The sequence below is a fragment of the Geomesophilobacter sediminis genome, from assembly GCF_016458275.1.
Classification (GTDB): Bacteria; Desulfobacterota; Desulfuromonadia; order Geobacterales; family Geobacteraceae; genus Geomesophilobacter; species Geomesophilobacter sediminis.
Genome location: NZ_JAEMHM010000012.1, coordinates 1 through 56,429, shown reverse-complemented (window position 1 = coordinate 56,429; position 56,429 = coordinate 1). Strand labels below are relative to the sequence as shown.

The following is a 56,429-nucleotide window of genomic DNA, read 5'->3' as shown; positions in this document are numbered from 1 at the left end:
GGAAAGGTGGTCGAGTTCGACATGCGTCAGGAGCTCTGCGAGCTCAGGGCGGATGGCAAGGTGCTGGAAATGGTGATCACCCGCGGAAAGCCGCTGGAGTATGCGGCGGCGGTCCTGGAGGTTCCGGTGGACTCCCTGAGGGGAGTGCCCCAGGAAAAGCTCGAGGTGATCTTCTCCGGCGCGCCCGACGAATGACAGTTTTTTTTATTTTATTTATAGAGTGAGGGGCAAGCATGGGTAACGAGCTGGTGATCAACACCACCTCCCACGAGACCCGCATCGCGCTCATCGAAAACGGCACCATTGCGGAGCTGTACGTCGAGAGGAGCAGGGTCAAGGGGATCATCGGGAACATCTACAAGGGAAGAGTGGTCCGGGTCCTCCCCGGCATGCAGGCCGCCTTCGTGGACATCGGCCTGGAGAAGGCGGCGTTTCTCTACGTCGCGGACGTCTTCGACTCGATGGAGGACTACGAGCCGTTCATCGAGGGGGAGGAAGGGGAGCACGAACCGCACCCGCTGCACCCGATCGAGGATCTCCTTCAGGAGGGACAGGAACTTTTGGTGCAGATCTCCAAGGAGCCGATCGGCACCAAGGGGGCGCGCATCACGGCTCACATCTCCCTGCCGGGCCGGCATCTCGTCTACATGCCGACCGTGGACCATGTCGGCATCTCGCGCCGCATCGAGGACGAGGCGGAGCGCGACCGGCTCAAGGAGATCGTGGACCGGATCAAGCCTCCCGGGGGGGGCTTCATCGTGCGCACCGTCTCGGAAGGGAAGAGCGAGGAGGACCTGGTTGCCGACCTCCACTACCTGACCAAGCTCTGGGACGAGGTTGCCAAGCGCAAGGACAAGGCCGGCGCACCCAGCCTGATCCATTCGGACCTCGACGTGACCCAGAAGGTGGTGCGCGACATCCTGACCGAGTCGGTGGAGCGGATCGTCGTCGATTCCAAGCCGGAGCACGACAAGATCGTCCAGTTCATCTCGACCTTCATGCCCAAGATGAAGTACTCCATCGAGCTCTACGACGAGGAGGAGCCGATCTTCGACCACTTCGGCCTGGAGGTGGAGATCAGCCGGGCCCTGGGGCGCAAGGTCTGGCTGAAAAGCGGCGGCTACATCATCATCGAGCAGACCGAGGCGCTCACCGCGATCGACGTCAACACCGGTCGCTACGTCGGCAAGCACAACCTCGAAGACACCATCCTCAAGACCAACCTCGAGGCGGTGAAGGAGATCGCCTACCAGCTCAGGCTCAGAAACCTGGGCGGGATCATCATCATCGACTTCATCGACATGGAGAAGGAGGTGAACCGGGACAAGGTCTACGGCGCGCTCGAGGAGGCGCTGAAGAGCGACAAGTCGAAGACCAACATCCTGAAGATCTCCGAACTGGGACTGGTCGAGATGACCCGCAAGAGGGTGCGCGAGAGCCTGGGCCGGATGATGTGCGAGCCCTGCCCGTACTGCGAGGGTAGGGGATACGTCAAGTCCAAGATCACCGTCTGCCACGAGATCTTCCGCGAGCTGCGCCGCGAGATGCTCGACATCCGCGGGACCAAGGTGATGCTCACCGTCCACCCGCAGGTGGCCGACCTCCTCTACGATGAGGAGCGCCGCGGCCTGGAGGAGCTGGAAAAGAACTTCAAGAAGCGGATCACCGTCCGCGCGAAGCCCGGCTTTCACCAGGAGCAGTTCGAGGTGGCGGTTAGCTGAGTCAATTGACAACGGACAATTAACAATTGACCGTGAAAACCTTGTTCCCGGGAGAGCGGTGGGGTGCGGGGTGCCGCCCGCTCTGGTTCCCAGGCTCCAGCTTCGCCCACCGGGTACCAAGCTGGAGCCTTGAAAAATCAATGCGTTCCCAAGGTGGACCTTGGGAACGAGAATAATGTGCTGACCAAAATGTTTCAGGAGGACAGATGCAAATCGGTACGCCGTTGAAGAAAGGGGCCACGAAGATCATGCTGCTCGGCTCGGGCGAGCTGGGTAAAGAGGTGGTGATCGAGGCCCAGAGGCTGGGTGTCGAGGTGGTGGCGGTGGACCGCTACGTCGATGCGCCGGCCATGCAGGTGGCGCACCGCTGCCACGTGATCGACATGCTGAACGCCGAGGAGTTGGACCGGATCGTCCGCCAGGAAAGGCCGGACTTCATCGTTCCGGAGATCGAGGCGATCAACACCCAGTTCCTGCTCAAGCTGGAAGAGGAGGGGTTCAACGTCATCCCGACCGCCCGTGCCGCCAACCTGACCATGAACCGTGAAGGGATCCGGCGGCTCGCCGCCGAGGAGCTCGGGCTCCCGACCGCCGCCTACCGTTTTGCCAGCAGCCTCGAGGAGTTCCACGCGGGCGTCGCCGAGATCGGCCTTCCCTGCGTGGTGAAACCGATCATGAGCTCCTCCGGCAAAGGCCAAAGCGTCCTGCGCGAGGAAGCCAACATCGAAAAGTCCTGGCGCTATGCCATGGAAGGGGCGCGGGGCGCCTCGGACAAGGTCATCATCGAGGAATTCATTCCCTTTGATTACGAGATCACCCTGCTGACGGTCCGCTCCGCCCAAGGGACCGTTTTCTGCCCGCCGATCGGGCACCGCCAGGTGGACGGCGACTATCACGAGTCCTGGCAGCCGATGGGGATGACTCCCCCGGTGCTGGCCGAGTCGCAGCGCCAGGCGAAGCTCGTGACCGACGCCCTCGGCGGCCGCGGGATCTTCGGGGTCGAGCTCTTCATCAAAGGGGAGCAGGTCTGGTTCAGCGAGGTCTCGCCCCGTCCGCACGACACCGGGATGGTGACCATGATCTCGCAGAACGCCTCCGAGTTCGAGCTGCACGTCCGTGCGATCCTCGGGCTTCCGGTCCCGGCGGTGATGAACCTGGCTCCGTCGGCGTCCCACGTTATCCTTGCCGAGGATGCCGCGCAGGAGGTCCGGTTCGAAGGGTTGGTCGACGCGCTCACCGTACCGGGTACCAAGCTCCGTCTCTTTGGTAAGCCGGACACCAGGAAGAACCGCCGGATGGGGGTCGTGGTGACCGACGGTGCTGACACCGACGAGGCGCGCGCCAAGGCCGAGCAGGCCGCCCACGCCGTGCGGATCGTGAAGGCGTAACCGCACCCCATCGTCTCCCTGACCCTACCCTGGAAGGGGAGGGGACGTTATTGCCAGGAACGTAGATAGTCTGCACCGGACACCTGGAGCGGCACCAATTACTTCTCGGAGGGCACGAATGGTATATGCGGCAAAAGTAGCGGACGTCCCTGATTGGGGGAAGAAAGTCGTTGAAGTCGAGGGGAAAGAGCTCCTCCTGGTCAAGACCAAGGGGCAGGTGTACGCCTGCGAAACCGAGTGTCCGCACCAGGGGGCTCCGATGAGCGGGGCGCTGGTCAAAGAGGCGGGGTTCATTTCCTGCCAGCGCCACGGTTACCGTTTCGATCTGACCACCGGCGTCTGCGCGGCACACCCGGAGTGCGACCCGCTGAGGATTTATCCGGTCGAGATCCGCGGCGACGAGATCTGGGTCGAAGCGTAATTAACCCACAACCACGCTCACGGCGTTCCCTCCCCTTCAAGGGGAGAGACTAATCTCCCCCCAGCCCCTTGCCAAAGGGGGAGGGTAGGTCGTGGGTTGCCAGTTAAAAAACCTGTTGACTTATCGGAGTTTTCGCGATAGATTCTACCGCTCGCCCGTCTGTGTCCAGATTCGGGCGGGTGCTGTTCTGCAAATCCAGGAAAAAGGTGGTGAAAGTACATGTACGCAGTAGTTAAAACCGGAGGGAAGCAGTACAAAGTTTCCGAGGGCGACTTCCTGAAAGTCGAGAAGTTGGAGGGTGCGGTGGGTGACACCATCACTCTTTCCGAAGTCCTGATGGTTGGCGGCGATAAGGTTGTTATCGGAACACCTTTAGTGCCCAGCGCCTCTGTGGTCGGCAAAATTGTCGAGCAGGGCAAAGACAAGAAGATTCTCGTCTTCAAGTCCAAGCGCCGGAAGGATTCCAGGAAACTCAACGGGCACCGTCAACTCAGAACGATCGTCAAGATCGAGAAGATCAACGCCTAGTACATAATCATCGACGGTGCTTGATAGTAATACGGAGCAAGCCGTCACAAGGAGTTAGGAAATGGCACACAAGAAAGGCGTCGGCAGTTCCCGCAACGGCCGCGACTCCGACGGCCAAAGGCTTGGCTGCAAGAAGTTCGGCGGCGAGGCGGTGAAAGCCGGCAACATCATCTACCGTCAGCGCGGCACCAAAATCCACCCGGGGAACAACGTGGGCCTCGGGAAGGACTACACCCTCTACGCCCTCATCGAAGGCGTGGTGAAGTTCGAGCGGATGGGCAAGGACCGCAAGAAGGTCTCCGTCTACCCGGCGAACTAGTAGTCCCGACATACCAAGAGCGCAAAAGCCCGGAGCCCCATGGTCCGGGCTTTTGCCGTTTGCATCCCTTGATCCGATTAGTTCCCTCTCCCACAGGAGAGGATTTGGGTGAGGGGGGTGCCACTAGGAGAACTCTCTCACCCCACCCCTCTCCCCGAGGGCGAGGGGTGGGGTGGTCCAGGTTTTATACAGGAAAGATCATGAGCTTCATCGATGAAGTAAAGATAAACGTGAAATCCGGCGACGGCGGGCCAGGGTGCGTCTCGTTTCGCCGCGAAAAGTTCATCCCCCGCGGCGGCCCGGATGGCGGCGACGGCGGCAAGGGTGGGGACGTCATCTTCAAGGTGGCGCGGCAGCTCTCCACCCTGATGGACCTGCGCCAGCAACCGCACCAGAAGGCGGAGCGGGGCCGGAACGGGATGGGAAAAGACCGGCACGGCGCCAACGGTGCGCCGGTGACCATCCTCGTCCCGCAGGGAACCGTCATCAAGGACGCCGAGACCGGCGAGATCCTGGCGGACCTGACCGAGCCGGATTCGTCCATCGTATTGCTGAAGGGGGGCCGGGGCGGGCAGGGTAATGCCCGTTTCGCGACCTCTACCCACAAGGCGCCGAAGTTCGCCCAGCCGGGCGAGCCCGGTGAAGAGCGCTGGGTCCGGCTGGAACTCAAGCTGATGGCCGACGTTGGCCTCCTGGGAATGCCGAGCGTGGGGAAATCATCGCTCATCACCAAGATCTCCGCGGCGCGCCCCAAGATCGCCGATTACCCGTTCACCACCCTCAAGCCCAACCTCGGCGTGGTGCAATACAAGAACTACCGCTCCTTTGTCATGGCGGACATTCCCGGGCTGATCGAGGGAGCCAGCGAGGGGGCGGGGCTCGGCCACCGTTTTCTCAAGCACCTGGAGCGGACCGGCCAGCTGCTCCACCTGCTGGACCTGAGCTGGATGCCGGAGCGCGATCCGATCCAGGAGTACGAAGCGCTCAACCGCGAGCTCGCCCTCTTCAATCCGGAGCTGGCCGAGAAGCGGCAGACCGTGGTGGTGAACAAGATCGACCTGCCCCACGTGCGGGAGAACCTGGCCAAGGTGCTGCCCTATTTCGAGGAGCGCGGCATCAAGGTGTTCCCGATCTCGGCGGCAACCGGGGAGGGGATCCCGGAGCTTCTGGACGACATCGCCCATAACCTTTGGGGGGAACCGGACGAGACCTGGTAACGGCCGGAAACCCGTCCGCACCCCGCCCGGTAAAGGCTTGCGCTCTCGCGCGTGAGCTTGAAGGGGAGGGGCGCCTTGGCGACTGAAGAGTAATGGAAAAGGGGCACAGCCATGTTTACGCTGTGCCCCTTTTCTTGTCTGTTTCCCGGCGCTTTTGCGGTGGAAGCGCCCTGCCGGGCACGAGTTCTTTTCTAGACAACTTCCCTGATGATCGCGGTGTACATCGGTTCCCGGTCGGTCTGGGTGGCCGCGACCACCATCTCGACATCGACCGTTTCGCCAAACCGTATCACCCGCACCCGAAGGCTTTCCGCGTTCAGCCCCGCTCCCGACGTGAACCGTTCCTGCAATGCCTCTCCTTCCGAAAGCAGCTCGAAGATGGGCGTCCCGAGAAGGTCCTGTCGCGACCTCCCGAAGAGCATTTCCCCCCTCTGGTTCACGATCACGATCTTCCCGTCCCGAAGGAACGTGACTACCGGAATTCCCGCCAGCTCGATCAGCTTCCGGAAACGCTCGTCGGCCTCCCGCGTTTGCACGGTCCGGGTCGCGAGCTCGTCCATCAGGTCATTCAGGGCATCGACCAGGGTCCCGATCTCGTCTTCCGAGGTGTGCTGCAGCTTTTCGGAGAAGTTGCCGGTTTGCTTCACCCGGACCAGGGCCTCGGACACGCGGGTGACCGGATCGATGATGTGGCGTCTCAGCACCGCACCGAGCACCGAGACCACGATAAGGAAAACCACGCTGCGTGCCACCAACTCGAATCGCAGGCTGGTGCCGAGATTGGCATAAAGGTCTTTGACCGGGATGCTGACCGATACGGCTCCGATGACCTCGCCGACCTTGTAATTGTAGGAGTAATGACCCGGCGGGAAGCGGCGCTTGATGAAGTTCGGCGCCGACTCGAAGGTGCCGTGGCATTGGAGGCAGGAGGGTGCCGCGAGCATCGGCTGCAGGTAACGGAAGTAGCGCTCCTCCCCCATTCGTACGATCCCGTAGACTTCGTGCGGGTGGCCGTCCCAGGAACGGAGCACGTCGGTTTCGTAAAGATCCGGGCGGTTGTTCGGGTTGCGGTAACGCAGGGAAACCTGGCGCAGGTAGTACTTGGTCTGGCCGGTCACCCGTTTCGCGACTGCGGTTGCGACGACCTGGGGCACGAGGTTGTAGTTTTCCTCAGGCTCCCCCTTTACCACGGAGGACATGTAATCGCGGGTCTGGATGACGAGGCTGGCGAAGCTGCGCGCATTCTGCAGGGCGAACTGGAGGATGAGCTTTTCCTGGCGCAGGTAGGTGAAGTAAGCGGCCGCAAGGAGCAGGACCAAAAGGAGGGCGGTCATGAGGACGTAAAACTTGGTCCGAAGGGTGTAGGTGAACCGGGGCATGCAACCTCCTGAGATCGTTACATGCCGCGAGTATACTGTCCGAGCCGGGAAAGGCAAGGGCACATGAGAGTGAAAACGGCCTGACTCCCATTAGTTGGCCCCTGCGGTCTCGGTAAACTTACGGCTCCCCCCCAGGGGAGGAGGAGCTTGATGACCTATTTCTTCTTGTGGCACTCGAAGCAAAGCGGGTCGGTTTCCCGGCGCTGCAGCTGGGCCTCACGGTTTTTCGGGACACCTTTGCCCATCAACTTCTCGCCCATCTTGTGGCAGGCGAAACAGTTTCTCCCCTGGAGGGCCTTGTGCATCTTGACCATTGCCGGGTTCTTGCTGTGGCATTCATTGCATTGGAAAGCGAAGGAGGCGGAGGCGAAGCAGAGGAGGAGGGACAGGGAGAACAACATTTTCATTGGCGATACCTCGAAACGATGTCTCCTTACCCCCCTTCCTGGCTCTGCCAAGCCGGGAAAGGGAGGATCAGAAGCAAAGGAGTAGCAAGGCCATGCTATCGGGTCGTCGGAACCGCGGCCTTGACCCAAGTCAAAACCGCGCGGATTGGGGATGGAGAAAAACAACTTTCCTTGGCGGCGGCTCTGTGGTACGTTTCCCTGCTTTTGCGAGTGCAGCAAGGCACCGAAACCGATCACAGGACGGATAGAACTATGGCGAAGATAATCTGTGTGGCGAATCAGAAGGGGGGAGTGGGGAAAACCACGACCGCGGTAAATCTCGCCGCTTCCCTGGCCGTTGCGGAGCGTCGGGTCCTCCTGGTGGACATGGACCCGCAGGGAAATGCGGGAAGCGGCGTCGGCGTGGACAAGTCCGGTCTGGAGCAGAGCATTTACGACGCCCTGATCGATGACGCGACCCCGGCCGCCCTGATCCTGGAGACGGAAGTCCCCTATCTCCACCTCTTGCCGGCGACCTCCGACCTCGCCGGCGCCGAGCTCGAACTGATCTCGGTTCCCGACCGCGAGCGCAAGCTCAAGGGAATCCTCACCGAGCTTTCCGCTTCCTACGATTACATTTTCATCGACTGCCCCCCCTCGCTGAGTCTGCTCACGGTCAATGCCATGACCGCCGCCGATTCGGTGCTGATCCCACTCCAGTGCGAGTTCTATGCGATGGAAGGGCTGTCGCAGATCCTCAAAACGATCAATCTGGTCCGTCAGGGGCTGAACCGCTCCCTGGGGATCGAAGGGATTCTGCTCACCATGTACGACGCGCGCAACAACCTTTCGCGCCAGGTGAGCGAGGAGATCCGGACCCACTTCGCGAACGAGACCTTCGAGACCGTCATCCCGCGCAACGTACGGCTCTCCGAGGCGCCGTCCCACGGCAAGCCGATCCTCCTCTACGACATCGCATCGAAGGGGGCGACGAGCTATCTGGACCTGGCGAAGGAAATCCTGGACCGGGAGGTAGTCAATGGTTAAGCCCAAGATGGGACTGGGGAAGGGGATGGGAGCGCTTTTGCCGGTGGTCGAAGACCGCGGCGGCAACAAGTACTTCTCCTGCCCGATCGAAGAGATCAAGCCGAACAAGGAACAGCCGCGCAAGACCTTCGTCAACGAGAAGCTGGAAGAGCTGGCTGCGTCGATCCGCGAGAAGGGGATCATCCAGCCGCTGGTGGTGATCAAGAAGGGAAACCACTACGAGATCATCGCCGGTGAGCGGCGCTGGCGGGCGGCCCAGAAGGCGGGGCTGCGCGAAGTGCCGGTGGTTATCCAGGACGTCTCCGAGGACACCGCGCTGGAGATGGCCCTCATCGAGAACATCCAGCGTGAAGACCTGAACGCGGTGGAGGAAGCCGAGGCATACCATGCCCTTTTGGAGCGTTTCGCGCTTTCCCAGGAGGAACTGGCCAAGCGGGTGGGGAAGGAACGCTCTACGATCGCCAACGCGCTGCGCCTTTTGCGCCTTCCCGCCGAGATCAAGCGGGACGTCGTCGAGGACCGCCTCACCATGGGGCACGCCCGCGCCCTTTTGACCCTCGAAAGCGAGGAAGAGCAGAAGCAGGCCCGGGACGAGATCGTCAAGGGACACCTTTCGGTGCGAGAGGCCGAGGCGCTGGTGAAAAAGCTGAAGGCCCCGCAAAAGCCGAAGCCGGCGAAGAAGGGGGATGATCCCGAGCTCAAGGACCTGGTGGAGCGGATTCAGCGCCACTTCAAGGCCAAGGTGGCGATCAAGAAGGCCGGCCGCGGCGGAAAGCTGGAGATCAGCTTCGGGGACCAGAAAGAGCTGGGCAGGATCGTGGATTTGTTGAACCTCTGAACCCCCTCCACACCCTGTCCTTCGCAAGCCGCGCCGTCGTGCGCGACCCTGGAAGGAGAGGGGACGACCGGGCAAGTGGCATCAATTGGGTCGTTTTGGTCCCTTTTGTCGTTTGGTTCGCTGAAGCGCCTTTAGCAAAAATTAATTGGCCGGCCGGCATCTGGCCACCGTCGCGCGCCCCCTATTCCTAATCCTGTTCCAAAAGCTTTGCCGGTTCAATGAGATGCGCGACTCCCCCGCCGAAAGTCGGCTTCCGGCGCGGCCTGCCAAGTGTAAACGCTGTATACAATATGCACCAAAAATGGAATAAATGGCTTGACACTAGAAGTTTTTGTGTGGTAGTTACCACCTGTTTTACGTACCCCCCCCCTGTATCTGCCGTCCCGGACTAAATAGCTAAAAATGCCATACAAGAGGTGGTTTGGTGATCAATCTAGATTTAGCATTCGTTTTCCAGCTGGTTAACTTCATCGTTCTGGTCATCGTGCTGAACGTCTTCCTGTACAAGCCGATCAGGAAGCAGCTCGCCGACCGGGCGGGCCAGATCAGCGGAGCCAAAGAGAAAAGCGCCGCGGTCGACAAAGAGGTCCAGGAAAAGCTGGCTGCTTACGAAGCAAAAATGCGTGAGATCCGCTCCAGCGCGGCCGACGAGCGTGGCGCCCTGAAGAAGGATGCCATGGAGCAGGAAGCCGCCATTCTCGAGAAGGCACGCACCGAGGCTACCGATACCCTGAACAGCATCAAGGGTAAAGTCGCCAAGGAGGCCGAGGAGGCCCGCCGTCTCCTCAAGGCGAGCGCGGAGTCGCTGTCTGCCGATATCTGCGAGAAAGTTCTGGGGAGGAGTCTGTAGCATGCAAAAACATCGTACTACCCGCCCGGCGGTTGCCGCCGTTTCCACCCTTGCCTTCTGCCTGGTCCTCGTGGGGCTCGCCGCCGCAGGTTTTGGCGCCGAGCACGAAGGTGCGCACCACGTTGATACCGCCGCCCAGATGAAAGACCTCGGCTGGCGCTTCCTCAACTTCGCGGTCCTGGTCGGGATCGCCGTCTGGGCGATCAAAAAGGCCGACGTGAAGGGGAGCCTCGCCGCGCGCCGCTCCGGCATCGAGCGGCAGCTCAAAGAGGCGGTCGAAGCGAAAGAGGCCGCCGAGGCCAAGTTCGCCGAGTACAGCCAGCGTCTTGAGCAGGCCAACCAGGAGATCGAAGTGATCTCCGCCAACATGCGCGCTGAAGGCGAGAAAGAGAAAGAGCGGATCATCGCCGAAGCTCACGAAGCCGCCGACCGCATCAAGGCCCAGGCCGAAACCGCTGCGGCCCAGGAAGTCCTCAAGGCTAAGAGCGAACTCCGCGCCGAGGCCGCCCGCCTTGCCATCGAGCTCGCCGAGCAGAAAATCCGGACCAACATTGCCAAAGACGACCAGGACAAGCTGGTGGGCGAATATATCTCCAAGGTGGTGACGCTACATTGAGTACTAACGCTATTGCCAAACGTTACGCCAAGGCTCTCGTGCAGATCGGCTCCGAAGAAGGGGCCGTGGACCGCTACAACGGCGAACTCGCCCGTTTCAGCGCACTGCTCTCCGGAAGCCGCGAGCTCAGCTCCGTATTCGGCAACCCCGCATACGGCATAGAGTCGAAGAGGGGGATCCTCCAGGATCTCGTGGCCAAGAGCCAGCTCTCTCCGATCGTCTCCAACCTCCTCATGCTCCTGCTCGAGCGCGGCCGCCTTTCGGTGCTGCCGCTCATCGCCGAGAGCTACGGAGCATACGCGGACCAGATCTCCGGCATCGTCCGTCCGACCCTGACCTCCGGGATTCCCCTGGACGAGGGTCAGGTCGAGGAGATCCGCAAGGCGCTTGCCTCCGCCACCGGGAAAAAGGTCACGCTCAAAGTCGAGGTCGATCCTACGCTCATCGGCGGGGTAGTTACCAAGATCGGCGACAAGGTATTCGACGGGAGCGTTAAAACTCAGTTAGCAAGAATTCAGGATACATTACAGAAGGGGTGAGACGGTTCTATGGAAATCAAAGCGGAAGAAATCAGCGAGATTATCAAGAAGCAGATCAAGGAGTACGGCAAAGAGGTCGAGGTAGCCGAGACCGGTACCATCATCTCCATCGGTGACGGTATTGCCCGTATTCATGGTCTTGACAAGGCAATGGCCGGTGAGCTCCTCGAGTTCCCGGGCGGCGTCGCGGGCATGTGCCTCAACCTCGAAGAAGACAACGTCGGTGCGGCAATTCTCGGCGACTTCTCCGAGATCAAAGAAGGCGACACCGTCAAGCTGACCGGCAGGATCGTCGAGGTACCGGTGGGCGAGGCCCTCGTCGGGCGCGTCGTCAACGCGATCGGCCAGCCGATCGACGGCCAGGGCCCGATCAACACCACCACCTTCGGCAAGGTCGAGGTGAAGGCCCCCGGCATCGTCAAGCGTAAGTCGGTCCACCAGCCGATGCAGACCGGCCTCAAGGCGATCGACTCCATGGTTCCGATCGGGCGTGGCCAGCGCGAGCTGATCATCGGCGACCGTCAGACCGGCAAGACCGCGGTCGCGATCGACACGATCATCAACCAGAAAGGCGGCGACGTCGTCTGCATCTACGTCGCGATCGGCCAGAAGCGTTCCACCGTTGCCCAGGTCGTTTCCAAGCTGAAAGAGCACGGCGCCATGGATTACACCATCATCGTCGCCGCTACCGCTTCCGAGCCGGCTCCGCTGCAGTTCATCGCACCGTACACCGGCGTCACCATGGGCGAGTTCTTCCGCGACAAAGGGAAGCACGCCCTGATCATCTACGATGACCTTTCCAAGCAGGCCGTGGCCTACCGCCAGCTTTCCCTGCTGCTCCGCCGTCCGCCGGGGCGTGAAGCTTACCCGGGCGACGTCTTCTACCTTCACAGTCGTCTCCTCGAGCGTGCCTGCAAGGTTTCCGACGAGTGCGGCGCCGGCTCGCTGACCGCCCTTCCGGTCATCGAGACCCAGGCGGGTGACGTTTCCGCGTACATCCCGACCAACGTCATCTCGATCACCGACGGCCAGATCTACCTCGAATCCGACCTCTTCTACTCCGGCGTCCGTCCGGCGATCAACGTCGGTCTCTCGGTTTCCCGCGTCGGCGGTTCCGCCCAGGTTAAGGCGATGAAGCAGGTTGCCGGTACCCTCCGTCTGGCACTCGCCCAGTACCGTGAGATGGCCGCGTTCGCCCAGTTCGGCTCCGACCTCGACAAGGCCACCCAGATGCAGCTTGCCCGTGGCGCCCGTCTGGTCGAGATCCTCAAGCAGCCGCAGTACCGGCCGATCCCGAACGAGAAGCAGGTTCTCGTCATCTTCGCCGCCAACAACGGCTACGTCGACGACTACCCGGTCAACTCGCTGGGCCGCTACGAGCAGGAACTTTACGCTTTCTTCGACTCCAGGAAGGCGAACATCCTGACCGAACTCCGCGACAAGAAGGCTATCGACGACACTCTGAAGGCCGAGATCGTCGCCGCCCTCGAAGAGTTCAAGAAGGAATTTACTGCCTAATCCAAGGACGGGAAGCGTATGGCGAACCTAAAAGCGATTAAGAAGCGGATCGTATCCGTTAAGAATACCGGGCAGATCACCAAGGCCATGAAGATGGTCTCGGCGGCCAAGCTGCGCCGGGCCCAGGAAAACGTGGTCGCCGCCCGCCCCTACGCCGGCAAGCTCGGCGAGGTGCTGGAGCGCCTGGCGAAGAGCCAGGAGTCCGACCCCAGCCCGTTGATGGTGAAGCGGGACGGCGGTCGCGCCCTGCTCGTCGTGGTCACTTCCGACCGTGGCCTCTGTGGCGGCTTCAACGCCAACATCATCAAGGCGGCCGAGCGCTTCATCAAAGGGCGCTCCGGTGAGTTCAAGGAAATCACCCTGCTGACCCTGGGTCGCAAGGGGTACGAATTCCTCAGAAACCGCCACACGGTCCGCAAGCACCACGGCGACGTTTTCTCCACCCTTTCCTACCCGACCGCGGCCCTGGTCGCCCGGGAGATCATCGAGGGGTATCTGGCGGAAGAGTACGACGAGGTCTTCGTGCTCTACAACGCCTTCCGCTCCGTCATGAGCCAGGACATCACCCTGGAGCAGCTCCTGCCGGTCGTGCCGAAAGCGGTGGAAACCGAGGAGCAGGCGGTCGAGTACATCTACGAGCCCTCCAAGGCGGCACTTCTGGACGAGCTCCTTCCCAAGCACATCGAGGTGCAGCTCTTCAAGGCGCTCCTCGAGTCGGTGGCCGCCGAGCACGGTGCGCGGATGACCGCGATGGATTCCGCCTCCAAGAACGCCGCCGAGATGATCGGCAAGCTGACCCTGATTTACAACCGGGCCCGCCAGGCCGCCATCACCACGGAGCTGATGGAAATCATCTCCGGCGCCGAATCGATCAAAGGTTAGGTCTTACAAAAATAGTGGCCTTCCGGGCCGCAGGAGGAAGAGTTTAAATGAGTCAGAACATCGGAAAGATTTCGCAGGTCATCGGCGCGGTTATCGACGTCGAATTCGAGCCGGGGAAACTCCCGCCGATCTACAACGCCCTCAGGGTCACCAACCCGGCGATCGACGATCAGGAGAACAACCTGGTTCTGGAAGTCGCCCAGCACCTCGGTGAGAACGCCGTCCGTACCATCGCGATGGACTCCACCGATGGTCTGGTTCGCGGCCAGGACGTCACCGACACCGGCAAGCAGATCTCCGTGCCGGTCGGCCGCAAGACCCTGGGCCGCATCCTCAACGTTATCGGCGAGCCGGTCGACGAGATGGGTCCGGTTGGCGCCGACAAAGAGTACGGCATCCACCGCGACGCCCCCGCCTTCGTGGACCAGTCCACCAAGGTCGAGGCGTTCACCACCGGGATCAAGGTCGTCGACCTCCTCGCACCGTACGCCAGGGGCGGTAAGATCGGCCTCTTCGGCGGCGCCGGCGTTGGCAAGACCGTTCTCATCATGGAGCTGATCAACAACATCGCCAAGCAGCACGGCGGTTTCTCCGTTTTCGCCGGCGTCGGCGAGCGTACCCGCGAAGGGAACGACCTCTGGATGGAAATGAAAGAGTCCGGCGTTCTCGACAAGGCGGCCCTGGTCTACGGCCAGATGAACGAGCCCCCGGGGGCCCGTGCCCGCGTTGCGCTGACCGCGCTCTCCATCGCCGAGTACTTCCGTGACGAGGAAGGCCAGGACGTTCTCCTCTTCGTCGACAACATCTTCCGCTTCACCCAGGCGGGTTCCGAAGTTTCCGCGCTGCTCGGCCGTATCCCTTCCGCGGTCGGTTACCAGCCGACCCTGGCCACCGAGATGGGCGAGCTGCAGGAGCGCATCACCTCGACCAAGAAAGGTTCCATCACCTCGGTCCAGGCGATCTACGTACCGGCCGACGACCTTACCGACCCGGCTCCGGCTACCGCCTTCGCCCACCTCGACGCGACGACCGTTCTTTCCCGTCAGATCGCCGAGCTCGGCATCTACCCGGCGGTGGACCCGCTCGACTCTACCTCCCGTATTCTCGATCCCCAGGTCATCGGTGACGAGCACTACGGCGTGGCCCGCCAGGTTCAGTACGTGCTCCAGAAGTACAAGGACCTCCAGGACATCATCGCGATTCTTGGTATGGACGAGCTCTCCGAGGAAGACAAGCTGGTCGTTGCCCGCGCACGTAAGATCCAGCGTTTTCTCTCCCAGCCGTTCCACGTCGCCGAGGCGTTCACCGGTTCCCCGGGTAAATACGTCGAGCTGAAGGACACCATCAAAGGCTTCCAGGAAATCGTCGCCGGTAAGCACGACGACGTGCCCGAGCAGGCCTTCTACATGGTCGGCACCATCGAGGAAGCCCTCGAGAAAGCCAAGAAGCTCGCTGTTTAATTAGTTAGTGCATTCTGCGGGAGCACTTGACGGTGCTCCCGCTCTTGAAATGCCTGAATAACACATGCCGCGGCAGGGCGGATTTTCCGTCGGGCCGTGATAAGGGTCGGATATGGCAGAAAAACTCAAGGTTGAACTGGTAACCCCGTACCGCAAGGTGCTTTCCGAAGAGGCTGACGAGATCACCGCCACTGGTGCCCTCGGCGAATTCGGGGTGCTCCCGGGTCACGCACCGTTCCTCACCTCCCTCAAGATCGGCGAGCTCAGCTACAAGCAGAACGGGCAGGTGCACCACCTCGCGGTGAACTGGGGCTACTTCGAGGTCGAAGGGGACAAGGTCACCGTCCTCGTCGAAACCGCCGAGCGTGCCGACGAGATCGATCTGGAGCGTGCCAAGGCCGCCCTCGGGCGTGCCGAGACGCAGCTCAAGTCCCTCACCCCGGAAGACCACAACTTCCGCGTCTACGAGGCCGCTCTCGAGCGTGCCCTCATCAGGGTGCAGGTTGCCGGGAAAGCAAAGCTGTAACGGTAACCGGCAATATGGTGATAAGAAGAGCGACTCATAACCTGGGTCGCTCTTTTTTTATGTCCCGACGGCGTGGGTACGGCGCGATCCCGGATCTCCCATGAGTCCAGAACCTTTGCACTCCTGCCGGCGTTTGTAGTAAACTACGGCACCTGGCGACCCCCGGCCCGGAAAAGGTCGGCCCATCGCGGACGCCGATTCCTTTGTGCGCTAGAATGGTGGAGTTTTTTTCTGGAGCTCCCAACTTTCCGGGTACTGAGGAGCGGTACGCACGGGGCGATCATGGAATTCCGCCGGCTCTGCGAAAACCACAAGGGACAGCTCGCCGCCGCGCTTGGCGCCGCGGAAAGCCCGTCGCACCGTGCCGACATCCTGGTCCACGCGCTGTATGCCTTCAGCACCGAACTGCTGCCGTTGTTGGGGCGTCCCGGTCGTTCCGAGGAATACCTGCGGCGCCAGGAGGCGGCGTTGGACCTGGTGAGCTTTCTGGGGCTGGCCTTGGTGAAATGCGGGGACCGACGCGGCACCGCGGTGCTCGTCGAGGTCGGCGAAGGGTGTGTCGACCCGCTCCTTAAGAAAAAGTTCGAGGTGTATGCCCAGGAACTGCTCGCCAAGTCCGCACCGGCGCCGGCCGTGGCGCCGGTGCGTCGCCCCTTGCTGCTGGCCATCTTGGTCTGCACCCTGGTACTCCTTTCCGCCGGGGCTTTTTGGGTCCGGCACCAGGGGCGACCGATTCCTAAGTCGCATGCCGAGGAGTGGGCGGCGCCGGATACGGTCTTCGAGCCGCCCGCCTTGCCCTTGCTTCCGAAGGCGGGGCGCCCCGTCGGTCGCGAGGCGCGTGTCGAGTCGGAGCCGGAACTCCCTGAGGTGCATGCCCCGGGCGCCGATCCGGCACCCCCGGCGGCCCGCACCACCAAAGTCCGGGTGGTCAACGACCAAATCCTGGTCCCGGTCACCCTGAAAAGCGGCGCGGAAAGCATCGCGGTGGACCTGGTGCTCGATACCGGGGCCACCCGGACCGCGGTCTTTGACACGGTCGCCGCCCGGCTGAAGTTGGACCTGCACACAGCCCGGGCCGCGCGGTCCGAGCTCGCCGACGGGAGGGTGATACCGTCCGCCATCGTGCGCATCGATGCCATCAACGTGGGGCCGTTCTCCCATGCCGGCTTCGACGTCGAGGTATTTCCCTACAGCGGCGGCGAGACCCCGCACTTGGGTCTTTTGGGGATGGATTTTCTGGGCAAGCACCGCTACCAGTTGGATCTGGAAAACGGACTGATCCACTGGCTTTGAAATATATTGGGTTGGAAGGGGGGAGACGTGCAGATCGTCGAGGTATGCCAAAAGCTGGAAAAATACCTGGCCAGCCGCGCCAGTTCGGAGGAGCGGGTAGTTGGCGGCGTCGAGGCGCTGAGCCGGATTTTCGGCGTGAAAAGGGACGAAGTCGCTTTCTTCATGCTGGATCCGGTGGAGGAGTGCTTCCGTTTCGTCTGGCCCGCCGAGATGAGAAACTCCGGCACCATCCCGGCGAACGCCGACCGCTCGCTGGTGGCGATTACCGCCCGGGAGCGCAAGGGGATCATCAACAACTCCTTTGCCTCCACCCCGCATTTCTTCGTGTTCGAAAAGACTGCCCAGATCCAGAAGATTATGAGCGCCCCGATGCTGAAAGGAAACGAGCTGAGGGGAGTGATCCAGGTCTCGCGCAAAGGGACCTCGACCGATCTCGCCCTGCGCAATTTCACCCAGCCGGAGGTCGATGCGCTCTGCGCGCTGGCCAACGTCATCGCCCAGTTTCTGTGACTGCAAAAGGGGATACCGCAAAGCCGCGCCAAAGGTCGGCCCTGGCAACGCTTCGGGTCATGTTTTACTCCGTTTGTGCCGGTTCGCCTCAGCAGGGGGTGCCGACGGCGGTCGGGGAGGTACGGCGGGCTGGACCGAGGGACCTTGCCGGCGGGGTCGACCGTTTCGTCGATGCCTCCGGTGAATTGAGGCTGCTTTTCCCGGGAGTCCTCCCCGTTGCGGCCCCCTTCATCCTGTTCCGACTCAAGCGCGAAGGTTTTTCCCGCTGCCGCGCCGAGGCGACCCGCGACGGCATCCTGGTCACCGCCCACCGCTAAACCTTGAAATGCGGAACTTAACGGGCATACCCAAACGTCCCCTCTCCTTCAAGGAGAGGGACAGGGTGAGGATGGGGTTCGTCAAAGGGGGGTACTCGTTGGTAACCTCTTATTGTTACGACCCTTTTTTGATAAATAAAAGCGGCCCGGACTGGTTTCCCCGTCCGGGCCGCTTGCATTGCTGCCGTACCAAACCTGATCCGTCAGGCGCACATCAGCTCATCTTGCCGATTTCGAAGCCGATCTGCTCCAGCGGGAGCACCACGTCGGCGACCCCACCTTCGACGCAGGCCCTCGGCATCCCGTAGATGGTCGAGGTTTCCTCGTTCTGCACCAGCGTCAAGCCGCCTTTGCTCTTCAGAAGCTTCATTCCCTTGAACCCGTCGTTACCCATCCCGGTGAGGATGACCCCGAGCATGGAGCCGTTGCTCGCCTCGGCCATGCTGGAGATCATCTGGTCGACCGAAGGGATGTAGATGTATTGCGGGAATTCCGAAGTCGGCGCGATCTTGACGCTGAGCTGAGCGCCGCTCTTGACGATCGAGGTGTGCATGCCGCCCGGGGCGATCAGCACCTGACCCCCTTTGACGATGTCGCCGTTGACCGCTTCCTTGACGGTGAGGGAGCACTTGGCGTTGAGCCGCTCGGCGTAGGGGCCGGTGAAGGCCTTGGGCATGTGGATCGCCACCACGATCCCGTGCGGGAAATTCCCCGGAATCCGGGAGATGACCTCCTGGAGCGCCACCGGACCTCCGGTGGAAGCGCCGATGCCGACGCAGCCGACCCGCTTGTGCCCGAACCGGGAGGGGGCGACGCTGGCCGTGGTGGGGCGGAGGATGCCCGGCGTAGGGGGAGCGATGGCCCGACGCAGTACCCGGGAGCGGGCCGCCTCGTTTACCTTGGCCAGAAGCGCTTCCTGGAAAATCCGCTGGGCGTCTTTCGAATCGCTCACGTTTTTGGGTACGTAGTCGACCGCCCCCGCTTCGAGCGCTTCAAAGGTGGCCTTGGCCCCTTCGCAGGTCAGGGTGGACACCATGATGACCCGGGTCGGCTGCTTGGCCATGATCTGTTTCAACGCGGCAATGCCGTCCATGCGCGGCATCTCGACGTCCATGGTGATCAGGTCCGGCTTGAGCGCAAGCGCTTTTTCCACGCCTTCCATGCCGTCGGCGGCAACACCGACGACATCGATACCGGGGGTCCGGCTCAGGATCCCGCGGATCGCCATCCGCATGAACGACGAGTCGTCGACGATGAGTACTCTCAATTTAGCTGGTTGTGCCGGTAGCATGCTGGGTCAGGCTCCTATCTGCTGGAAGATTGACCGTACGATATCCTGGATTTCCGGAACCCGGTCCTCCAATTCGTAACAGAAACGTTCAACGTCGAGGTCGGCGACGTTCGGGGCGTATCCCTTGAGGATCGACCAGGCCGGTTCGTCGGCGAGGTTGAAGGAGACCCAGGCCTGCCCGCCGTAGTCGAGTTGGCAGACCGAACAGAAAAGGTCGGCGAGATTGACGATGGCGCACAGGGTCGGGTCGAGTTTCGCCTCTTTCGGGGCGTGATGCAGGGCGATGACCTCGCAGTAGTCCGGAGGGAAATTCCACTTCTGCGCGATGCAGTAGCCGACCTCGGTATGGGAGGTCCCCATGAATTCCCGCTCCTTGTCCACCAGGCGGAACGGTTGCCCCTTGACGGAGTCAAGCATCTTCTTGAACAGATCCTGGCGGTAGTAGCTCAGGAAGACCTCGCCGATGTCGTGGACGATGCCGACCAGGTAGGCCTTCTCCGTGTCCGGGTAGCGGACCCGCTGCGCGATGATCTTGGAAACGACTCCGACGCCGAACGAGTGCTCCCAGAAGGTGCGGATGTCGAAGATCCCGTCGCGTCCCTGGAAGACGTCGACGAAGGAGCAGGTGAACGCGAGTTCCCTGATGTGTCGAAAACCCAGGTAGATGAGGGCGCGCTTGACCGACTTTATCTCGTGGGCGGGCTTGTACAGGGGCGAGTTGACCATTTTGATGACGCGGGCGGCCAGAACCTGATCCGACAGGATCATGTCCGCCACCTCGTCCAGTTCCACGCCGGGACGGTCCAGAAGCTCGATGACCCTGGTGGCGACCTGGGGAATGGTGGGGAGGTCGACGAAGCTTTCCACCATCTCCTTAGCCTTCTGTATCATGGCGACGTTTTCCATACCTGAAGCCTCACTTGTTATAGGTAAACCCGCCGGGGAAGTGCACCGTCTTGAACTTGTCGTTCACCCCGTGGAGCGACTCCGACTGGCCGACGAAAAAGTATCCGTACGGCTGGAGGTTGTTGTAGAAGTGCTGCACCACCTTGCTCTTGGAAGCGGTGTCGAAGTAGATCAGGACGTTGGCGCAGAAGATGAAATCGAAGCTCTTCATGAAGAGCATCTTGTTGTCATCGTAGAGGTTGAGATGGTTGAAGGTAACCAGCTTCTTCACCTCGGGGGCGAGCACGAATTTCCCGGCGCCCTCTTCCTTGAAGTATTTCTTCAGGTAGAACTCCGGGGTGTTGCGCACCGAGTAGCTGTTGTAGACCCCTTCCTTGGCCTGGGCCAGTACCGTTTCGTTGATGTCGGTGCCGACGATCTCGATGATCCAGTCCTTGAGGAGCGCCTGGCGTTTTTCGAGGAGGATCATCGCCATGGTATAGGCCTCTTCCCCGGAAGAGGAGCCGGCGCTCCAGATGCGCAGCTTCCTGAAGCCGATCTTTCCCTTCACCCCGACGATCTCGGGGAGGAACTTGTTCTCCAGCGCGGCAAGCTGCGGCGGGTTCCGGAAGAAGCAGGTCTCGTTGGTGGTGATCTCGTCGAGCAGCTTCTTCAGCTCGTTGCTGCCGCCCACACCGCTGCGGACGAATTGGTAGTATTCGGCGTGCGTCTTGGTGCCGGTCGCCTCCATGCGCCGCGCCAGGCGGCTCTCGAGAAAGTACTTCTTGCTCGAATGGAAGTAGATCCCACAGACGTTATATATGTAGTCCCGTAACTGCTCGAAGTCCTTTTCGCTGATCTTCGGGCTGGCCTTGGGATCAATTGGTTTGGTATCGAATGACATAGCTGACCCTCAAGCGTTAGATACGTCCGCCGGCGGCGTCGCCGCCACCGATGAGCCCCATCGGATCCACGATCAGCGCAACCCTGCCGTCGCCCATGATCGTCGATCCGCCGATACCCGGGAGATTGGAGAGGAATTTCCCCAGCGACTTGATGGCAACTTCCTGCTGGCCCAGCAGGCGGGTGACGATGAGCCCGACCCGCTTCTCGGCCACTCCCACGATGACGACATAGCAGGTCTTGCGATCGACGTTCTTGATCGGGGTGCCGAAGACGCGGTGCAGCCTGAGCAGCGGGAGGACGGAATCCCGCAGCTTCAGCACTTCCTGGCCCCCGACCATGTGGAACTCGTCCGTGTTCACCCGCATCGTCTCGATGACGGAAGAAAGCGGGATGGAGTAGACTTCCCCCTCGACCTCGACCAGCAGCGACTGGATGATGGCGAGGGTGAGCGGAAGCTTGAGGATGAACTCGGAGCCGTGGCCGACGTCGTTTTTGATCTCGATGATGCCGTTGAGCTTGCGGATGTTGGTGCGGACCACGTCCATCCCGACGCCGCGCCCGGAGAGGTCGGTGGTGACCTCCTTGGTCGAGAAGCCGGGGAGGAAGAGGAGGTCGAGGATCTCGCGCGGCCCCATGGCGGCAAGCTGTTCCTCGGTGACCAGCCCCTTGTCCAGGGCCTTCTTGGAGATCTTCTCCGGATCGATGCCGCGCCCGTTGTCCTTGATGCTGATGACGATCTGGTTCCCCTCGTGGGCGGCGGAGAGGACGACGGTGCCGGTGCGCGGCTTGCCGGCGGCCAGACGCTCGTCCGGAGTTTCCAGACCGTGGTCCAGGGCGTTGCGGATCAGGTGAATGAGCGGATCGCCGATCTCGTCGACGACGGAGCGGTCCAGCTCGGTCTCCTCACCGATGATGTGCAGGTCGACTTCCTTGCCCAGGTCACGGGCCAGGTTGCGCACGATGCGGGGAAATTTCTTGAAGACCTTCTCCACCGGCAGCATGCGCATCTTGAGGACCTGCATCTGCAGTTCCGAGGTGACGAAGTTGAGCCTCTTGGAGAGCTTCCCGAAATCGTCGGCGAACTCGACCGGGTCGAGCCCGACCTGGTAGTCGCTGTGCAGCTGGATCATCCGGTTGCGCTCGAGGACCAGTTCGCCGACCTGGTTCATCAGGTCGTCGAGGCGCTTGACGTCCACGCGCACCGTCGAGTTGTCGGCGAGCTCATCCCCTTTGGCGGCGGGAGCCGGCTTCTTGGCCGGGAGGTTCTCCTTGGGCGGCGCCGGAGCCTTCTCGACCGGCGCGACCGCAGCCTGGGGCGCTGCCGCGGCCCCTGCGGGCTGGGCGGCAGCTTCGGCCGGAGCCGGCTCGGCAGCAGCGGCGGCCTGGGGCGGCGGCACGGCAGCCTGCGCAGCACCCGGGGCCAGCACGGTAGCCTCGGCGGCGCCTTCGGTCAGGAAGGGGGTCAGCTTCGCGATCGTCGAGTCGATGTCGCGCTCGACGATGTCGCCGTCCTTGATGTCGGCGACCAGGGTCTTCACCAGGTCGACCGCCTCGAGGATCACGTCCATGATCTCGGGGGTGACGGTGAGCTCCCCTTTGCGGAGACGGTTGAGCACGTCTTCCGTTTTGTGGGTCACCTTCACCAGGAGGTCAAAGCCGAGGAAGCTGGAAGCCCCCTTGACGGTATGGATGGAGCGGAAGATGCGGTTCATGAGATCCGCATCGTCGGGGCTTTTTTCCAGTGCCACCAGGTCGTCGTCAAGTTTTTCTAAAAGCTCGGTGGTTTCCGCAAGGAAACCCTCTAATAGCTCCTGATCATCGCAATCAATGGGCATTTTCGCGCTCCGGAGAATTCAGGGAAAAACCCCGATTTTTCTGCTTAACCAATGCTGGAAAACATGCGGCGTTCGTCGGCGGTGAACATCCGCTCCAGGTCGAGAAGTACCAGGAGCCGCTCGGCCTGGTTGATAACCCCGGCCATGCACTCCTGCTCGATTCCGTTGGAAACGACCGGCGGCGGAGGCTGGATCTCTTTCTCGGAGATCCGGATGACTTCCGATACCTCGTCGACGATGAACCCCATCAGTTCGCCGGCCACTTCCATGACCATGATGCGGGTCCGCTTGTCGTACTCGGCTTCCATGAGGTCGAACTTGCGCCGGAGGGAGATGATCGGAATCACCTTGCCGCGCAGGTTGATCACGCCTTCCACGTAGTGGGGGGTGTTGGGGACCCGCGTGATGTTCAGCATCCTGATGATTTCCCGCACCATCAGTACGTTGATGCCGTATTCCTCTTTCTCGAGGTTGAAGCTGACCAACTGGATCAGCTCACCACCGAACTCCTCACCCTTTACCATCAGCGCGGTCTCCATAGATGACCCTCCGTATCAAGTCTCGCTGGGGTCCCTGGCGCGGGAAACCCATTTATTATCCTCTATTCGGCCAACTCGTCTAAATACTGAAATATATTTTTTGGGTCGCCGACGGAAACGGCCCAAAAGGGCAAAAATGTCGGAGTACCGACGCGAACTGCCGGCCCCGATGGGGTCGGCGCGGCATCGGGGCGTTCGCCGCAGTGGCGGCTCAGGACTGCTCCGGGGGTGTTGCAGGGCACTCAGGGAGAGGCGCAAAGCATACCGGAAACGGTCGGCAATGCAAAAAATTGACAAAAGACCCACGGGGGGCAGTCATTTTATTGACATTGACGGCGTATCCCGTTATATTTGGCAAGACTTTTTCCCATATCGGCCCAATCCGGAGCAACTTTAATCAAATCGGGGAGACGATGGACACACCCAGAATACTGATTGCGGATGACGACAAGAAGACCCGCGATTTTGTCGCGGCTTTCTTGAGCTACAAGGGCTACCAAGTCTTTCAAGCTTTCGACGGCCAGGACGCGCTGCAGAAGATCGAGCTCAACGACGTGCAGATGGTGATCACCGACATCATGATGCCCCGCGTCAACGGCCTCGAGTTCATCAAGCAGCTGAAATCGATCCGTCCTGACATCGTCACCATCGCATATAGCGCTTTTGCCAATTTCGAGATGACCGCGAACCTGCTCAAGGCAGGTGCCTTTTTTTACCTGGAAAAACCCTTCAACCTGGACGAGCTGGAAACCCATGTCAAACGCGGCCTGGAACATCAGGCGCTGCAAAGCAAGAGTTTTCGGTCCAAACCATGCATAAAGAACCGTGCCCTGCTCAACAACATCATCGGGGAGAGCGAAAAGATGTTGTCGCTCTTCGAGATGATCGAGAAGGTGTCCAGCTCCGACTCCACGGTACTGATCCAGGGGGAGTCGGGGACCGGCAAGGAACTGGTGGCCCGCGCCATCCACGACCTTTCCACCCGTGCCCAGAAAAACTTCGTCGCGGTCAACTGTGCCGCGATCCCCGATGACCTTCTGGAGAGCGAGCTCTTTGGCCACGTCAAGGGCTCCTTCACCGGTGCCGTCGCCACCCGCATCGGGCGCTTCGAGATGGCCGACAAGGGAACCCTGTTCCTGGACGAGATCGGGGACATGAAGGCGAACCTGCAGGTGAAGCTCTTGCGCGTGCTGCAGAACAAGGAGCTGGAACCGGTCGGGGCGAGCCGCCCCAAAAAGGTGGACGTCCGGATCATCGCGGCGACCAACCAGAACCTGGACCAGCTCGTGGTTTCCAAGGCGTTTCGCGAAGACCTCTACTACCGGCTCTCGGTCATCCCCATCATGCTTCCGGCGCTTCGGGAGCGGGACGCCGACATTGCGCTGCTTCTGAACAGCTTTCTGGACAAGTTCAACCGGAGCAAGCAGCGCAACGTGCAGGGGTTCGATCGGGACGTCATGGAGGTCCTGAGCAGCTACGACTGGCCCGGCAACGTACGCGAGCTGGAAAACCTGGTGGAACGCATGGTCATCCTCAAGGGGAGCGGCATCATTTCCCTCAACGACCTGCCGGAGAAATACCGCGGCAAGCGGGGGCCGGTCATGAGGACGGAGCAGGTGAACCTTCCGGAGAGCGGCTTTTGCCTCAACTCCGCAGTCGAGGAATTCGAGAACCGGCTCATCCTCCAGGCCCTGCAGCGCAGCGGCGGCAACAAGAAGGAGGCCGCCGAGCTGCTCAACCTGAAGCGGACCACCCTCATCGAAAAGCTGAAAAAGAAGAAGCTGGTCTTCGGGGAGACCCATACGGCCGGCTGAAAAGGAACAAGCCATGGCCATCAATCCGGTGACCCTCCGTCCGGGGGTCGAGGAGACGGGTGAATCCAGAAAAACCACGAGCACGGCGGCAGCCGGCGCCTTCGACGCGCTGCTGTCCCAGACGGGGGGTGCGCCGGAACCTATTTCGGCACAGACCGCCGCCGAGATCCTGAAGCTCAAGATGCTGAACAGCGCGGTGCAGCTGGGGGAGACGAGCGATTCCCGCAGCAGCACGCCGACACCCGGTATCGCCGGGGCGCTCGACGCCTTCCTGGCCCAGGCCGTGGCGCCGACCGGTCCGTCGTTTGCCGAGCTGGCCGGTGGCCAGCCCCCCCAGGCCTGCTTTGCCAACGAAGCTACCTCGGTCTCGGTTTCCTCCACCGCCACCGGAACCGACGGCGTCATCCAGAAAGCCTCGGCGCGCTACGGGGTCGATCCCGCCCTGATCAAGGCGGTGATCCACGCCGAAAGCGGGTTCAACCCGCGGGCGCTCTCCCGGGCCGGAGCCCAGGGGCTGATGCAGCTGATGCCGCGCACCGCGCGGGACCTCGGCGTTTCCGACCCGTACGATCCCGAACAGAACGTGATGGGCGGGACCCGGTTTCTCAAGGAGATGCTCAACCACTACGGCGGCAACGTGGACGCGGCGCTGGCGGCGTACAACTGGGGCCCCGGCAACGTGGACCGGCACGGCAGCGGGTCGCTCCCCAGGGAGACCCGCGATTACCTCGCCAAGGTGAAGAGCCTGTACGCCCAGTACCAGGGATGACAATAGAATAAGGTGAGACCGCCCCGCGCCCAGCTGCGGCGGCGGACTTCCCGGCCGACCTGCGGCCGGGGGCATTGAGCAGGGGGGAACGTGCCGGAAGAGAGCAAAAAGCTTCAGCGGATCATCGAGCTTGGTCTCGCCATTTCCAGCATCAACGATCTCGACCTCCTGCTTGAAAAGATCCTCCAAAACGCCCGCGCCTTCACCAACGCCGACGCCGGATCCATCTACGTTCGCGAGGGCGACCGCCTCCATTTCAGCTATACCCAGAACGAAACCTTTCAGCAGAACCTCCCCGCGGGTCAGAAGCTCGTCTACTCCAGTTTCTCCATTCCTATCGACAACAGTTCCATTGCCGGCTGGGTCACCAAAAACGGGAAGATGATCAATCTCCCCGACGTCTACCACCTCCCTGCCGGCTCCCCGTATTCCTTCGACTCCAGCTACGACCGGATTTCCGGCTACCGCACCTGTTCCATGCTCACCTTCCCGCTGAAGACCACGCGGGGGGATGTGGCCGGGGTGCTGCAGCTGATCAATGCCAAGGATGCCGATGGAAAGGTGAGCCCGTTTCAGCAGGAGGATGAGGCGCCGCTGATCCATTATGCGAACAGCGCCGCGGCGGCCCTGGAGCGCGCCAAGCTGATGCGCGGGGCGATCCTGCGCATGAACAAGATGGCGGAGATGCGGGACCCGAAGGAAACCGGCGCCCACGTAAAGAGGGTTTCTTCTTATGCTCTGGTGATCTACGAAGGGTGGGCGCAGCGGAAGGGGGTCTCGCGGGACGAGGTGGAGCGGAGCCGGGACCTGCTCCGGATGGCGGCGATGCTTCACGATGTCGGGAAGGTGGCCATCTCGGACGTGATCATGAAAAAACCGGGGCGTTTCACCCCGGAGGAATTCGAGATCATGAAGCAGCATACCGTGATCGGGGCCCGGCTTTTCGAGGAGCTTTTCTCGGACATGGACGAAGCCGCCTGCGTGGTGGCGCTTAACCACCACGAGCGCTGGGACGGCGCCGGCTACCCCGGCAACGTCGACTTTCGGTCCACCGGGGCGCCGTCGACCGCCCCCCAGGGGAAGAAGGGAGAGGAGATCCCCCTTTTCGGCCGGATCGTCGCCGTTGCCGACGTCTTTGACGCCTTGAGTTCCCAGCGTTGTTACAAGGAAGCCTGGGACGAGGACAAGGTGCTCGAGGAGATGAAGAGCCAGGCCGGCCGGCAGTTCGACCCCGAGCTTGTGGAGATCTTCCTGGAAAACCTCACCACCATCCGGCAGATCAAGGAGATGTACCCCGAAGCCGACTAAGTCCCGCGTGGGGCGGATCGGACTGATCCGGCCGATCGATCCGATCGGTCCCCGCAGGCTCTATTCCCTCACGTAGATGTTCTGGTCCGAGGAATGGACCATCGCCATCACCCGCATGTACTCGTCTTCGATCAGGTCGTAGTGACCCTGGGTCCCCTTGATCACCGCCTCGAAAACGTGCTTTACCTGCTGATCCGTTATGTCCTGGACCAGCACCTGGTACAGCTCGATCCCCGCCTTTTCTTCCTTGAGCGCGATCTCCAGCGCCACTTTTTCCGTCGTATCGGCGGCAATCGCCTTTTCCAGCGCCAAGTGGGTGGCCGAGAGCTTGTCCGGCGGCGTGGCAATGAACGCGTCGATCGGTCCCAGGTCTTCCCACTGATAAAGTCCGTAGAAGGATTTCAGGTGATCGACCTCCTCCTTTGCCAAAAGGGTGAAAACCTCCTTCGAGCGGGCATCGGTCACCAGCTCCGCTGCCTTGCGGTAGAAATCCATGCTGTCCTTCTCCGATTTGATCGCCAGCCGCAGCGCCTCCTGCAAGGTGTAATGCTTGGTCATGGTGAAGCCTCCTTGGGTACCCCGTCCGTCAAAGGAAGGGGTGGTGGTTTGGCAACAATGGATACTGCCGGGACCGCCTCTTTGTAGGAGCGACATTCTTGTCGCGATCCATTTCTCGGACGAACGAGGAAGCTCCCTAGCGTTAAAAGACGCCGTTGGCGAAACCAACTGCGGCACCTCATCCCGAAATGGATGGTGAGCAAGTATAGCCGGGGTGTCCAGTCGGTCAATTTAGTTGCATGGGATGAGAGGGGAGGGGGCTTTATGCAGGTAGGGGGGCGAGGTGGAACAGGCGGAGTGCGTTCTCGGTGGTCTGGCGGGCGAGATCCTCGACCGTGGTGCCCCGGGTCTCGGCGACTCGCTGCGCGACATAGAGCAAATAGGAGGGGAGGTTGGTCGCGCCGCGGTGCGGTTCCGGGGTGAGGTCCGGAGCGTCGGTCTCCAAAAGGAGCCGGTCCGCCGGTAGGGCCGCGGCGACCGCCACGGGACGTACGGCGTTGGAGAAGGTGATGCTTCCCGAAATGGAGACGTAGAAGCCGAGCTTCAGGACCTCGCGAGCCGTCTCCACACTCCCGGAGAAGGAGTGAAAGACGCCGCCGACTTCCCCTGCCCGTTCTTCCTTCAAGACGGTCAAGACGTCGGCAAAGGCCTTGCGGCAGTGGATCAGGACCGGACGGGCAGCGGTCAGGGCGATCCGCAGCTGGGCCCGGAAGGATTCGATTTGGAGGTCGCGGGGAACGTCGAGGAGATAGTCCAGGCCGATTTCGCCAATGGCCAGGCAATGGGGGGCAAGTTCGGCCAGGCGGCCGAGGGAGACCGCGTTGCAGCGCCCGGCATGCATGGGATGGATGCCGCAGGCGGGGAAGACCCCGGGAAAGGTGCGGGCCAGCTCGATGATCCGATCCCACCCCTCCGGAGCGATTCCGGGTACCACCATGCCGGTCACCCCGGCGCCGGCCGCCTCGGCGACGACCTCGGCCAGCCGGGGCGTGAAAACGGGGTCGTCAAGGTGACAATGGGTATCGAACCACATGGCTTCAGGGGAGATGGAGCCCGGGGTGCTCCTTGAGCTCCTTGATGATCTCCACCTGGCGCTGAACGATGAACCGGGAGATCAGGTTTTCGGTGTCGCGGTCCGGTTCGATCTGGAAGGCGACCCGGGATGCTTCGGGGTCGTCGGTCACCTTGAGAAGCGTCGCGGGGAGGGTGAGCGTCCCGACCGGAAGAGAGACGGTGACGATCCCGACCTCGCTGGGCGAAAAGTTGGGGACGGACGGCACCGAGATGGAAACGCCGGTCAGCGACATGTCATTGAGGGTGCCGCTGATCTCGCCGTTGCGCGAGGTGAAGGAGGCCTTGATCACGTCGTCGGTCAGGGCCACCCGGACCGACATCCGGCGGTCGGCGCGCACCACCGCGTAGCTGAAGCGGGAAAGGACGATCCGGGACTTCTCGATGTTGACGTAGGTGACGTTGGCGAGGACGTCGCGCCGGAAGGCGTCGCTTTTCATCACCGTCACCTTTTCGGTGGACATCACCACGGCCTGGACCTGGTGTACCTCGAACTCGGCCGAGTCTGTTTCGACGGTAAGGAGATCGGCACCGTAGCTGACCGGGATTTCCTTGAAATAGTTGAGGAAGCGGAGGTCATTGGGAATCTTCCCCGCTTTCATCTTGGCGAGGATTTCTACTATTTCAGCGCTATCCTTTTCTTCCCCTTTTATCTGGATGCGCTGATAAAGATCGTTCATGTCACCACCTGAAAAATATGTTGCCCTTTTACTGGCGGGCGTGTAAAAATCCTTCGATAGGACTTGGCGAAGATACTATCTTCGCCTTTCTTTTGTCCATAACTTTATCCGGAAACATGGAGTACCAGGTTGAAAAGGTATAACGAGCAGGAGATCGAAAAGCGGCGCACTTTCGCCATCATCAGTCACCCGGACGCGGGTAAAACCACCATAACCGAGAAGCTTTTGCTCTTCGGCGGCGCGATCCAGCAGGCCGGCGAGGTCCGGGCCCGAAAATCCGCCCGCTATGCCACGAGCGACTGGATGGAGATGGAGAAACAGCGCGGCATTTCGGTAACTTCGTCGGTCATGAAGTTTACCTACCGCGATTTCGAGATCAACCTTCTCGATACCCCCGGTCACAACGACTTCTCCGAGGACACCTACCGCACCCTCACCGCCGTCGACTCCGTGCTCATGGTCATCGACTCCGTGAAAGGGGTCGAGAGCCAGACCAAGAAGCTCCTCGAGGTCTGCCGCCTGCGGCACACCCCGATCATGACCTTTATCAACAAGCTGGACCGTGAAGGGCGGGAGCCGCTCGACCTGCTCGACGATATCGAGAACACGCTCAAGATCCAATGCGCGCCGATGACCTGGCCGATCGGGATGGGGAAACGGTTCCGCGGTACCTACCACCTCTATACCAAGGAGATCACCTTCTACGATCCCGAGGCGGACCGCGGGGTAGGGGAAGTCATCACCGTCAAGGGGCTCGACGACCCGCGCCTGGACGAACTGCTCGGGAGCCAGGTCGATGAGCTGCGTGCCGACGTGGAGCTTCTGGAAGGGGCGGCGCACCCGTTCGATCAGGAGGCTTACCTCGCCGGCCTGCAGACCCCGGTCTTCTTCGGCTCGGCGATCAACACCTTCGGGGTGCAACAACTGCTCGACTCCTTCGTCGACAACGCTCCGTCGCCGCTGCCGCGCGAGACCGCGACCCGCACCGTCTCCCCGTACGAGGAGCCGTTCACCGGGTTCACCTTCAAGATCCAGGCGAACATGGACCCGGCGCACCGGGACCGGATCGCCTTTTTCCGCATCTGCTCCGGCAAGTTCGTGCGTGGCATGAAGGTGAAGCACATCCGCCTGGGCCGCGAGGTCCAGATCGCCAACGCCACCATCTTCATGGCCCAGGACCGCACCAACGTCGACGTGGCCTATGCCGGCGACATCATCGGCATCCACAACCACGGGACCATCAAGATCGGCGATACCTTCACCCAAGGCGAGGACCTCAAATACACCGGGATCCCGAACTTCGCCCCGGAACACTTCCGCAAGGTGCGCATCCTGAACCCGCTGAAATCCAAGGCGCTGGAAAAAGGGCTGGTGCAGCTCGCCGAAGAAGGGACCACCCAGGTCTTCCGGCCCCTCATGGGCGCCGACTGGATCGTCGGCGCGGTCGGCATGCTGCAGTTCGACGTGGTCATGAACCGGCTGGAAAACGAATACGGTGTCAAGGCCGTCTACGAGCCGGTTTCCTACGTCACGGCACGCTGGGTCACCGGCGACCGGAAGCAACTCGACGAATTCCAGAAGAAAGAGGCGATGGCCTGTTATACCGACGGGGAAGGGAAACTCGCCTACCTGGCCGGGAGCCAGTGGCGCCTCGACAACACCATGGAAAACTGGAAGGACCTGGAATTCCACGCCACCCGCGAGCACAGCTAGCAACCCCTATGGCACCACCGACGACGTCTCCCCTTTACGCAAAAGAAGCGCCCCGGCCAAATCTGACCGGGGCGTTCTTCGTGCTCGCCGCGGGAATGCTCTGGGGAACCACCGGCACGACCCAGGCCTTGGCGCCGGCCGGCGCCGGACCGCTTACCATCGGACCGCTGCGGCTGCTGGTGGGAAGCATCGTGTTGTTGCTGCCGGCTTTATACCGGGGCGGCTTTGGCCGCGGGCGCTGGCCGGTGGCAACCACGTTTATGGCCGGGGCCGGGGTAGCCTGTTACCAGATCTGCTTCTTCTCGGCGGTCCGGCTGACCGGGGTGGCGGTGGGAACCTTGGTGGGGATCGGAAGTTCGCCGATCATCGCCGGAATCCTTGGTTACCTGTTTCGTGGCGAGCGGCCCGGGCGCAGTTGGGGAGTCGCTACCTTGTTGGCCTTGGTCGGCTGTGGTTTGCTGGCCGGTGGAGGCGGCGGCATCTCGGTGAATCCCTTCGGGATCCTTCTCGCCCTCGGAGCTGGTGCATCCTACGCCGGATATACCATGCTCCTCAAAGGCCTTTTGCCCGGACGCACCCCCGACGCGGTCATGGCGGTCGTATTTAGTATAGGAGCCATCCTACTTCTGCCCTTGCTTTTCCTTTCCGACCTGCGCTGGGTCGCGGCGCCCAGCGGGATCGGGGTCGTCCTCTACCTGGGCGTACTCGTCACCGCGCTCTCCTACTGGTTATTTGCGACCGGGCTGCGCACCGTACCCGTTGCCACTGCCGTCACCCTCTCCCTGGTCGAACCGCTCACCGCAGCACTGCTCGGGGTTTTGCTCCTTGGGGAGCGGCTGTCTCCGCTGGCTCTCAGCGGAATTCCTCTTCTCTTTGCGGGGTTATTGGTTTTGGCGCGGTCGATGGCGCGACGGTAGACCCGTAACTCGGGGGACCCTTGCCTAACCTGTGGGAGCGCCATTCCTGGCGCGATCAGCGAGCGAAGCGCTGGAATGAGCTCATTTTCGACCAAAGAAAAGGGGGACCGACACCGATGGTGCCCGTCCCCCTTTCAACGACTGCCCGGACCCCATCCCAAGGGCGAATTACGCCTCCAGCCCGAGAAACCCCAGCAACCTCTCCAGGGAAGAATTGATCACCTGTTCCTCGGCAATCCCCGCATCACGAACCAGTTTCAGCGCATCCTCGAACACCCCGACCCCCTGCGCGATGTGAGCGTCGCTTCCGATGGCGACCGGAGCGCCGATTTCGGCGCAGAGGCGTGCGATCTTCAGGCAATTCCCGGCGCTCCCCACCCGGCTCAGGCCCAGCGAAGAGTTGTTGATCTCCAGCGCGGTGCCGGTAGCCTTGGCGGCCTCGACAATCTGGCGGTAATGAACCGGGAATTCCGGGTTCCCGGGGTGCGAGATGTACTTTACCCGCGGGTGCTCCATGGCGGCGAGCAGCGCCCTGGTGTTGAGATCGATGTTCCCGTCCGCCCCTTCGGGAAAACCGCAATGGTCGTGGATGCCCGCGATGACGTAGTCCAGGTGAGTCATGTCGCCGATGGCAAGGTCAAGCCTGCCGGTGGGATCGATGATGTTCGCCTCGATGCCGCGCAAAATCCGGACCCCGGCGATTTCTTTGGGAATGAAGCGCATGGCGCAGAAGTGGTAGCGGTGCGGCCCCCCGGGCATGGCCGGGCCGTGGTCCGAGATGCCGAGCGCGAGGAGGTTTTTGGCCGCGGCGGCCTGGGCGAGTTCGTTGACGGTAGAGTAGGCGTGCCCTGAGGCAAGCGTGTGAGTATGCAGGTCGGCTATGAGTTTCATGAGAACGACTATTTCACAGACGCCGACATATTGTCAACTGCATGAAGTATCGGGGCAGGGTGGTGGGGTTGATCGCGCCGGGAATGGTGCTCCCAGCGGGTAGGCACGCACCCTCGTTTTGGGGCCTTGGCGTCCCTTGAGCCCCTCAGAGCCGTGGCCAAAAAAAAAGGGCCCGCCGAAGCGGACCCTTACATTACATCGAAAACCGAAACTGAAATTACTTAGCGACGGTTTTAGCGAGTTCGAGAGCAACATCCTTGTACGGGTTAGCGAACAGGATGATGAGGCAGACGACCAGGGCGTAGATCGCGAGGGACTCGATCATGGCCAGACCGATCATCATGGTGGTCAGGATTTTGCCGGAAGCGCCCGGGTTGCGGGAAACGCCTTCAACAGCGGATTTAACCGCGAGACCCTGGCCGATGCCAGTGCCGAGGGTACCGAGGGCCATGCCGATGCCGGCTGCGAGAACACACATGGTAAAAAAGCTCATTTTCTTCTCCTTCTGTGGGTTTTATTTCCTAAATAGTATAGGAATGGTAATTCTTCGAATTGTCGTAGTCCCTTGATTCCCTGGTGTCCCTTAGGTCCCTGACCGAAGTGACTCCGCGGAACTTCAGCCTAGTGCGCGTGCTCCAGCGAACCCTGGATGTAGATCATGGCCAGGAGCATGAAGACGAATGCCTGGATGAAGGAAACCAGCACGCCCATCAGCATCATCGGCAGCGGCACCAGGAACGGAGCCAGCCCGAAGAAGATGATGAGAACGAGCTCGTGGCCGTTCATGTTGCCGAAGAGACGCAGGGTGAGGGAGATCACGCGGCTGAAGTGACCGATCACCTCGATGAAGAACATCATCGGTGCCAGCCACATGATGGGTCCGAGGAAGTGCTTGATGTACCCGAAGCCGTGCTCTTTCACCCCGACAACGTGGGTCATCACGAAGACGACCACGGCGCAGGCGGCGGTGGTGTTGATGTTGGCGGTCGGCGGGAAGAAGCCCGGGACCAGGCCGATCAGGTTGGAAACCAGGATGAAGATGGCCAGGGTCGCGATGAGCGGGAAGAACGGGCGGCCGTGCTCGCCCATGGTCTCGACCAGCATGTTCTCGATGCCGCCGATGACGACTTCCATGAAGTTCTGCATCCCGGAGGGGACCGCAGCCATCCGCTTGGTGGCAGCCAGGGAGACGAGGATCAGCGCAATGATGATCAGCCAGGTGTAAACCACGGCGTCCGCGCCGGCTTCGGAAATTCCGAGGGGTGCGAGGATTTCGCGGAAGAAATGCAGGAAAAGGTACGGATGAACCATTGCAGCTAGCCTCCTTTGCGGGTGGACAGGAATATAGAAAATAAAATGACGTTGATCACGAGGACCGAAAGCCCGAGCAGCAGTCCGAACAGATCGGCCTTCAGGTAGACGATCAGGACGTAGAGAAGGATCGCCATGACCGCGATGCGCCCCAGGTACTTAAGGAACGCGTAACGCGACGGGTTGGCCGGCTGGATGTTGAGGATCGCCTCCAGCCCCTGCCGCATTCTATAGAAATTCGCCGTAGCGAGGATTCCCCCGGCCAGGACCGAAAGCCCGAAGCGGACCGAGAAGATCAGCAGGCCCAAAACGGCCAGGCCCAAGGTCATCCAGCCGCTCCACTGGAGCAGGCGGCCGTAGATGTTATCCTCGTTTATCCTTGTCGTCCCCGCCATTGCGTAAGTCTTTCCCGGCCAGAATGAAGATGTTGCGGAAGCCGGCCACAATACCGAAGAACATGAAGATAAAGAAGCACCAGGGCTTGGTTCCCAGCCAGGCGTCCAGCTTGAGCCCCAGGTAGATCCCTATGGCGATCGCGACGGCAAAGGATATCCCGATGGTCGAGACATTGCCCAGCGTCTTTAACAGGTCTTTTTTCTCTTGGTCCACACGCTCTCCTCTCACCCGTCGTAAACGGACGGAAGAAAACAAGGCTAGATAGCACAGTCCCCACAACGCTGTCAACGCTTTTGTCCGCAGAGACACTCTTTTAAGTCATTGAACGGCCGCGTAAGAGCGCGGTATACGCCGAATACAGTATACCGCCGGGCCATCTTTTATTACACCGGTCGCTGTTTGGTCGAGCTCCCCTGCTGCTGAGCAGTCCGGGATGTCCCCGGTGCCGGTAATGCAATCGGTCGGTTGCGTTAACGGGACAAAAAAGACTATATATATCTTATTGCACGCCCCGTTCCAAATTTACCGAGTATAGGTCTTGCCTCTGAAGCAGACGATCATCTCCGAGGCGGTCGTTTTGACCGCCGCAAGCCCTGTGACAGATTTCTCTTGCCATTAAAAGAAAAATCCACTAAATTTTCAAATGGTTACACGAATCGTCCGTCGGCGCCTGCTGGCGGGCGAATCTTCTTGCGGCAGCAATCCCTAAAAAACACCAGCGCCCCTCCCCGGAGCGGGGAGCGGCGCATTTTTGTGCCATCACGTGTCGATCTGACGGGCGGAGCATGCTGCGCCCTCACCCAAGCCGGCAGGTCGCGTTGCGGAATGAAACGCGACGCTTGCGGCAAAGCGGATGCGGTTGCGTTTCACGGTAAAGCCGTGCAACGCAACCTACGGTTTCGCTCACGCTGACAACGTTACCGGCACGGTGACGCTGTCGAGCGGCAGGGACCCAAAAGAAAACGGGGGCCAGGTATTTCCCCGACCCCCGATCCCCGACCCCGGACCCCCGGGGTTTTACAGCCCTTTGAAGCACTTCGCCGCGGCGGCGATGGTCGCTTCGATCTCCTGGTCGCCGTGGGTGGCGCCGACAAAGGCGGTCTCGAACTGGGAAGGGGCCAGGTAGATCCCTTCCTGGAGCATCGCCTTGAAGTACTTGGCGAAGGCCTGGGTGTCGCAGGCCGCCGCGGTATCCCAGTCGTAGACCGGGTTTTTCGAGAAGAAGGCGCAGAACATGGAGCCGACCCGGGTCGAGTAGATCGGGAAACCGGCGTCCTTGGCCGCCTTGGCGATCCCTTCGGCCAGTGCCTTGCTCTTTTCTTCCAGCTGCTGGTAGAAGCCGGGCGCCTGGAGGAGCTTCAGGGTTTCGATCCCCGCGGTCATCGCGAGCGGGTTGCCGGAGAGGGTGCCCGCCTGGTAGACGCCGCCCGCCGGGGAGAGGAGGCTCATGATCTCCTTCTTGCCGCCGAAGGCCCCAACCGGAAGGCCGCCGCCGATGATCTTGCCCAGCGTGGTCATGTCGGGGGTGACCCCGTAGACTTCCTGGGCCCCGCCGTAGGCGACGCGGAAGCCGGACATGACCTCGTCGAAGATGAGGACGATCCCCTCCTGGGTGCAGATCTCGCGCAGCCCTTCGAGGAACCCGGGGTTGGGGGGGACGGTCCCCATGTTGCCGGCGACCGGCTCGACGATGATGCAGGCGACGGTCCCCTGGTTGGCGGCGACCAGCTCGCGGACCGAGTCGAGGTCGTTGTAGCGGGCGGTCAGGGTGTGGCGGGCGAAGTCGGCGGGGACGCCGGGGGAGTCGGGGACGCCGAAGGTGGCGGCGCCGGAGCCGGCCTTGACCAGCAGCGCATCGGAATGGCCGTGGTAGCAGCCGGAGAATTTAAGGATGTTGTCCCGGCCGGTGTAGCCGCGGGCCAGCCGGATGGCGCTCATGGTCGCCTCGGTCCCGGAGCTCACCATGCGGACCATCTCGATGGAGGGGACCGCCGCGATGACCATTTCGGCGAGGGTGATTTCCAGTTCGGTGGGGGCGCCGAAGCTGCAGCCGCTCTCGGCGGTCTTCTTGATCGCCTCGACGACCTTGGGGTGGCAGTGGCCGACGATCATCGGCCCCCAGGAGCCGACATAATCAATAAAGGAGTTGCCGTCCTCATCAAAGATGCGCGGACCGGCCGCCTTGGTGATGAAGAGGGGATCGGCGCCCACCGAGCGGAAGGCGCGCACCGGACTGTTCACGCCGCCCGGGATGGACTGCTGGGCTTTCTGGAAAAGCGAAGTGGAGCGACTGAAGTTCATAACGGGACTCTCCTAACTACAGAATAAATATCGGCAAAAACTGGCCGTTGGTAGCACGGCTGAGCCGTGCCTGTCAAGGGATAATAGGCTTTCATCGGGCATTCCGTCCACTGCCGATTTTAAAACAATGTTGTAGTTTTTATCGGCACTTGGCGCAGAAGTTTTTTCTAACATTAAAAAATTTTCTCCTTGACAAAGAAACCCAAATGAAATAATTTCGCGTCGCTATGTTGTATACAGTATACTTTTTTTTGAGCGCGCGGTACTCGGAGATAGAGCTTTGAGCAGGGCGGCAAGGGAAGAAGTGCGCGGTATATCGCATATTTGTGCGCCCATAACGATAAAACAACAAACAGGTAAGTAGGGAGGATAGGATGCTTGGTGCGTATCTGCCAATCTTGGTACTGGTGGTCATAGCCTGTCTCTTTGGCCTTGGGTCGGTGGTTTTTTCGTCGCTGATCGGCCAGAAAAAGCCGTCGAAGGTGAAGCTCCAGCCCTACGAGTGCGGCTGTGAGCCGGTAGGCACCGCCCGCGAACGCTTCTCGATCAAGTTCTACCTGATCGCGATGCTCTTCATCCTGTTCGACATCGAGGCCGTGTTCCTTTACCCCTGGGCGGTCCTCTTCAAGCGTCTCGGCACCTTCGGGCTGATCGAGATGGGGGTCTTCATCGTCATTCTCTTTGTTGGATACGTATACGTCTGGAAAAAAGGAGCACTGGAATGGGAGTAGATCAGCCGTTGGGTGAAAACATCCTCACCACGTCCCTGGACAGCCTGGTCAACTGGGCACGCAAGTCCTCCATCTGGCCGATGACCTTTGGTCTCGCCTGCTGCGCTATCGAGATGATGGCGACGGGCGCCGCCAAGCACGACCTGGACCGGTTCGGGATCATCTTCCGCGCGTCCCCCCGCCAGTCGGACTGCATCATCATCGCCGGCACCGTCACCAAGAAGATGCTCCCGGTCATCCAGACCGTGTACGAGCAGATGCCGGAGCCGAAGTGGGTCATCGCCATGGGCGCCTGCGCCTGCTCGGGCGGTATCTTCGACACCTACTCCGTGGTTCAGGGGATCGACGAGGCGCTGCCGGTCGACGTCTACATCCCGGGGTGCCCGCCGCGTCCGGAAGCGCTGCTCTACGGGATCATGAAGCTGCAGGACAAGATCTCCAAGGAGCGCAACAGCTTCGGTTCCACTATCGGCCTGGGCGAAAAGCTCGAACCGGCCGCGTAACCCAAAAGACCAAAGGGAAAGGTAAGGCATATGGCTGAAAATCATCGCGCTGTAGTGAAACTCAAGGAGCGTTTCGCCGATTCCATCCTGGAGTGCAAGGAGTTTCGCGGCGAAGTCACCGTGACCGTCAAGAAGGAGAAGATCCTCGAGATCCTCAAGACCCTCAAGGAAGATCTCCGTTACAACTTCCTGACCGACGTCACTGCGGTTGACTACCTCGGGCAGTCCCCCCGTTTCATGGTGGTCTACAACCTCTACTCCATCCCCAACAAGGACCGTCTCCGCGTGAAAGCGCCGGTGGACGACTCCATCGACTCGGCAACGGCCCTGTGGAACACGGCCAACTGGCTCGAGCGCGAGGTCTACGACCTCATGGGGATCAACTTCGTCAACCATCCGGATCTCAGAAGGATCCTGATGCCCGATGACTGGGTCGGCTATCCGCTTCGGAAAGACTACCCGCTGCAGGGACCCGATCGCGAGCCGTACAAGGGTCGTTTGTCGTAAGTTGACTACGGAATTAAATCTTCCAACACATAGAGGCGATCAATGAGCACCGAAATAATGACTCTCAACATGGGGCCCCAGCACCCCAGTACCCACGGCGTTTTGCGGCTCGTCGTCGAGCTCGACGGGGAGATTGTGGAGAAGATCACCCCGCATATCGGATACCTGCACCGCGGTATCGAGAAGCTCTCCGAGCACCGTACCTATCACCAGACCATCCCCCTCACCGACCGCATGGACTACCTGGCCCCGATGCACAACAACCTGGGGTACGTCCTGGCCGTTGAGAAGCTCCTGGGCATCGAGGTGCCGGAGCGGGCCCAGACCGTCCGCGTCATCATGGCGGAGCTGACCCGTCTCAAGAGCCACCTGGTCTGGATCGCCTGCCACGCGCTGGACATCGGCGCGATGACCGTGTTCCTCTACGCGTTCCGCGAGCGCGAGCTGGTCATGGACATCTACGAGATGGTATCCGGCGCCCGCATGACCTCCAACTTCTTCCGCGTCGGCGGCCTCTCCAAGGACGTCCCGGAAGGGTTCGTCCCGGCGGTCCAGAACATCGTCGACACCTTCATCGGTCACTTCGACACCTACGAGGGGCTCCTCACCAAGAACACCATCTGGCTGCAGCGTACCGTCGGCAACGGCGTGATCAGCGCCGAGGACGCCATCAACTACGGCCTTTCCGGTCCGCCGCTGCGCGGTTCCGGGGTCGACTTCGACCTGCGCCGCGACGAGCCGTACTCCGGCTACGAAGGGTACGACTTCCAGGTGGCGGTCGGCGAGAAGGGCGACACCTTCGACCGTTACAAGTGCCGCCTCGTCGAGATGCGCCAGTCGATCAGCATCCTGAAGCAGGCCCTGGGCAAGCTGAAGCCCGGCCCGGTCCTCGCCGACGAGCCGCAGGTCTGCTACCCGCCCAAAGAGGACGTGTACAACTCCATCGAGGGGCTGATCCACCACTTCAAGATCGCCAGCGAAGGGTTCCCGGCACCGGAAGGGGAGGTCTACGTCGGTGTGGAAAACCCCAAAGGGGAGCTCGGCTACTACCTCGTTTCCGACGGGAGCGCCAAGCCGTACCGCATGCGGGTCCGTCCCCCCTCATTCGTGAACCTGAGCGCCATCGAGAAGATGGCCAAGGGCTCCATGATGGCCGACCTCGTCGCGGTCATCGGAACGCTCGACATCGTTCTGGGTGAAATCGACCGGTAACACTAACGACAAAGGAGATGGGGTACATGTCTAACGCCTCAGCAGCAGAAGAGCTCCCGACTGAAGAGATCGACCTCGCCCTAGCGAACGAGGTGATCGACAAATACCTGACCCTGCCGGGGAACCTGATGCCGGTCCTCCAGGGGATCCAGGACGGTTACGGCTTCGTGCCGAAGCCGACCATCGACCTGGTCGCCGAACGGCTCAACGTCTACCCGAGCCAGATCTACGGGGTTTTGACCTTCTACGCCCAGTTCCACCTGAAGCCGCGCGGGAAGTACATCATCAGGGTCTGCGTCGGGACCGCCTGCCACGTCCAGGGTGCCGAGCGTATCACCGAGACCTTCTTCGACCGGCTCCACATCGGCCACGCCGAGACCTCCGCGGACCTGCGCTACACCTTCGAGAAGGTTGCCTGCCTTGGCGCCTGCGGCATGGCGCCGCTGGCCATGGTCAACGACGACACCTACGGGAAGATGACCGTCCAGAAGGTGGACGAGATCATCGAAACCTACAACCAGCGGCCGATGAAGTAGGCGAGAAGCGAAATCTTCCAGCAGGGGAACCACTTTCATGAGCGATAACGAAGCAATCAAGATACTTATCTGTCAGGGTACCGGCGGCATCTCGGCCGGCGCGAAGCAGGTGGAGGCCGAGTTTACCAAGCTGATCGCGGAAAAGGGTATCAACGCGGTCGTCGGCAAGCGCTGCGACGTCGTGAAGACCGGCTGCCGCGGCCTCTGCGCGAACGACGTCCTCGTCGACGTCATCACCCCGGAGCTCGGGCGGGTCACCTATGACTTCGTGGTTCCGGCCGACGTCGCCGCGATCCTGGACGAGCACATCGTCGCCCAGACCCCGATCGAGAAGAAGAAGGCGAAGGCCTACTACAACACCTTCGTCGACCAGCAGATGCGCGTGGTCATGACCGGCTGCGGCCAGATCGACCCGGAGAAGCTGAGCGCCTACCTCGAAGAGGACGGTTTCAAGGCGATCGAGAAGTGCGTCAAGACCATGAAGCCGAACGAGGTCACCGACGAGGTGAAGAAGTCCGGGCTGCGTGGCCGTGGGGGCGGGGGCTTCCCGACCGGCATGAAGTGGTCCTTCTGCGCCGCATCGCCCGGACACCACAAGTATCTGATCTGCAACGCCGACGAGGGTGACCCGGGCGCGTTCATGGACCGCTCCATCCTCGAAGGTGACCCGTACTGCGTCATCGAGGGGATGATGATCGCGGCCTACGCGATCGGCGCCACCGCCGGTTACGTCTACGTCCGCGCCGAGTACCCGCTCGCCATCGAGCGTCTCCAGCGCGCGCTCGACACCTGCTACGAGAAGGGGTACCTGGGCAAGAACATCCAGGGTTGGGGCGTCGACTTCGACCTGAGGATCAAGAAGGGCGCCGGCGCGTTCGTCTGCGGCGAGGAGACCGCCCTCATGGCCTCCATCGAGGGCGAGCGCGGCATGCCCCGTCCCCGTCCGCCGTTCCCGGCGGTCAAGGGCCTTTGGGGCTACCCGACCAACATCAACAACGTCGAGACCTTCGCCAACGTCCGCCACATCATCAACAAGGGCTCCGAATGGTATGCCTCGCTGGGGACCGATACCACCAAGGGGACCAAGATCTTCGCGGTCACCGGTAAGGTCAAGCACACCGGTCTGGTCGAGGTTCCGGCCGGTATGACGGTCCGCTCGGTTATCTACGACGTCTGCGGCGGCATCGCCAACAACCGCAAGTTCAAGGCGGTCCAGGCGGGCGGTCCTTCCGGCGGCTGTATCCCGGGCGAGGTTCTGGACACCCCGGTCGACTACGACTCCCTCATCAAGGCAGGCGCCATGATGGGCTCCGGCGGTCTGGTCGTCATGGACGAGACCACCTGCATGGTGGACGTCGCGCGGTTCTTCCTGACCTTCACCAAGATGGAGTCCTGCGGCAAGTGCGTACCCTGCCGGATCGGCCTCAAGGCGATGCTCGACATCCTCGAGGGGATCACCGAAGGACGCGGCAAGACCTCGGACATCCAGACCCTGCTCGACATGGGCGCCACCATCAAGAAGGCATCCCTGTGCGGTCTGGGCCAGACGGCACCGAACCCGGTCCTCTCCACCGTCAAGTACTTCCGCCACGAGTACGAGGCGCACATCAACGACAAGCGCTGCCCGTCGAACTGCTGCAAGGAGCTTCTGCTCTGGAAAGTGGTCGATGAGAAGTGCGTCAAGTGCGGCGCCTGCAAGCGGGCCTGCCCCTCCAACGCTATCAAGTGGGAGAAGGGCGAGGTAGCGTACCTGATCCAGGAAAACTGCACCAAGTGCAAGTCCTGTTATGACGCCTGCCGCTTCATGGCCATTGAATAAACCGGTTCGACGTTCGACGTTCGTCGTTCGACGTTCGACGTTGAAGGCAGAAAGTACCGAGATATTGACGTCAGCGACGACGAAGATCTCAATAAAGCCAGTTTTACCTTCGGTTCACGTATCGAGGCAACCACGCCGAACGTCGAACGTCGAACGTAGAACGATGAATTGAACTCCGGGAGACAGAGTCGAGATGGTAAACCTTACAATCGATAACACTCAGGTGACGGTAGCCAAAGACGCGACGATCTTCGACGCCGCGAAATCGGTCGGGATCAAGATCCCCATCCTCTGCCACGACAAGAAGCTTCACCCGTTCGGGGGCTGCCGCATGTGCCTCGTCGAGGTCGAGCAGATGAAGGGTCGTCTCATCCCCGCCTGCACCACGCCGGTGACCGAGGGGATGATCGTCCGGACCACCACCGACGAGATCGTTAAGGCGCGCAAGCTCGTTCTCGAGCTCCTGCTTCTCAAGCACCCGCTGGACTGCCCGGTCTGCGATGCCGCGGGCGACTGCGACCTGCAGAACCTCACCTACGAATACAAGGTGAACTGCAACCAGTTCTCCGACGAGAAGTTCAACCACGCCATCGACTACGAAAACCCGCTCATCGAGCGCGACATGAACCGCTGCATCCACTGCGGCAAGTGCGCCCGCATCTGCGACGAGATCGTTTCCTACGGCGCGTACACCTTCATCAACCGCGGTATCGAAGCGAAGATGGGGACCCCGTTCGACGGCCCGCTCTCCTGCGAGTTCTGCGGCTCCTGCATCTCGGTCTGCCCGGTCGGCGCCCTGATCTCCCGCCCCTTCAAGTTCAAGGCCCGCTGGTGGGCACTGAACAAGGTGAAGTCGGTCTGCTCCTACTGCGGGACTGGCTGCCAGCTGACCCTGGGGGTCAAGGACAACAAGGTCCTCACCACCGTCTACGACGAGAACCAGGGCTTCCATAACGGCCAGCTCTGCACCCGCGGCCGCTTCGCCTACCAGTTCGTCAACTCCGACAACCGCCTGACCACCCCGCTCATCAAGAAGAACGGGAAGTTCGTCGAAGCCGGCTGGGATGAGGCGCTCAAGCTGGTCTCCGAGAAACTCGGGGCCGCCAAAGGCTCGGTCGGCGCGCTGACCACCGCGCACCTCACCAACGAAGAGCTCTTCCTCTTCGAGAAGCTTTTCCGCGGCACCCTGGGCTCGGACAACATCGACCACTCCGCCGGTTACGCCCACGCGGCGCTGACCGAGGGGGCGCAGAAGGCCTTCGGGACCGTCACCTCCCCGTCGGAAATCGCCGACATCCAGAAAACGAATCTCCTCCTGGTGATCAAGACCGACGCCTACGAGACCCACCCGGTCCTGGGCTTCGAGATCAACCTCGGGGTCAAGCGCCAAGGGGTTTCCCTGCGCATCGTTTCCGACAAGAAAGGGAAGATCTCCCGGCTCCCCGGCGCCAAGACCTCGGTCCACAAGCCGGGCACCGAGATCGCCTTCGTCAACGCGCTGGCCAACGTGATCATCGCCGAGAACCTCGCCGTCGCCGGCGTCGCCGGTCTCGATCAGCTCAAAGCCGCCCTTGCCGACTACACCCCGGAGAAGGTTGCTGCGGTAACCGGCGTCGCCGCCGAAGAGATCGTCGCCCTCGCCAAGGAATACGCTGCCGCCGAGAAGGCGCTCATCATGCTCCCGATCGGCCTCGGTTACCCGGGCCACGACGCGGCGCTCGCCCAGGCGGTCGCCAACCTCGCCATCCTGACCGGCCGCATCGGCAAGGAAGGCTCCGGCCTTTTGATCATGGGCGAGAAGAACAACAGCCAGGGCGCTGCCGACCTCGGGATCTACCCGAAAAACGGCGGCCTCAAGGGCGCTGCCATCATCGACGGGGCCGCAAACGGCCAGGTCAAGGCGCTCTTCATCGCCGGCGAGAACCCGGTGGTATCCTACCCGAACCGCAAGAAGGTCGAGGCCGCGCTGGAGAAGGCCGAGTTCGTGGTGGTGAGCGATCTCTTCCTTACCGAGACCGCCCAGTTCGCCGACGTGGTACTGCCGGCCGTCTCCTTCGCCGAGAAAAACGGTACCTTCACCTCGGTCGGCCGCCGCGTGCAGCAGATCAACAAGGCGGTCAAGCCGGCTGGTCTCGCCAAGAGCGACTTCGAGATCCTCAACGACCTGAACGCCGCCCTCTCCGGCAAGCGCTACGGCAACGTCGCCGAGGTCTTCGGCGAGATCGCCGCCACCGTCCCGGCCTACCAGGGACTGACCCTTTCCGGTCTGGGCGACGAAGGCGCGGTCCTCCCGGTCGCACCGGCCGCCAAGCTGAACGCGGTCGCCGCACCGGCGGTACCGGCTGCCGCCGGCAAGCTCGCCCTGGTCACCGGCAGCGCGCTCTACCACAGCGGCACCCTGTCCCGCTTCGGCGAAGGCCCGATGTACGTCTGCGGCGATGCCTACGCCGAGCTTTCCGAGGCTGACGCCAAGGCGCTCAAGATCGAGGAAGGCGATGCCATCACCGTCAAGTCCGACGTCGGCTCCGTCTCGCTCAAGGCCAAAGTCGGCAAGCGTCTTCCGGCCGGCGTGGTGTTCGCACCGTATCACTTCGCGGACGCCTCGATCAACACGGTAACCGACGGCGCCGCCGTCACCCTGGTCACCGTAGGGAAGTAAGACAAAGGGATGCAAAGAAGGGGACTGGCTCCGCGAGGTGCCAGTCCCCCTCCCACCCCTTTAAGAGGGGGACCGGCACCTGTCGGAGCCAGTCCCCTGGGGCCCTACCCTTGCGGTATATGGGGCCCGTGCATACAGCATACGATCACTACGTAACCCGGCATAACGAAAGCTAATTTCACACAAGAGGGGAAGACTATCAGATGGAGACGCTAATCTTAGGACTGCCAGTCGCGTACTACATAGCCATGGTTGCCAAGGTGCTCGTAGCCTTCGTCTTCGTGCTCCTTACGGTGGCCTACGCCACCTATGCTGAGCGCAAGATTATCGGCCACATGCAGGTTCGTCTTGGACCCATGCGGACCGGTTGGCACGGTCTGCTGCAGCCGATCGCCGACGGCGTGAAACTGTTCTTCAAGGAGGAGATCATCCCCTCCGAGGCGAGCAAGTTCGCCTTCCTGGTCGCGCCGCTCGTCGCGTTGATCCCGGCCTTCATCTCTTTCGCCGTCATCCCCTTCGGCGCCCCGGTGAGCATCGGCGGTTACACCGTCCCGATGCAGATCGCCGCGTACTACGACCAGGCCGGTCAGCAGATCTTCGACATCAACGTCGGCGTCCTCTACATCCTGGCCATGGCGGGCCTCGGCGTCTACGGCATCGTCCTCGCCGGCTGGTCCTCCAACTCCAAGTACTCGCTGCTGGGGGGTCTGCGCTCCGCGGCGCAGATGGTCTCCTACGAACTTGCCGCCGGCCTCGCCATCGTGAGCGTCTTCATGCTCTCCGAGAGCCTGAGCCTGCACAAGATCGTCGCCGACCAGGCGGGCGGGATCTGGAACTGGTACGCCTTCAAGCAGCCCCTGGCCTGCGTGATCTTCTTCATCTGCTCCATCGCCGAGATCAACCGTACCCCGTTCGACCTTCCCGAGGCCGAGACGGAGCTGGTCTCCGGTTTCTGCACCGAATACTCCTCCATGAAGTACGCGATGTTCTTCATGGCTGAATACGCCAACATGGTCACCGTATGCGCCGTCACCACCACCCTGTTCCTGGGCGGCTGGCACGGTCCGTTCCTTCCGGGCTGGATGTGGTTCATCGCCAAGGTCTACGCGCTCATCTTCCTCTGCATGTGGATCCGCGCCACCTACCCGCGTTACCGCTATGACCAGCTCATGCGTCTCGGCTGGAAGGTGTTCCTGCCGCTGACCCTGCTCAACGTCGTCGCCACCGGTATCGTGGCTACGCTGGTCAAGTAAGAAACGAAATCCAGGCGAGGTGCCGAAAAATGATAATGCCGCTGATTAAAGGTCTCCAGATAACCCTCTCCCACCTCTTCAAGAAGCCGGTCACCCTGCAGTATCCGGATGAGCGGCCGCAGATTGCCCCCGGTTTCCGCGGGCTGCATGCCCTGAAGGTTTCGCACGAGAATGCCAAGTGCGTCGCCTGCTACCTCTGCCCCACCGTCTGCCCGGCGAAGTGCATCACCGTCGAGGCCGGGGAGGATGCGAACCATAACAAGTTCGCCGCCAAGTACGAGATCGACATGCTGCGCTGCATCTTCTGCGGCTACTGCGTGGAAGCCTGCCCGGTCGACGCGCTGAAGATGACCGAGGAATTCGAGCTCGCCAACTACAAGCGCGCCGACTTCACCTTTACTAAAGACCGACTCTTAGAAAAGAAATAAAGGAGCAGCAATGGAATCGATCTTCTTTCTCATCGTGGCTGCGGTGGCGGTCCTGAGCAGCATCCTGGTAGTCACCTGCAAGAACCCGATCAACAGCGCCCTGTCGCTGGTGATGACCTTTTTCTGCCTCGCCACCCTGTACGTCACCCTGGACGCTCCGTTCATGGCGGTCACCCAGGTGATGGTCTACGCCGGCGCAATCATGGTCCTGATCGTCTTCGTGATCATGCTCCTGAACATCCGGGTGGAAGCGGTGAAACGCGGCAGTCACGCCGTTTTCGCCGGCGGCGCCATTGGCCTGTTCCTCCTTTTCCAGACCGTCTGGTTCCTCGGCCGCGGCACCCTGAGCGGGGCTACCGGCACCATGGACCGCGCCCAAGTGGTGAAGGTTGGTCACATCGAACTGATCGGGAAGGCGCTCTTCACCGACTTCCTCCTTCCGTTCGAGATCACCTCGATCCTGCTCCTGGCGGCCATCGTCGGTGCGGTGATCCTGGCCAAACGCAAAATCTAACGCTGCCGAAGGGGGCCTGACATGCTTGCTCTGAACAACTACTTGATCCTCTCCGCGATCCTCTTCTCCATCGGGACGATCGGGGTGCTGGTAAGAAGAAACGCCATTGTCATCTTCATGTGCATCGAGCTGATGCTCAACGCCGTCAACCTGACCCTGATTTCCTTCTCGCACTACCTCGGGTCCATCGACGGACAGGTCTTCGTCTTCTTCATCATGACCGTCGCCGCGGCCGAAGCCGCCGTGGGTCTCGCGCTGATGATCGCGTTCTACAAGAACCGCGAATCCATCGACGTGGAAGACGTCAACATGCTGAAGCTGTAGTCGGATAGGGGTCTACCGGGGACTGGCTCCGCCAGGTGCCTGTCCCCCTCAGCCACCCCTCAGACTGATTCGAACACGACACCTTCTGATACTAAAGAAATACAGCAATAAAGGAGTCTGGAATGCTTGAATACGTATGGTTGATACCCCTGTTCCCGCTCATCGGGGTGCTCATCAACGGCCTGTTCGGGAAGAAGATAAAGAACGAAGCGGTAATCGGCGGGATCGCCACCTTGGCGGTCGTCGGCTCGTTCGTGGTCGCCTGCGGCATTCTCTTCCAGCTCATTTCGATGCCTGGCGAGGAGCGTCACTTCGAGAAGACCATCTTCACCTGGATCCAGTCCGGCACCTTCAAGGCCGACATCGGCTTCCTGGTTGACCCGCTCTCCGCGGTGATGCTCATGGTGGTCACCGGGGTCGGCTCCCTGATCCACCTCTACTCCATCGGCTACATGCACGGCGAGGAAGGGTTCTACCGGTACTTCACCTACCTGAACCTCTTCACCTTCTCCATGCTGCTGCTGGTTTCCGGCAACAACCTGCTCCTCATGTTCGTGGGCTGGGAAGGGGTCGGTCTCTGCTCCTACCTGTTGATCGGCTACTACTTCCACAAGAAGTCGGCCGGCGACGCCGGTAAGAAAGCATTCGTCATGAACCGCGTGGGCGACTTCGGCTTCCTGCTCGGCCTCTTCACCATGTGGTGGTTCCTGGGGCACAACTACAACGTCTGGACCATCAACTTCCGCGAGCTCGCCTCCCACGCCGACCTGATTCCGGCCGGCGGCGTCGCCACCGCGATCGGCCTCTTCTTCTTCCTGGGCGCCACCGGTAAATCGGCACAGATTCCGCTGTACACCTGGCTCCCGGACGCGATGGAAGGTCCGACCCCGGTCTCCGCACTCATCCACGCGGCCACCATGGTCACCGCCGGTGTCTACATGATCGGCCGCATGAACTTCGTCTACATCAAGAGCCCGACCGCGCTCCTCGTCGTCGCCTGCGTCGGCGGCGCCACCGCGCTCTTCGCGGCCACCATCGGTACCGCACAGAACGACATCAAGAGGGTCCTCGCGTACTCGACCGTCTCCCAGCTCGGCTACATGTTCCTGGCCATGGGGGTCGGCGCCTTCACCGCGGGTATCTTCCACCTGATGACCCACGCCTTCTTCAAAGCCTGCCTGTTCCTCGGGTCCGGCTCCGTCATCCACGCCATGCACCATGCCCTGCACCACGTCCACTCCGACGCGGACCCGCAGGACATGAGAAACATGGGGGGCCTGCGCAAGAAGATGCCGATCACCTTCCTCACCTTCCTGATCGCCACCATCGCCATCGCAGGTATCCCGGGCTTCGCCGGCTTCTTCTCCAAGGACGAGATCCTCTGGCAGGCATTCTCCAACCCGCTCCACGGTGAAGTGAACATCGTCCTCTGGGCCTTCGGCGCCGTTGCCGCCCTCTTGACCGCGTTCTACATGTTCCGCCTGGTCTTCATGACCTTCTTCGGCGAGACCAAGCTTTCCGAGAAGGCGTACCACCACCTGCACGAGTCCCCGGCGGTCATCACCATCCCGCTCATCTGCCTCGCCATCCTCTCGGTGCTGGGCGGCTACATCGGGATGCCGAAGCTCCTCGGCGAGGTGCTCGGCGGCATGCCCAACTACTTCGAGCACTGGCTGGAGCCGGTCTTCGCCTACTCCAACAACTACATGGCTCACAGCCTCCCCGGCGCCCACGGCGAGCACAGCCCGGCCCTGGAATGGGGCCTGATGGGCGTCTCGGTTCTGATCGCCTGCTGCGGCATCGCGTTTGCCTACGCGCTCTACATCGTCTCCCCGACGATCCCGGAGAAGTTCACCTCGGCCTTCCCGGCGCTGCACCGTGCGGTTTACAAGAAATGGTACGTGGACGAGATCTACGACTTCTGCTTCGTCAATCCCTGCAAGGCCCTGGGCGGCTTCCTCTGGAAAGGGTTCGACGTGGTCGTGGTCGACGGGATCGTGAACGGGGTCGCCGGTATCGTGAAAGGCTTCTCCGGGATCCTGCGCTACTCGCAGACCGGCTATGTCCACAACTACGCCTACGGCATGGTGCTCGGCACCGTCGTTATCGTGGCGGTCTACGTCTTCCGTTAAGAATCGATTCGATCTTTACTGACTCACTGTGTAAAAGGAGCAGAGTAAATGAGCCACTTACTGAGCATACTAACCTTCACACCGCTGATCGGCGCGCTGATCCTTATGCTGGTTCCCAAGGACAGCAAAGGTGCCCTGCGCTCCATCGCCCTGGCGGTCTCGGTGGTGAACTTCCTCATTTCGCTGCCGCTGATCACCGGGTTCGACCCGGTTGCCACGGCCAACGGCGGGATGCAATTCCTGGAGAAGACCCCGTGGATCGCGGCCGGTCCCTTCCAGATGAGCTACCACGTCGGTATCGACGGTATCAGCCTCTGGCTCGTCATCCTCACCACCTTCATCATGCCGATCGCCATCCTCTCCACCTACACGGCGGTCGAGGAGAAGGTGAAGGAATACATGATCTGCCTGCTGCTTCTTGAAGTCGGCATGCTCGGTGCGTTCATCTCCATCGACCTCTTCCTCTTCTACATCTTCTGGGAGGTCATGCTGATCCCGATGTACTTCATCATCGGTATCTGGGGTGGCAAGAACCGCATCTACGCAGCGGTCAAGTTCTTCATCTACACCATGGTCGGTTCGCTCCTCATGCTGGTCGCTCTGATCACCCTCTACTTCAAGGCGGGTGGCGGCGATTTCAACCTGCTCCGCTTCTACGAAGTGAGCCTTGACCCGGCGACCCAGACCTGGATGTTCCTGGCCTTCGCCCTGGCCTTCGCCATCAAGGTCCCGATGTTCCCGCTGCACACCTGGTTGCCGGATGCCCACACCGAGGCGCCGACCGCAGGTTCCGTCATCCTGGCCGCCGTCCTCCTGAAGATGGGTACCTACGGTTTCGTCCGCTTCGCGATGCCGCTCTTCCCGGACGCAACCGCACGCTTCACCCCGCTCATCGCCACCCTCTCCGTGATCGGCATCGTCTACGCCTCGCTGGTCGCGATGGTGCAGCAGGACGTCAAGAAACTGGTTGCATACTCCTCGGTAGCTCACCTGGGCTTCGTCATGCTCGGCGTCTTCGCCCTCAACCAGCAGGGGATCGCGGGCGGCATGCTCCAGATGCTCAACCACGGCGTTTCCACCGGCGCACTGTTCCTTATCGTCGGCTTCATTTATGAACGCCGGCACACCAGGCTCATTTCCGACTTCGGCGGCCTTGCCAAGCAGATGCCGGTATTCGCCACCATCTTCATGATCGTAACCTTCTCCTCGATCGGCCTCCCGGGCACCAACGGGTTCGTCGGCGAGTTCCTGGTCCTCCTCGGTTCCTTCGAGTCCGCTCTCAAACCCTGGGCGATCATCGCCACCTCCGGCGTCATCCTCTCCGCCGTCTACATGCTCTGGATGTTCCAGCGCGTCATGTTCGGCGAGCTGACCAATCCGAAGAACCAGGTCCTCAAAGACCTGAACGCCCGCGAAATCGCCATCATGGTTCCGCTGGTCGCCCTGATCTTCTTCATGGGCATCTACCCGCGTCCGTTCATCGACTCCATGAGCCCGTCGATCGACCGCATGATCGCGCAGACCAAAGGGAAGAACAGAGTGGCCCAGCTGCAGATCGCTCCGGCCGCTGCCGCCCCGGTCCAGGTGATTCCGGCCGCCGCCGGTGCCGCCCCGGCCGCCGACCCGCACGCCGGTATGCAGATGCCCGCAGCCGCACCGGCCGCCCCGGCCGATCCGCACGCCGGCATGCAGATGCCGGCCGCCGCTCCTGCCGAAGGCGCTGCCCAGCACTAAGAACGACGAACCTTCAGCGCAACACTCGCCCAAACGTCCCCTCTCCTTCAAGGAGAGGGACAGGGTGAGGATGGGGTTCCCGGAACCCACACACAACGCCGGCTTACTAGTTATCGAACCGCAAGTTTTAGAAACCGGAGGATTATAGATGGAAACAATTGCAATCCCGGCCATTAACCTGGCGCCGATCATGCCCGAGATAATACTCTCGTGCATCGCCATGTTGCTTCTCCTGGTCAACGTCTTTGTCCCGAGCGAGAGCAAGGGGTACCTCGGCGTCCTGAGCCTTGTCGGTCTCGTCGCGACCGCGGCCAGCGTCGTGAGTGGCTGGGGCCAGCCGGTTGCCGCCTTTGGCGGTGCGGTCCAGCTGGACAACTTCGCCGTCTTCTTCAAGCTGATCTTCATCTGCTCCGCGGCGCTGGCGATCCTGATCTCGGACAAGTACGTGGTCCGCGAGGAGATCAACCACGGCGAGCTCTATCCGCTCATCCTCTTCGCCACGGTCGGGATGATGCTGATGGCCTGCGGCATGGACCTGATGGTCATCTTCCTCGGTCTCGAGGTCCTCTCCATCAGCCTCTACGTGCTGGCCGGCTTCAACCGCGGGTCGCTCAAGTCCAACGAGGCGGGTCTCAAGTACTTCCTCCTCGGTGCCTTCTCCACCGGCTTCCTCCTCTACGGGATGGCGCTGACCTACGGCGCGACCGGCTCCACCAAGATCGGCAACATCGCCGGCTTCGTGGCCACCAACCCGCAGGTTGCCACCAACAGCCTCTTCGTGGTGGGGATGCTCCTGATCGCCGTCGGCTTCTCCTTCAAGACCGCCGCCGCACCGTTCCACATGTGGACCCCGGACGTCTACGAAGGCGCACCGACCCCGATCACCGCGTTCATGTCCGCGGGGCCGAAGGCAGCCGCCTTTGCCGCTTTCATCCGGGTGATGATCGTCGCGTTCCCGACCCTCAAGCATGACTGGACCGACCTGCTCTGGATCCTCGCGGTGCTGACCATGACCGTGGGCAACATCATCGCCCTCAGCCAGGACAACATCAAGAGAATGCTCGCCTACTCCTCCATCGCGCATGCCGGTTACGCCCTGGTGGGCTTCACCGCCTGCAACCCGGAAGGGGTCGCCGGTATCCTCTTCTACATGCTCTCCTACACCTTCATGAACATCGGCGCCTTCGCCGTGATCGTGCTGATCGGGAAGAAGGGCGAGGCCAACGGCAACGTTCAGGACTTCGCCGGGCTCGGCCAGAAGCGTCCGCTGCTTGCCGCCATCCTCTGCGTGTTCTTGTTCTCCCTGGCCGGCATTCCGCCGACCGCAGGCTTCGTCGGGAAGTTCTACCTCTTCTCCGCGGCCATCAAGAGCGGGTACATCTGGCTGGCCATCATCGGGGTTCTCAACTCCGCAGCGTCCGTGTACTACTACCTCCGCGTGATGGTGTACATGTACTTCAAGCCGAGCGAAGAGGACTTTGACTGGGTCGGCATGACCCCGGCCATCGCCGTCTGCCTGCTGCTGTGCGTAGCGACCACCCTGGTCCTCGGCGTAGTCCCCGGCACCGTGCTCGAGCTCGCACAGAAGGCCGTGCAGTTCTAGGGAAATATTTTAGAAAGAAAAAGCCCTCCTTTTTAAGGAGGGCTTTTTTCTTTCTAGGCTCAATACAAAAGGATGCTACGTATTTTTTTTGAAGGTATACGTCGATGAGTAGCTCAATCTTTACTTATGCCAACAGGTCTTGGAGGAGTGGTGTCGAGTAGTTTAGAAGATATCATCTGCGCAATAGTAAACTGGAAAGAGTCACTTCAGGAGTCCTGTAAATTCCTTCCCGACGATCAAAGAACAATCATTTCTGAGATTATTAAACATATGGATTTGAAGCTCAATATGTTGGAGCATGAGCTTAAGGCACAGGCGCCGCGTGGAATCGGTGCGCTGAAAAGGAAATCCCTCCGTTAAACAGGGGGCGTTAATAATAGACAAAATAGTGTTAGACCATTTTGAGGTAGTTGTAAATCCTCTTGCTGTATTCAATGTTTCTCAACTGGATAAGGAGGTCGATTTGTGCGTTTCATAGTTTATATGCTTGGGCTTTTCGCGTTTTTGTATGCATTTTACTCGGTCGTGTTGAAGAATTATTTCAAGGCTGTAGCCGCAGGAATATTTGCAATCATCTGTGCATACGTCGTCAAGTTCGTGCTGTAAAAGGCCCGATCTGAGGGGTCAGGTAATTCTTGGGGGTCAGGCCTACACCGTTGACAAAAACTTAGCCCTTGGTATTTTCCCCTGTGCTTCAATCCAACACAGGGGATTCGTTATTGCCCGTCCGCTCAGGATCGAGTACCCAGGAGCTTTCTACCACATTACTGCCCGGGAAACTTCCTGGGTGTCAGGGTGACAAATCATTGTCCACATAGTTCCTTAGCATAGTTCCTTAGGGTCTGGACATTGACAGGTCATTGTCCATGTCCAGACCTGACCCTAAGGAACCCGTTGTCTCCAGTTTCACATTTTGGTAGGTTAAATAAAAAGGCCGTACCGGGTTCAAAGCGCGGTACGGCCTTTCAATGCTGTAATCATATATGTCAATTTACTTTAGAAGTGAAACGACGCTTAGAAGGTTTTACGCGGAGGCAGCAATTGCTTCAATAGGGCTCAGCAGTTTTGGTTTTGGTGCCTCTGCAGATTCGTCATACTTCAAAATTAAGTTTATCGTTCCTGCAGTATATTTATCACATAAAGAATTTATAAATGAAGGCTCAACGCTGTTGCAGTAAGAAAGATAGCCTTTTAATGAGTATTTTTCAGCTACGGATAAGCCATTCCAGTTGTATATTTTTGAGCGAATATCACGCTTCTTGTCTCTGCCGATCGAAATTTTAGCAGTGGGTGTAACTACAAGTCCTGTTATAACTCTTCTATGTTTCTTTGAAGTATGCTTAGTCTTTCTATTGTTAAACAAAAGGTTTGAAGGGTACTTTAACGAGTTTACTATATTATATACAGAGCTGCGAACGTCATAAAGGATATTGGGCTTTATCGTAGAGAAATACATATCGTCAGCATATCTAGTATATTCAACACCTAGGTGGTCACATAAAGTCTGAATCTGGGTATCTAATTTGAAGCATAAAATGTTGGAAAGCGATGGCGAGGTGGCAGCGCCAATGGTTAATTTATGGTATCTGCAAACAAGTTTTATTAAAAGGTCTGAGTCAAGAACATTCCAATCCGAAGGAAGAAAGTGCTTATATTCATCTAGGCACAGCATTATATCCATATCAGTTAATCTGTGAAAAAAGTCTTTAAAGTCAAGACGAAGTAGATACTTAGAATTTTTATGCCTTGTTACATGATCAATTAGTTTTGCTCCAGGCTTATAGGCGGCCGCACAATGATGAACTGGAAGACGTGGTAGTATTCCCTGGTTTATGCAGCGTTGGATGCTCTTGAGCTCTTTTGATGGGTGGTGAATCAACCTTTTTGTCCCATCGCGCTTGTCTATGTAGTATTCCTTGTATCGCTTTGAGGCAGTATTGGCGACCGTGAGGATATACTCTGGTGTAAGTATTAGATGTTGAGCTATAAATTCAAGCAACATCGGTAACCACCTTCAGTGCGGCTTTTTTATAATTTTCTATCTTGTACAAAGACGATAGTGCTTGTGCTCTGCTGGATTGAATCCTATGTAGAAAAGCTTTTGTAGAAGTAGCTGAAAATAACTTTTTAAAGTCTTTGCAAAAGTAGTATGGTTCTCCGTTTTCATACATTACACCGAAAATACCCAAGGCAACGCCCAAAGATAAAATTGAATTGATATTGCTTTTATCACCGTAGTTAATTATGCGACCTGTCACTGAAATTGTTTCATTTAATGAAATTGGACCCAGTGCAACTAGAACATGCATGAGAAAAAAAAGCATGACCTTGTTTGAAAATTTATAATCCCCGTGCACAATGTTTGAAAAAGTGATTTCCCAGCTTGTGCGAGATATCCTCTCTTCTATCTCAGTCATGGAGGTTAAGATTGAAGAAAAATTGGCATGTATACATGGCTTATACTTGGAGTCTTTATTGACCCAAGTTACTGGGCCAGTATTAACAAAGGACTCATCAGCTACATAGTCTTTATTGAGAATTGGTAACAACTTTCTGCGCAAAGGCTCGCTAGAAGCAAAAGCTCCTAACTCTGCTACAGTGCCAAAGCTTTCTACAAGAATGATCACGATGTCAGAAAAGCTTGCAAGCTTTTCCTCCAAGTCCAGGGCGTTTGTTTTAGTTGTTCCTTTACTGATTACAGCCCAAGCATCTTCAGCTCGAAAAATCAGGTGCCTATTCAAATGTTTTTTAAAATATTTTTCTAGGTTTGATCGATTTGGACAATCTTCATCCTTGCCGCCACATATGAAAATTATCTTTGGAAGGGAATAGTGCAGGTTGGTTAGTTTGTATGCAGAAAAATCTTCGATGAACCTGTTTTTGGCAAGGAGATACTGCGGATGGTTGTGCCAAGTCATAATTGTTCCCCTACTCGGAGTTGCGAAGCACATGTTTGATGAAAGGACCTTCAGCGAACATGTGCATAGAGTATCCAACAATATATACGGGTCGGCTATACACCAACCACAGAAAGGAGTTGTGCTCCTTTCAACTAGGGGTTCCTATTGATGGCACTAAATGAAATAAAAATAAAGAAAAACCGGCAGGCACAACCTGGGGGGTGAATTCTACTTCTGAAGTGCACCACGACTAGCTTCCGGCCCCTTCTTGGGGCCCACTTCCTTGGCGGGCCAAACCTGGGGTCAGGCTTGCAAAGTTTCAATCTCGGGATAACTTTGCGGGATGGCACGCAAACACCGGCTCCATTACCCTGGTGCGTACTACCATGTGATCCTTCGGGGGAACGCACAACAGGATATATTCTTCAGCGACAAGGACCGTTATCGTTTCTATCTCCTCCTGCAGGAAGGGATTGAGCGTTATGGCTGCTCCATTCATGCCTTCTGTCTCATGACAAATCACGTCCATCTGCTCTACCAAGTGGATACCATCCCTTTTTCACGAATTATCCAAAACCTCTCCTTCCGCTATGCCCGGTGGGTCAACTGGCGCCGCAGCAGAGTTGGTCATTTA

General features: G+C 60.2%; 57 protein-coding genes (1 of these 57 running past the window's edge). 39 read left to right on the top strand and 18 right to left on the bottom strand.

The window, feature by feature from the left end; translation table 11 throughout:
• The 7 genes from JFN93_RS15215 to obgE all read left to right on the top strand — a co-directional run.
• Positions 1-195 carry the end of a TIGR03960 family B12-binding radical SAM protein gene (locus tag JFN93_RS15215; RefSeq protein ID WP_199384957.1) on the top strand. 2,301 nt of this gene lie to the left of the window's left edge, so only the last 195 of its 2,496 coding nucleotides appear in the window; its start codon lies beyond the left edge, outside the window; it ends in the stop codon at positions 193-195.
• A 38-nt stretch (positions 196-233) separates the two neighbouring features.
• Positions 234-1,721, top strand: coding sequence for a ribonuclease G (gene rng / locus JFN93_RS15210; RefSeq protein WP_199384956.1), 1,488 nt, complete (start codon positions 234-236; stop codon positions 1,719-1,721).
• Between the two features lie 206 nt (positions 1,722-1,927).
• Positions 1,928-3,109, top strand: a complete 1,182-nt coding sequence (gene purT / locus JFN93_RS15205) for a formate-dependent phosphoribosylglycinamide formyltransferase (protein ID WP_199384955.1) — start codon at positions 1,928-1,930, stop codon at positions 3,107-3,109.
• A 118-nt stretch (positions 3,110-3,227) separates the two neighbouring features.
• On the top strand, positions 3,228-3,530 hold the full coding sequence (locus JFN93_RS15200; protein ID WP_199384954.1) for a Rieske (2Fe-2S) protein: 303 nt from the start codon (positions 3,228-3,230) through the stop codon (positions 3,528-3,530).
• 219 nt (positions 3,531-3,749) lie between these two features.
• Positions 3,750-4,058 carry a 50S ribosomal protein L21 gene (gene rplU / locus JFN93_RS15195; RefSeq protein ID WP_199384953.1) on the top strand — a complete coding sequence of 103 codons (309 nt, stop codon included), beginning with the start codon at positions 3,750-3,752 and terminating at the stop codon, positions 4,056-4,058.
• Positions 4,059-4,119: 61 nt separating this feature from the next.
• Entirely contained in the window at positions 4,120-4,377 is a 258-nt protein-coding gene (gene rpmA / locus JFN93_RS15190; protein ID WP_199384952.1) for a 50S ribosomal protein L27, read from the top strand.
• Between the two features lie 200 nt (positions 4,378-4,577).
• Positions 4,578-5,594: a GTPase ObgE gene (gene obgE / locus JFN93_RS15185; RefSeq protein WP_199384951.1), complete on the top strand. Its 1,017-nt coding sequence runs from the start codon at positions 4,578-4,580 to the stop codon at positions 5,592-5,594.
• 191 nt (positions 5,595-5,785) lie between these two features.
• On the opposite strand, the gene JFN93_RS15180 is transcribed toward obgE, so the two are convergent.
• Positions 5,786-6,973 (bottom strand): c-type heme family protein, encoded by a 1,188-nt coding sequence (locus tag JFN93_RS15180; RefSeq protein WP_199384950.1) that lies wholly within the window; start codon positions 6,971-6,973, stop codon positions 5,786-5,788.
• A gap of 155 nt (positions 6,974-7,128) precedes the next feature.
• Entirely contained in the window at positions 7,129-7,380 is a 252-nt protein-coding gene (locus JFN93_RS15175; protein ID WP_236021750.1) for a cytochrome c3 family protein, read from the bottom strand.
• 252 nt (positions 7,381-7,632) lie between these two features.
• Here JFN93_RS15175 and JFN93_RS15170 point away from each other — a divergent pair, with 252 nt between their 5' ends.
• The 12 genes from JFN93_RS15170 to JFN93_RS15115 all read left to right on the top strand — a co-directional run bounded on the left by JFN93_RS15170 (position 7,633) and on the right by JFN93_RS15115 (position 17,755).
• Positions 7,633-8,406: a ParA family protein gene (locus tag JFN93_RS15170; RefSeq protein WP_199384949.1), complete on the top strand. Its 774-nt coding sequence runs from the start codon at positions 7,633-7,635 to the stop codon at positions 8,404-8,406.
• Entirely contained in the window at positions 8,399-9,244 is an 846-nt protein-coding gene (locus JFN93_RS15165; protein ID WP_199384948.1) for a ParB/RepB/Spo0J family partition protein, read from the top strand. Before JFN93_RS15170 ends, JFN93_RS15165 begins: the two co-directional genes overlap by 8 nt.
• Positions 9,245-9,668: 424 nt before the next feature.
• Positions 9,669-10,094, top strand: a complete 426-nt coding sequence (locus tag JFN93_RS15160; protein WP_199384947.1) for an ATP synthase F0 subunit B — start codon at positions 9,669-9,671, stop codon at positions 10,092-10,094.
• Position 10,095: 1 nt separating this feature from the next.
• Entirely contained in the window at positions 10,096-10,710 is a 615-nt protein-coding gene (locus JFN93_RS15155) for a F0F1 ATP synthase subunit B family protein (protein ID WP_199384946.1), read from the top strand.
• Entirely contained in the window at positions 10,707-11,249 is a 543-nt protein-coding gene (gene atpH / locus JFN93_RS15150; protein WP_199384945.1) for an ATP synthase F1 subunit delta, read from the top strand. Before JFN93_RS15155 ends, atpH begins: the two co-directional genes overlap by 4 nt.
• Before the next feature lie 9 nt (positions 11,250-11,258).
• Positions 11,259-12,767, top strand: a complete 1,509-nt coding sequence (gene atpA, locus JFN93_RS15145; RefSeq protein WP_199384944.1) for a F0F1 ATP synthase subunit alpha — start codon at positions 11,259-11,261, stop codon at positions 12,765-12,767.
• Positions 12,768-12,785: 18 nt separating this feature from the next.
• Positions 12,786-13,649 (top strand): ATP synthase F1 subunit gamma, encoded by an 864-nt coding sequence (atpG, locus tag JFN93_RS15140; RefSeq protein WP_199384943.1) that lies wholly within the window; start codon positions 12,786-12,788, stop codon positions 13,647-13,649.
• A 47-nt stretch (positions 13,650-13,696) separates the two neighbouring features.
• Complete coding sequence (atpD, locus tag JFN93_RS15135) at positions 13,697-15,109, top strand: F0F1 ATP synthase subunit beta (RefSeq protein WP_199384942.1); 1,413 nt, start codon at positions 13,697-13,699, stop codon at positions 15,107-15,109.
• Positions 15,110-15,221: 112 nt separating this feature from the next.
• Complete coding sequence (locus tag JFN93_RS15130) at positions 15,222-15,635, top strand: F0F1 ATP synthase subunit epsilon (protein WP_199384941.1); 414 nt, start codon at positions 15,222-15,224, stop codon at positions 15,633-15,635.
• 282 nt (positions 15,636-15,917) lie between these two features.
• A complete protein-coding gene (locus JFN93_RS15125; protein ID WP_199384940.1) occupies positions 15,918-16,928 on the top strand; it encodes a retropepsin-like aspartic protease family protein in 1,011 nt (336 codons plus the stop codon).
• A gap of 27 nt (positions 16,929-16,955) precedes the next feature.
• Entirely contained in the window at positions 16,956-17,438 is a 483-nt protein-coding gene (locus JFN93_RS15120; RefSeq protein WP_199384939.1) for a GAF domain-containing protein, read from the top strand.
• Positions 17,439-17,497: 59 nt separating this feature from the next.
• On the top strand, positions 17,498-17,755 hold the full coding sequence (locus JFN93_RS15115; protein ID WP_199384938.1) for a hypothetical protein: 258 nt from the start codon (positions 17,498-17,500) through the stop codon (positions 17,753-17,755).
• A 214-nt stretch (positions 17,756-17,969) separates the two neighbouring features.
• Here the strand turns inward: JFN93_RS15115 and JFN93_RS15110 are convergent, their stop codons facing one another.
• Genes JFN93_RS15110 through JFN93_RS15090 form a run of 5 tightly spaced genes read right to left on the bottom strand, consistent with a single transcriptional unit; the run spans position 17,970 to position 23,211 of the window.
• Positions 17,970-19,046 carry a protein-glutamate methylesterase/protein-glutamine glutaminase gene (locus tag JFN93_RS15110; protein WP_199384937.1) on the bottom strand — a complete coding sequence of 359 codons (1,077 nt, stop codon included), beginning with the start codon at positions 19,044-19,046 and terminating at the stop codon, positions 17,970-17,972.
• Between the two features lie 6 nt (positions 19,047-19,052).
• Complete coding sequence (locus JFN93_RS15105) at positions 19,053-19,952, bottom strand: HDOD domain-containing protein (protein WP_199384936.1); 900 nt, start codon at positions 19,950-19,952, stop codon at positions 19,053-19,055.
• A 10-nt stretch (positions 19,953-19,962) separates the two neighbouring features.
• Positions 19,963-20,835: a CheR family methyltransferase gene (locus JFN93_RS15100; RefSeq protein ID WP_199384935.1), complete on the bottom strand. Its 873-nt coding sequence runs from the start codon at positions 20,833-20,835 to the stop codon at positions 19,963-19,965.
• Between the two features lie 16 nt (positions 20,836-20,851).
• Entirely contained in the window at positions 20,852-22,672 is a 1,821-nt protein-coding gene (locus tag JFN93_RS15095; protein WP_199384934.1) for a chemotaxis protein CheA, read from the bottom strand.
• Between the two features lie 44 nt (positions 22,673-22,716).
• Positions 22,717-23,211 (bottom strand): chemotaxis protein CheW, encoded by a 495-nt coding sequence (locus JFN93_RS15090; RefSeq protein WP_199384933.1) that lies wholly within the window; start codon positions 23,209-23,211, stop codon positions 22,717-22,719.
• A 413-nt stretch (positions 23,212-23,624) separates the two neighbouring features.
• On the opposite strand from JFN93_RS15090, the gene JFN93_RS15085 reads away from it, so the two are divergent.
• From JFN93_RS15085 to JFN93_RS15075, 3 genes are all read left to right on the top strand, one after another.
• Complete coding sequence (locus JFN93_RS15085) at positions 23,625-25,025, top strand: sigma-54-dependent transcriptional regulator (RefSeq protein WP_199384932.1); 1,401 nt, start codon at positions 23,625-23,627, stop codon at positions 25,023-25,025.
• Positions 25,026-25,038: 13 nt separating this feature from the next.
• Positions 25,039-25,794 carry a lytic transglycosylase domain-containing protein gene (locus tag JFN93_RS15080; protein ID WP_199384931.1) on the top strand — a complete coding sequence of 252 codons (756 nt, stop codon included), beginning with the start codon at positions 25,039-25,041 and terminating at the stop codon, positions 25,792-25,794.
• Positions 25,795-25,884: 90 nt separating this feature from the next.
• Positions 25,885-27,102, top strand: a complete 1,218-nt coding sequence (locus tag JFN93_RS15075; protein WP_199384930.1) for an HD domain-containing phosphohydrolase — start codon at positions 25,885-25,887, stop codon at positions 27,100-27,102.
• Between the two features lie 60 nt (positions 27,103-27,162).
• Here the strand turns inward: JFN93_RS15075 and JFN93_RS15070 are convergent, their stop codons facing one another.
• The 3 genes from JFN93_RS15070 to JFN93_RS15060 form a co-directional block, all read right to left on the bottom strand.
• Positions 27,163-27,660 (bottom strand): ferritin-like domain-containing protein, encoded by a 498-nt coding sequence (locus JFN93_RS15070; protein ID WP_199384929.1) that lies wholly within the window; start codon positions 27,658-27,660, stop codon positions 27,163-27,165.
• A gap of 262 nt (positions 27,661-27,922) precedes the next feature.
• Positions 27,923-28,693, bottom strand: coding sequence for a TatD family hydrolase (locus JFN93_RS15065; protein WP_199384928.1), 771 nt, complete (start codon positions 28,691-28,693; stop codon positions 27,923-27,925).
• A 4-nt stretch (positions 28,694-28,697) separates the two neighbouring features.
• Positions 28,698-29,411, bottom strand: coding sequence for a PilZ domain-containing protein (locus tag JFN93_RS15060; RefSeq protein ID WP_199384927.1), 714 nt, complete (start codon positions 29,409-29,411; stop codon positions 28,698-28,700).
• Positions 29,412-29,540: 129 nt separating this feature from the next.
• On the opposite strand from JFN93_RS15060, the gene JFN93_RS15055 reads away from it, so the two are divergent.
• Positions 29,541-31,124, top strand: coding sequence for a peptide chain release factor 3 (locus JFN93_RS15055; RefSeq protein ID WP_199384926.1), 1,584 nt, complete (start codon positions 29,541-29,543; stop codon positions 31,122-31,124).
• 8 nt (positions 31,125-31,132) lie between these two features.
• The gene (locus JFN93_RS15050; protein ID WP_199384925.1) at positions 31,133-32,041 is read left to right on the top strand and encodes a DMT family transporter; all 909 of its coding nucleotides are present in this window, start codon (positions 31,133-31,135) and stop codon (positions 32,039-32,041) included.
• Positions 32,042-32,209: 168 nt separating this feature from the next.
• Here JFN93_RS15050 and JFN93_RS15045 read toward each other — a convergent pair whose 3' ends face one another.
• From JFN93_RS15045 to hemL, 6 genes are all read right to left on the bottom strand, one after another.
• Complete coding sequence (locus tag JFN93_RS15045) at positions 32,210-32,932, bottom strand: PHP domain-containing protein (RefSeq protein WP_199384924.1); 723 nt, start codon at positions 32,930-32,932, stop codon at positions 32,210-32,212.
• A 217-nt stretch (positions 32,933-33,149) separates the two neighbouring features.
• The gene (gene atpE / locus JFN93_RS15040; protein WP_199384923.1) at positions 33,150-33,425 is read right to left on the bottom strand and encodes an ATP synthase F0 subunit C; all 276 of its coding nucleotides are present in this window, start codon (positions 33,423-33,425) and stop codon (positions 33,150-33,152) included.
• Between the two features lie 128 nt (positions 33,426-33,553).
• Positions 33,554-34,243 (bottom strand): F0F1 ATP synthase subunit A, encoded by a 690-nt coding sequence (gene atpB / locus JFN93_RS15035; RefSeq protein WP_199384922.1) that lies wholly within the window; start codon positions 34,241-34,243, stop codon positions 33,554-33,556.
• A gap of 5 nt (positions 34,244-34,248) precedes the next feature.
• Positions 34,249-34,638 carry an ATP synthase subunit I gene (locus JFN93_RS15030; RefSeq protein ID WP_199384921.1) on the bottom strand — a complete coding sequence of 130 codons (390 nt, stop codon included), beginning with the start codon at positions 34,636-34,638 and terminating at the stop codon, positions 34,249-34,251.
• Entirely contained in the window at positions 34,607-34,852 is a 246-nt protein-coding gene (locus JFN93_RS15025) for an AtpZ/AtpI family protein (RefSeq protein WP_199384920.1), read from the bottom strand. The genes JFN93_RS15030 and JFN93_RS15025 overlap by 32 nt, the downstream gene beginning before the upstream one ends.
• 804 nt (positions 34,853-35,656) lie before the next feature.
• Positions 35,657-36,940, bottom strand: coding sequence for a glutamate-1-semialdehyde 2,1-aminomutase (gene hemL / locus JFN93_RS15020; protein ID WP_199384919.1), 1,284 nt, complete (start codon positions 36,938-36,940; stop codon positions 35,657-35,659).
• 374 nt (positions 36,941-37,314) lie between these two features.
• On the opposite strand from hemL, the gene JFN93_RS15015 reads away from it, so the two are divergent.
• From JFN93_RS15015 to JFN93_RS14950, 14 genes are all read left to right on the top strand, one after another.
• The gene (locus JFN93_RS15015) at positions 37,315-37,671 is read left to right on the top strand and encodes an NADH-quinone oxidoreductase subunit A (RefSeq protein WP_199384918.1); all 357 of its coding nucleotides are present in this window, start codon (positions 37,315-37,317) and stop codon (positions 37,669-37,671) included.
• Positions 37,662-38,174 (top strand): NADH-quinone oxidoreductase subunit B, encoded by a 513-nt coding sequence (locus tag JFN93_RS15010; protein ID WP_199384917.1) that lies wholly within the window; start codon positions 37,662-37,664, stop codon positions 38,172-38,174. The genes JFN93_RS15015 and JFN93_RS15010 overlap by 10 nt, the downstream gene beginning before the upstream one ends.
• 30 nt (positions 38,175-38,204) lie before the next feature.
• Positions 38,205-38,681 (top strand): NADH-quinone oxidoreductase subunit C, encoded by a 477-nt coding sequence (locus tag JFN93_RS15005; RefSeq protein ID WP_199384916.1) that lies wholly within the window; start codon positions 38,205-38,207, stop codon positions 38,679-38,681.
• Between the two features lie 42 nt (positions 38,682-38,723).
• Positions 38,724-39,893 carry an NADH dehydrogenase (quinone) subunit D gene (nuoD, locus tag JFN93_RS15000; protein ID WP_199384915.1) on the top strand — a complete coding sequence of 390 codons (1,170 nt, stop codon included), beginning with the start codon at positions 38,724-38,726 and terminating at the stop codon, positions 39,891-39,893.
• A gap of 26 nt (positions 39,894-39,919) precedes the next feature.
• Positions 39,920-40,429, top strand: coding sequence for an NADH-quinone oxidoreductase subunit NuoE family protein (locus JFN93_RS14995; protein ID WP_199384914.1), 510 nt, complete (start codon positions 39,920-39,922; stop codon positions 40,427-40,429).
• Positions 40,430-40,466: 37 nt separating this feature from the next.
• Positions 40,467-42,248 (top strand): NADH-quinone oxidoreductase subunit NuoF, encoded by a 1,782-nt coding sequence (gene nuoF / locus JFN93_RS14990; protein WP_199384913.1) that lies wholly within the window; start codon positions 40,467-40,469, stop codon positions 42,246-42,248.
• Between the two features lie 193 nt (positions 42,249-42,441).
• Complete coding sequence (locus tag JFN93_RS14985; RefSeq protein ID WP_199384912.1) at positions 42,442-44,907, top strand: molybdopterin-dependent oxidoreductase; 2,466 nt, start codon at positions 42,442-42,444, stop codon at positions 44,905-44,907.
• 203 nt (positions 44,908-45,110) lie between these two features.
• The gene (gene nuoH / locus JFN93_RS14980; RefSeq protein ID WP_199384911.1) at positions 45,111-46,160 is read left to right on the top strand and encodes an NADH-quinone oxidoreductase subunit NuoH; all 1,050 of its coding nucleotides are present in this window, start codon (positions 45,111-45,113) and stop codon (positions 46,158-46,160) included.
• 29 nt (positions 46,161-46,189) lie between these two features.
• The gene (gene nuoI / locus JFN93_RS14975) at positions 46,190-46,588 is read left to right on the top strand and encodes an NADH-quinone oxidoreductase subunit NuoI (RefSeq protein ID WP_199384910.1); all 399 of its coding nucleotides are present in this window, start codon (positions 46,190-46,192) and stop codon (positions 46,586-46,588) included.
• Positions 46,589-46,598: 10 nt separating this feature from the next.
• On the top strand, positions 46,599-47,102 hold the full coding sequence (locus JFN93_RS14970) for an NADH-quinone oxidoreductase subunit J family protein (protein ID WP_199384909.1): 504 nt from the start codon (positions 46,599-46,601) through the stop codon (positions 47,100-47,102).
• 21 nt (positions 47,103-47,123) lie between these two features.
• Positions 47,124-47,426 (top strand): NADH-quinone oxidoreductase subunit NuoK, encoded by a 303-nt coding sequence (gene nuoK / locus JFN93_RS14965; RefSeq protein WP_199384908.1) that lies wholly within the window; start codon positions 47,124-47,126, stop codon positions 47,424-47,426.
• 122 nt (positions 47,427-47,548) lie between these two features.
• Complete coding sequence (gene nuoL, locus JFN93_RS14960) at positions 47,549-49,558, top strand: NADH-quinone oxidoreductase subunit L (protein WP_199384907.1); 2,010 nt, start codon at positions 47,549-47,551, stop codon at positions 49,556-49,558.
• Positions 49,559-49,606: 48 nt separating this feature from the next.
• Positions 49,607-51,292: an NADH-quinone oxidoreductase subunit M gene (locus tag JFN93_RS14955; RefSeq protein WP_199384906.1), complete on the top strand. Its 1,686-nt coding sequence runs from the start codon at positions 49,607-49,609 to the stop codon at positions 51,290-51,292.
• Positions 51,293-51,440: 148 nt separating this feature from the next.
• A complete protein-coding gene (locus JFN93_RS14950) occupies positions 51,441-52,895 on the top strand; it encodes an NADH-quinone oxidoreductase subunit N (RefSeq protein ID WP_199384905.1) in 1,455 nt (484 codons plus the stop codon).
• A gap of 1,024 nt (positions 52,896-53,919) precedes the next feature.
• Here the strand turns inward: JFN93_RS14950 and JFN93_RS14945 are convergent.
• Positions 53,920-54,897: a retron St85 family RNA-directed DNA polymerase gene (locus JFN93_RS14945; RefSeq protein WP_199384904.1), complete on the bottom strand. Its 978-nt coding sequence runs from the start codon at positions 54,895-54,897 to the stop codon at positions 53,920-53,922.
• On the bottom strand, positions 54,887-55,813 hold the full coding sequence (locus JFN93_RS14940; protein WP_199384903.1) for a retron St85 family effector protein: 927 nt from the start codon (positions 55,811-55,813) through the stop codon (positions 54,887-54,889). Before JFN93_RS14940 ends, JFN93_RS14945 begins: the two co-directional genes overlap by 11 nt.
• A gap of 325 nt (positions 55,814-56,138) precedes the next feature.
• On the opposite strand from JFN93_RS14940, the gene JFN93_RS14935 reads away from it, so the two are divergent.
• The coding region (locus JFN93_RS14935) for a transposase (protein WP_199384902.1) at positions 56,139-56,429 on the top strand (291 nt) is incomplete at its 3' end.

Coding starts and splice junctions, on each gene's coding strand:
- rng (WP_199384956.1), top strand. CDS start 234: ATGGGTAACGAGCTGGTGATCAACACCACCTCCCACGAGACCCGCATC.
- purT (WP_199384955.1), top strand. CDS start 1,928: ATGCAAATCGGTACGCCGTTGAAGAAAGGGGCCACGAAGATCATGCTG.
- JFN93_RS15200 (WP_199384954.1), top strand. CDS start 3,228: ATGGTATATGCGGCAAAAGTAGCGGACGTCCCTGATTGGGGGAAGAAA.
- rplU (WP_199384953.1), top strand. CDS start 3,750: ATGTACGCAGTAGTTAAAACCGGAGGGAAGCAGTACAAAGTTTCCGAG.
- rpmA (WP_199384952.1), top strand. CDS start 4,120: ATGGCACACAAGAAAGGCGTCGGCAGTTCCCGCAACGGCCGCGACTCC.
- obgE (WP_199384951.1), top strand. CDS start 4,578: ATGAGCTTCATCGATGAAGTAAAGATAAACGTGAAATCCGGCGACGGC.
- JFN93_RS15180 (WP_199384950.1), bottom strand. CDS start 6,973: ATGCCCCGGTTCACCTACACCCTTCGGACCAAGTTTTACGTCCTCATG.
- JFN93_RS15175 (WP_236021750.1), bottom strand. CDS start 7,380: ATGAAAATGTTGTTCTCCCTGTCCCTCCTCCTCTGCTTCGCCTCCGCC.
- JFN93_RS15170 (WP_199384949.1), top strand. CDS start 7,633: ATGGCGAAGATAATCTGTGTGGCGAATCAGAAGGGGGGAGTGGGGAAA.
- JFN93_RS15165 (WP_199384948.1), top strand. CDS start 8,399: ATGGTTAAGCCCAAGATGGGACTGGGGAAGGGGATGGGAGCGCTTTTG.
- JFN93_RS15155 (WP_199384946.1), top strand. CDS start 10,096: ATGCAAAAACATCGTACTACCCGCCCGGCGGTTGCCGCCGTTTCCACC.
- atpA (WP_199384944.1), top strand. CDS start 11,259: ATGGAAATCAAAGCGGAAGAAATCAGCGAGATTATCAAGAAGCAGATC.
- atpG (WP_199384943.1), top strand. CDS start 12,786: ATGGCGAACCTAAAAGCGATTAAGAAGCGGATCGTATCCGTTAAGAAT.
- atpD (WP_199384942.1), top strand. CDS start 13,697: ATGAGTCAGAACATCGGAAAGATTTCGCAGGTCATCGGCGCGGTTATC.
- JFN93_RS15130 (WP_199384941.1), top strand. CDS start 15,222: ATGGCAGAAAAACTCAAGGTTGAACTGGTAACCCCGTACCGCAAGGTG.
- JFN93_RS15125 (WP_199384940.1), top strand. CDS start 15,918: ATGGAATTCCGCCGGCTCTGCGAAAACCACAAGGGACAGCTCGCCGCC.
- JFN93_RS15115 (WP_199384938.1), top strand. CDS start 17,498: ATGTTTTACTCCGTTTGTGCCGGTTCGCCTCAGCAGGGGGTGCCGACG.
- JFN93_RS15110 (WP_199384937.1), bottom strand. CDS start 19,046: ATGCTACCGGCACAACCAGCTAAATTGAGAGTACTCATCGTCGACGAC.
- JFN93_RS15105 (WP_199384936.1), bottom strand. CDS start 19,952: ATGGAAAACGTCGCCATGATACAGAAGGCTAAGGAGATGGTGGAAAGC.
- JFN93_RS15100 (WP_199384935.1), bottom strand. CDS start 20,835: ATGTCATTCGATACCAAACCAATTGATCCCAAGGCCAGCCCGAAGATC.
- JFN93_RS15095 (WP_199384934.1), bottom strand. CDS start 22,672: ATGCCCATTGATTGCGATGATCAGGAGCTATTAGAGGGTTTCCTTGCG.
- JFN93_RS15090 (WP_199384933.1), bottom strand. CDS start 23,211: ATGGAGACCGCGCTGATGGTAAAGGGTGAGGAGTTCGGTGGTGAGCTG.
- JFN93_RS15085 (WP_199384932.1), top strand. CDS start 23,625: ATGGACACACCCAGAATACTGATTGCGGATGACGACAAGAAGACCCGC.
- JFN93_RS15080 (WP_199384931.1), top strand. CDS start 25,039: ATGGCCATCAATCCGGTGACCCTCCGTCCGGGGGTCGAGGAGACGGGT.
- JFN93_RS15070 (WP_199384929.1), bottom strand. CDS start 27,660: ATGACCAAGCATTACACCTTGCAGGAGGCGCTGCGGCTGGCGATCAAA.
- JFN93_RS15065 (WP_199384928.1), bottom strand. CDS start 28,693: ATGTGGTTCGATACCCATTGTCACCTTGACGACCCCGTTTTCACGCCC.
- JFN93_RS15060 (WP_199384927.1), bottom strand. CDS start 29,411: ATGAACGATCTTTATCAGCGCATCCAGATAAAAGGGGAAGAAAAGGAT.
- JFN93_RS15050 (WP_199384925.1), top strand. CDS start 31,133: ATGGCACCACCGACGACGTCTCCCCTTTACGCAAAAGAAGCGCCCCGG.
- JFN93_RS15045 (WP_199384924.1), bottom strand. CDS start 32,932: ATGAAACTCATAGCCGACCTGCATACTCACACGCTTGCCTCAGGGCAC.
- atpE (WP_199384923.1), bottom strand. CDS start 33,425: ATGAGCTTTTTTACCATGTGTGTTCTCGCAGCCGGCATCGGCATGGCC.
- atpB (WP_199384922.1), bottom strand. CDS start 34,243: ATGGTTCATCCGTACCTTTTCCTGCATTTCTTCCGCGAAATCCTCGCA.
- JFN93_RS15030 (WP_199384921.1), bottom strand. CDS start 34,638: ATGGCGGGGACGACAAGGATAAACGAGGATAACATCTACGGCCGCCTG.
- hemL (WP_199384919.1), bottom strand. CDS start 36,940: ATGAACTTCAGTCGCTCCACTTCGCTTTTCCAGAAAGCCCAGCAGTCC.
- JFN93_RS15015 (WP_199384918.1), top strand. CDS start 37,315: ATGCTTGGTGCGTATCTGCCAATCTTGGTACTGGTGGTCATAGCCTGT.
- JFN93_RS15010 (WP_199384917.1), top strand. CDS start 37,662: ATGGGAGTAGATCAGCCGTTGGGTGAAAACATCCTCACCACGTCCCTG.
- JFN93_RS15005 (WP_199384916.1), top strand. CDS start 38,205: ATGGCTGAAAATCATCGCGCTGTAGTGAAACTCAAGGAGCGTTTCGCC.
- nuoD (WP_199384915.1), top strand. CDS start 38,724: ATGAGCACCGAAATAATGACTCTCAACATGGGGCCCCAGCACCCCAGT.
- JFN93_RS14995 (WP_199384914.1), top strand. CDS start 39,920: ATGTCTAACGCCTCAGCAGCAGAAGAGCTCCCGACTGAAGAGATCGAC.
- nuoF (WP_199384913.1), top strand. CDS start 40,467: ATGAGCGATAACGAAGCAATCAAGATACTTATCTGTCAGGGTACCGGC.
- JFN93_RS14985 (WP_199384912.1), top strand. CDS start 42,442: ATGGTAAACCTTACAATCGATAACACTCAGGTGACGGTAGCCAAAGAC.
- nuoH (WP_199384911.1), top strand. CDS start 45,111: ATGGAGACGCTAATCTTAGGACTGCCAGTCGCGTACTACATAGCCATG.
- nuoI (WP_199384910.1), top strand. CDS start 46,190: ATGATAATGCCGCTGATTAAAGGTCTCCAGATAACCCTCTCCCACCTC.
- JFN93_RS14970 (WP_199384909.1), top strand. CDS start 46,599: ATGGAATCGATCTTCTTTCTCATCGTGGCTGCGGTGGCGGTCCTGAGC.
- nuoK (WP_199384908.1), top strand. CDS start 47,124: ATGCTTGCTCTGAACAACTACTTGATCCTCTCCGCGATCCTCTTCTCC.
- nuoL (WP_199384907.1), top strand. CDS start 47,549: ATGCTTGAATACGTATGGTTGATACCCCTGTTCCCGCTCATCGGGGTG.
- JFN93_RS14955 (WP_199384906.1), top strand. CDS start 49,607: ATGAGCCACTTACTGAGCATACTAACCTTCACACCGCTGATCGGCGCG.
- JFN93_RS14950 (WP_199384905.1), top strand. CDS start 51,441: ATGGAAACAATTGCAATCCCGGCCATTAACCTGGCGCCGATCATGCCC.
- JFN93_RS14945 (WP_199384904.1), bottom strand. CDS start 54,897: ATGTTGCTTGAATTTATAGCTCAACATCTAATACTTACACCAGAGTAT.
- JFN93_RS14940 (WP_199384903.1), bottom strand. CDS start 55,813: ATGACTTGGCACAACCATCCGCAGTATCTCCTTGCCAAAAACAGGTTC.